Below are 48,173 nucleotides of genomic sequence, written 5' to 3'. Positions count from 1 at the left end.
TCTAACTGATGTTCTAACTCGGAGATTTGAGATTGAAGTTGATTTTGATTCTGGTTTGCTGTCTCGGTTTGACTTTGGAATTCCGACAGTTGAGAAGTGAGCTGAGCTTCCAATTCCGAGCGACTCTGGCGCACACTTTCTAACTGTTGTTCTAACTCGGAGATTTGAGATTGAAGTTGAGTTTGATTCTGGTTTGCTGTCTCGGTTTGAGTTTGGAATTCCGAGATTTGAGAAGTTAGCTGAGCTTCCAATTCCGAGCGACTTTGACGCACACTCTCTAACTGATGTTCTAACTCGGAGATTTGAGATTGAAGTTGATTTTGATTCTGGTTTGCTGTCTCGGTTTGACTTTGAATTTCCGACAGTTGAGAATAAAGTTGCGAGCGTGCTGTGTTAGCAGTTTCTAGCTGAGATTCCAATTCCGACCGACTTTGACGCCCACTTTCTAGCTGAGCTTCTAAGCCGGATACTTGAGATTGAAGTTGAGTTTGATTTTGATTAGCTGTTTCGATTTGACTTTGCAATTCCGAAATTTGAGAAGTGAGCTGAGATTCCAATTCCGAGCGACTTTGACGCACACTTTCTAACTGTTGTTCTAACTCGGAGATTTGAGATTGAAGTTGATTTTGATTCTGGTTTGCTGTCTCGGTTTGAGTTTGCAATTCCGAGATTTGAAAATAAAGTTGCGAACGTTCTGTGTTAGCAGTTTCTAGCTGAGCTTCCAATTCAGAGCGATTTTGACGCACACTTTCTAACTGATGTTCTAACTCGGAGATTTGAGATTGAAGTTGATTTTGATTCTGATTGGCTGTCTCGATTTGAGCTGGGAATTCCGAGAGTTGAGAATAAATGTGCGAACGTTCTGTGTTAGCAATTTCTAGCTGAGATTCTAATTCAGAGCGAGTTTGACGCACAGTTTCTAACTGATTTTCTAAGTCGGATACTTGAGATTGAAGTTGAGCTTGATTCTGGTTTGCTGTCTCGATTTGACTTTGCAATTCCGACAGTTGAGAATAAAGGTGCGATCGTTCTCTGTTAGCAGTTTCTAGCTGAATTTCTAATTCAGAGCGAGTTTGACGCACAGTTTCTAACTGATGTTCTAACTCGGATACTTGAGATGGAAGTTGAGCTTGATTCTGATGGGCTGTCTCGATTTGACTTTGCAATTGCGAGAGTTGAGAATAAAGGTGCGATCGTTCTGTGTTAGCAGTTTCTAGCTGAATTTCTAATTCAGAGCGAGTTTGATACACACTATTTAGGTGATTTTCTAACTCGGATACTTGAGATTGAAGTCGAGCTTGATTCTGATGGGCTGTCTCGATTTGAGTTTGGAATTGCGAGATTTGAGAAGTGAGCTGAGCTTCCAATTCAGACCGACTTTGACGCACACTCTCTAACTGTTGTTCTAACTCGGAGATTTGAGATTGAAGTTGATTTTGATTCTGGTTTGCTGTCTCGGTTTGAGTTTGGAATTCCGTCATTTGAGAAGTGAGCTGAGCTTCCAATTCAGAGCGACTTTGACGCACACTCTCTAACTGATGTTCTAACTCGGAGATTTGAGATTGAAGTTGATTTTGATTCTGTTTTGCTGTCTCGGTTTGAGTTTGCAATTGGGAGATTTGAGAAGTGAGCTGAGCTTCCAATTCAGAGCGACTTTGACCCACACTTTCTAACTGTTGTTCTAACTCGGATATTTGAGATTGAAGTTGATTTTGATTCTGGTTTGCTGTCTCGGCTTGACTTTGAATTTCCGAGAGTAAAGAATAAAGGTGCGAGCCTTCTGTGTTAGCAGTTTCTAATTGAGCTTGCAGTTCTGATAACTGAGACTGGAGTTGCGAGTTATCTCCCTCTTTGCGATGTATCTGAGACTCCAGTTCTGACAACTCAGCCAGCAGTCTCTCTCGCTCTAAAACAACCATTTCGGATTGAAGTTGTAGTTCATGAACTTGAGAGTTTAACTGCATTTTATCCAGATTAGCAGCTTCTAACTGTGTTTGCAGTTCTAATAATTCAAATGGAGGTTGCTGTGCTTGTTCGCGAGCGGTTTGCAATTGAGAGTTGAGTATTTCGCGTTCTTGCTCTGCACTCTCCAATTGAGCTTGTAGCTCTGACAATTCCGAAGTAAATTGCGATCGCTCTGCTTCGACTAATTGCAGTTGAGTTTGCAAACCCGACAGTTGAGACTGAAGTTGCTGCCGCTCTTCAATGGAGCGATCGAACTTAATTTGAATTTCTGACAACTGGTACTGTACCTGCAATCTGCTTTGAGTAGCAGTTTCCAACTGAGTCTCAAATTCAGACAGCAGAGCCTGAAATTGAGAACGTTCTGCATCAACCCTCTCTAATTCTGCTTGCCTTTCCAGCAATTGAGCGTTAAGCTGCGATCGCTCCTGCTCCCCAACTTCTAACTGATATTTAAGTTCTGCCACTTCTGCTAACTGCGACTCAGCTTGCTTAGCATTTTCTAGCTGAAACTGCAAATCAGCAATCAGAGAATCAATTTGCGATCGATCTTCGGCAATTCCTGCCAAAAATCCTTCCATTTCCGACACTTGATTTTTTAAAATATCTTGCTCGCGAGTCACACCCTCAAACCGACTTTGCAACTGGGACAATTCAGAATTTAACTTATTTTCATTCTGAACCTTTTGCCGCAATTCCGAATTTCGGGCATCCAACTGAGCCGCCAAATTCGATATAGCCTCCTGCGAACCCTGCATCCGCACCAAATTGCGTGAATTTCGCTTATGCAAAATTAGCCAGCAGACTAATGCCCCGCCTCCAAATCCTATCAATAAAAGTAATGCTTGCATTTTTTTTTCTAATTAATATAAAGTGAGTTTTTTTGCCCCTGACCAAAAAATGGACATCCACAAATCGCTATCTTAGATCGTTTCCGGTTGCATCGGAATAATAAAATCGACTCAACAGTTAACAATCAACCATGCAGTTTTGCGACCCGCCCGTCAACAGTCAACAGTCAACAGTCAACAGTCAACAATTCCGGAGGAGTGCAACCGGAATTGATATTACTCAAAACTATCACAACTTGCCAGCCTGTGTTCACTTGGCCCAACAATTTATATTTCTTTACAAATCCCTTTTGTTTACAGGTAACGTGCAGCACACCCTGCAAGTCCGATTAATGGAGCAAATCCACAATATGAGGAATAATTTCGATATGCTGAGTCAGCAAATAATCTAACCTATCCGCGAGTAAACTAAAAATTAAATCGTTATAACTCATTCCGTATTCCGCCAAACCTAAAGCTACCAAACTCGTCACATTTTCCCCAGGGTGTTTCAGATCCGGTTTGGGATTTGCTTCCAAAACATAAAGTGAGCCATTCGCATCACTCCTGACATCAATCCGCACCAAACTGTTCAAACTAAACTCCCAATAAATTTTTCGAGCTAACTCAATTAACTCTTGTTTTAGTTCAGGTTCCTCACCACCCATTAACCGTCCTCGGTCGGCCGTTATCGCCTTTTTATCCATAGAAGTAAAGATGCGTTCGTCAGGCTCCAGCACCCGCTCCACAGTCGAAAAAGCAAAGGGTTTTGTACTTTTATCAAATCTGCCTCTAGCATAAGTAACATAGCCGCAGACCGCTACACAAAATTCTCGTCCCGGCAAATACTTTTCAATTAAAGCAGTATTGTGAGTGTCTCGGTGAACTTCCGCAACCGCCTGAGACAAACTCTCAATCTTATCTACAAAATGAACGTGCAGCGAAGCGCGGCCGGATACTGGTTTAACAACAAACGGCCCTTGATAGTCACCAAAAGCAATGGCAAAACGCTGATGCAAATTAGGCTCCAAAATTCCTTGAGAAGGATGCCAAGTCATAAACGGAGCGGTTTTTATTCCAACTGATTGCAGTTCCCGTTTAAAAGCGTGTTTATTATCTAACGTTGAACTGTTTAAAGGATTGTGACCGACATAAGGCATTCCCAACATTTCCAACAATGCGGGAGTGTGACAAACAGGATTGTAGCCCTGGACTCCACCAGTATTCAGCCACACTAAATGAATATTTTTTTGTTGGAGTTGTTCCGGCAAGTTCATGTCGTCAGGTAGGACAAAGACGTGCTTAAAGCCAATTTCTGCTAATGCTTTAGCAATCTCGCGGGCGACGACTTCGTAACTCTTCCAAGCGCGGGGATTGTGAGTTTTGTAAATCACTGCTCCGGGGCGATCGCAGTCGCCGCCGAACACCACAGCAATCCGCAATTTAGCAAAGAGTACCTCCAAATATTGAGGCAGCAAATTAAAGTCATAATGCCAGCGATTCCGGTTAATTGATGGGGGAATCATTTAAGTATTTTTCCTTTTTGTTTCATTTTTTAGCGACAGAACCGCTAGATTTACCCAAATATATTCCAGCCAAAACCACAGAGAAAGCAAACCAATTAAACAAGCTCAAACTTTCCGAAAACAGCACCCAAGCCATAATCGCCGTAATTACGGGTTCTAGCAGCAGGAAAAAAGCTACAAATTCCGAGGACAAACGACCTAGACTGTGGATAAGCAGTCCCTGACCGAAAGCTTGGCAAATCACCGCCAAAGCAATTACAGTCAGCCATCCCTCCCAAGAAGAAGGGAAAACTCGATCGCCCGCAAGCAAAACCAGTGGCAAAACCAATATACTCCCAATGAAACATCGCCATATCAATATAGTTGTTGCCGGAAACTTGGTTCGCAAATGTTCTGAAATGAGCAGATTTCCTGCATAAAACATCGCCGATAAAAGAGCAGCCATGTCGCCGACAAGAGTGTCTCCCGCCGTTTGCAAATCTTCCATGCCGATCGCAATTGCGCCACACAAAGCCACCGCCAGTCCCACCAAAAACCTGTTGTCAAAGCGCCGCCCCAACAGCAGCCATCCCCCCAAAGTAGTAAATAAAGGAGTTAAGTTTCGCAGTACAGTAGAATTAGCGACATTAGTCTGACTCAGTGACCAGGCCCAGAAAACCACAGAAGCAGAAGAAACCACGCCTACCGCTGTTAACAGCATCACATCCTGCAGAGTGTAGTTCGATCGCTCTTCAACTTGTGCCCCAGACATTCGGCGACGCGCAGCACCCGCACCATTCCACACTCCAAATACTACAGTTGCTATCCACAAACGGTTAAAAACAGTAGCATTCGGGCTGATTTCCCGTTCGCTCAACCTAATAAAAATCGCAGCCAGCGACACCGCTAGCAGCGCCGCCGACAAGGATGCGATCGCCCAAATTTTGCCTTGACTGTCAGCTAATTCACCGTTTTTTAAACTGTCTGGCTTTCCTGAAACAAGAGTTTTGTCTTCAGTTGTTAAGACAGAGTTTAACTCATTATCCTCCCAACTATTGCGCTGAAATTCAATATTTTGCTCGGGCAATCCCAGGTTTTTTGACATTATTAAAAGTTCCAATGAAGGCAGAAACCAGTTGTGTAGAGTGCGTGACAAAACAATACTTTGCAGGCGAAGGGAATAACTCAAAAGTCACGCACTCTACTTACTAGGGCTGCACCAACTATTTTTTATAGTTAACAGCAGCTTAGGCTGAAGGTTTAACAGAAAGCCTTGTCAAAGCCTCCTTTAGCGCCGGCGGCAATTGCCGGATAATCTTGTTCTTGTCGCGATCGACACCAACCAAAGTTACCTGTGCTGTCACATATAACTCCTGAGTATCAGCCGATCGAATTTGGTAATCCCAAAGCAGCCGCACACCCTCGGTAGCAGCGATCCGCGTTCTGACTGCCACAGATTGACCCATTTGTACAGCCCGGTGGTAGCGCAGCGAAAGTTCCACCACAGGCAATTCCAAACCCTGCGCCACCCAGTCTGCATACTGAATGCCAAGAGAGCGCAAACTTTCCACCCTAGCTTCCTCCATCCAAGCCAGATAAGTACCGTGCCAAACCGCACCGCTGTAGTCAGTATGGTGAGGGTACACTCGCACCAAATATTCAAACCAGCCCTCAGAGTCCATCCCGCGCCGATTTTGAATAGCACCAGCCGGTGCGAGTTCTGGTTGAGTTCGATCGTTTTCTAACACGTTACAAATTGTTCCAAAACGCTACATTTCTACAAATCATAAAGCAAACTTCAGGCTTATGCTTGACATTAAGCCACTAGAGTACCAACGCCCTAGTTAGAGCGTCGCACAAGAAAACTCAACTATTTTTACCGCCCAAACCATGATAGAAAAAATTTTAGTAGCCGTCGCCGGTCGCGGCTTGTGCGAAGAGATGTTTAATATGTTGATGGACATCCCTTCCTTGCAAAAAGCCTCTGTCACCGTCTTGCACGTCGTGCCGCCGCAAGTAACCTCCGAGGGCATGGCAGCCAAGTTGGAAGAAGGAGGCAAGATCTTAGCACAAGCAGTCCAGTCTTTGAAAATAGATCCCAGCAAAGTCAATCCCCGGCTCAAACAGGGAGATCCGAAAACAACAGTTTGCCAAGTCGCAGAAGAAGAACAATCCGACTTAGTAATTATGGGTTCCCGGGGACTCGGACGGCTGCAATCGATTTTGGAAAACTCAGTCAGCCAGTACGTTTTCCAGCTAACATCCCGACCGATGCTGTTAGTAAAAGACGACATCTACGTCAAAAAAATCAAGCGTGTCATGGTGGCGGTAGACAAATCAGAAGCTGCCCAACAGTCATTGCAGCTTGCGCTATCTTTGGTCAAAGAAGTCAGTGGCGGAGAGATAATTTTAGTACACGTCAGTAAAGATTTGACGGGAAAAGCCAGCGAAGATTTAACAGCAAGTGCTGAAAAAGACCCCGTATTAGCTCCGGGAGTAGCACTAGCGAAACAAATGGGAGTTAGCTACCGCTGCGTTAGTGCTACAGGCAAGCCAGGGGAAGCAATTTGTCGGATTGCAGACGACATGAATGCCGACTTGTTGGTGCTCGGTTCCCCGGATCGGCGGCCCAACGTTGCCAAAAACTTTGTGGATATCGATCGACTCCTGGGAAATTCGCTATCAGACTACGTGCGAGTTTATGCGAACTGTCCCGTCTTGCTAGCCCGCACAGTCGGCTAGAATCTCATCGTTAAGAGCGAGCAGCTAACACTCAACAGTTAACAAAAAAAGCGCCTCAGCAAAAAGCTGTTGGCGCTTTTTTTTGCAAGCAGCAAAGCCAGACAGAAATAGCAGCAGTTGCTAATCTTTTCGGCTTTGACGGCTAGCCGTTTGAATGTACAGAATGATTAGAAAAACGCTGGGAACCAATACAAACAGAATGGTTGCCACAAACCCTAAATCGTTAACTTCCATGAAGACGCTCGCCTCTATCGGAAAATAGGAAAATACACACAACTAGGATATCACTCAAAGGCGAAAGGCAAACTCGAAGATAGAAGGAGGACTGGCAGACAAGCGTCGAAACCCGGTTTCTGTCTGGATGCCTGGCAGCCCAACCTTTTATTCCTAGAAACCGCGTTTCTTTTCCTAGGTCGGCAAAAGGAATGATTATACAGTTAAATAGGAAAAAAAAACAAAATTCTTGGATTCTGAATTTTTCTTTCCTTCTGCATAAAAGCATCTCTAGCCTTCTGCCTTCTGAGAGTCACGGTTTAGTCTTCACGCTGACCTGGCCATTGACCATAGCTTGACAAGCCAACCGATAGTTTTCGGGCTTTTTCTTGAGCTTGCGGTTTTCAAAGTCAGTGCGCGGCGACAGATTTTCACTTCCCTCGACAATTTCCACAATGCAGGTGCCACATTGACCTATGCCCCCGCAATTCATGAGCTTTCCCGAAAATGTGTACAAATCAATGCGGTTTTCTAGAGCTTTGAGCCTCAAATTGGCTCCGTCTGCTGCGATGACTTCCTGATTTTCCTTCACAAACTTGATGTTGGCCATTGCCGATTCCTTAACGCAGTTGACATGGAACTCTATTACAAAATATTAACTAATGTGTCGGACGTTTAATACCCGATGTCTAATTGCCTTTGTGATTAAAGGTCGTGAAACGTAGCTATCCCATAGGGAATCGCCCCAACCCCATCTCAAGGAGCATCGGAGAGGTTATTAGTCGGAAGATTGCTCACAAACCGCTGGAGAGACGAAAGTCCCAGGTTGTAGGTGATAATTGCCGACAATCGGTTTCTCTCAGCCCTAGTCAAATCAGTTTCCGCCTGAATCACATCCGTCTGAGTACCCACGCCCGCTTGAAACCGCAGTCTCGCCAAACGCAAAGCTTCCCTCGACTGCAAAACCCCCGCCTCAGAAGTTTCGATATTCTCAAAACTCGACTCTAAGCCAAAATAAGCTTGTTCCACTTCCCGGCGCACCTGATTGCGGAGTTGGTCAAATTGACTTTCGGCGATCGTAATATCAGCATTTCGCTGTTGCAACCGGGCGTTCGCCGCGCCCCCGTCGAAGATACTCCAAGTCAGACTCGCCCGCACCGAATACCCGTCGGCCCAGCCGCGAGTAGCAAACCGGCCCGGGTCGTCAGGGTCTTGCCCCAGCACGTTGTAGGCGGCCGAGACACTCACTTGAGGCAAACGCCCCGCCTGAATCGCTCGCCTCTGCTGCTTGCTGATATCCCTCTGCACCAACTGCTGTTCCAACTCGGGGCGATTCCTAAAAGCCTGCACGATACTCTCTTCCAAAGACAGCCTCCAAACGCCCGCTTCCTCTACCGGGTCAGCCGCTGTCAAGTTCGCCGACTGGCTGACATTCAAAATCTCAGCCAGACGCCGCTGGGCAACTCGCTGGTCGCGGCGGGCCCCTGACAGTTGTTGCTGTTCGTTAGCCAAATTTGCCTGAGCCTGCAACACAGCAAACCGAGTTCCCACCCCTGCCCGTTCCAAGGCTTCGGCATCCCGCAAACTTTGCTCGGCATTTCTGACCGAAGCTTGGCGGATGGCAACTTGTCCGTCCGCGTTTTGCAAGTTGTAGTAAGCCTCAGCAGTGTCGAAGCGCAGTTCCTCGGCTTGGCGTTCCACATCCAGTTCCCGAAGGCGCACCTGTTCCTCTGCCGCGCGGATGGTAGCGCGCCGGCCTCCGAACAAATCGAGGTTGTAGCTCAACTGCAAAGTGCTGTTGAGACTGTTGCTGCCGAAATTTGTGCCGGCTTGCTCGGCGGGCTGCCCGGTTCGGTTAGCCACAGCGTTGAGACGGCGCTGCGTAGCCCGGATTCCGAGTTCTCCGCCAGCAGTCATAGATCGGCTGGCCTCCATTTGAAAATTTAGGTCTGGATAAAGAGCAGCTTGCTGTTCGCGCAAAGCTGCTCTGCTTTGTTCCACTTGCTGTCCGGCGATTTGCAAAACTTGGCTGTTGCGGCGGGCGAGGTCGATCGCCTGCTGCAAGGTAATTGACTCTGTTTGCTCGATCCTGACATCCTCGGGGTTTGTCGGAAACAGCAGCGGATTCGGGTTGGGTTCCAGGGAAGCCGGAGGATTGGTGTTTAAGAGGCCCCTCGGAGGGAGAGGGGGGAAACTTTCGTTCGGAGTGCCCCGGAGAATGGGTACGGGGGAACTCGGCACAGGAAGATTGTTTGGAGGGTTCGGGGAAGGCTGCTGAGCGTCTTTCGGTTCCAACCCTCTTAGAGGTGTTGAACCGCGCTGAGACAGAGTTGATGGGGAAGCCGGAGCAGCCTGTTGAGGCTTTGATGCTTGCTCGGGCCCGGTTGGGGTAGTTGATGCGATCTTGGCTCCCCCTGGCTGCTGAGACTTGGAGGTTTGAGGGTTAAGGGCGATCGACTGTTCGGCCTCTGATGCTGATTCTGCCGCTGTGTTCGAGGTCGATCGAACATTCTGCCCTAATTCGAGCTGATTGCTAAGGGCGGAACTGTCCTGAGGTTGAGCAGGAGTCTGTGCTGAAGCACTCTGTGCGGCGTTGCCCAAAGTAATTGCAGCGCCCACTCCGACTACGATGATTTGACGAAAAACACGCATAATTTTTTAATTACTCTGCAATCCTAGAGACAATTTTAGAGCAAGATTGAGGTCTCAAGTTTCTAGTCTGTAGCCTGAACTCGACGGTTACAAGTCACAATTACCCTACTCATCTTAACTTTTGAATGTTCGATTCAAAATTTAGAATTTAACTTCAGCATTTGCCAGACCGATCGCCGCCGATATTAGTTCCTCTACTCCGCTCACCGGCAAAATCCGGGTTTTCAGCGAGCTGGCGAGCTGTTCGAGGGTCATGTCGTCTAGAAAACGCGGTTCCCCCTGTTTTAGCATCACCGACGGCAGCAGGATACCATCTCCCAAGTCTCGCCCCTGCAAAGCTTCGAGCAAATCTTGCCCGGTGAGCAAACCCGTAACAGTGATAGTTTGTCCCCAGTAGTGGCTGCACAGTGCTGCCATGTTGACGGACAAGCCGGGAATTTGGTTTAGTTGTTGTACGATCGGCTCAAAAGCTTTTTCTACAGCATTCCCCACCACCCAAACTAACTTGCGCTCTGGCTCGACTTGCATCGGTTGCAGCTTCTCAAAAGCCGTTTCAAACTGCTGGATAAACTGGCGGATAGAACCGACACCGTTACCAATTTGCGGATAATCTTCGTAATCTTCAGCCGACGGCAAATCTAAACCAGCTATTAAAAACCACTCGTCCGCCAGCCAAATGCACCGCGATTTTGAATTCGGCTTTTTCGCCCTTTGGCCACCTTTTCCTTTACTCAAAAGCACTTGAATTTTCTGCACTTGCTCGATTACTTCTCGCGCTTTTTCCGCAGTTACTGCGATCAGTTCATCTTCGGCTGGGCGAAAGCGAGTTAAACCTACTGGCACTACAGCCACCGATGCTACAGCCGGGATATTTCCCGTATGAAACTTTGCCAAATCTAACAAAGTGCGTTCTAAATGTTCGCCGTCATTAATCCCAGGACAAACAACTACTTGAGCGTGAATTTGCAAGCGGCGTTCTTGAAACCATTTGATTTGTTCTAAAATCTTGCCAGCGCGGAGATTTTTTAACAGCCTAATTCGTACTTCCGGTTCGGTAGCGTGCACGGAAACATAGAGAGGAGAAAGCCGCATTTGTTCGATTCTGTCCCACTCTTTTTGAGTCAGATTGGTGAGAGTGAGATAGCTACCATAAAGAAAACTAAGTCGGTAGTCATCATCTTTGAGATAGAGAGTTTCTCGCTTTCCCGGTGGTTGTTGGTCGATAAAGCAAAAAGGGCAGCGGTTGTTGCACTGAATTAGTCCGTCAAAAAGAGCCGTTTCAAATTCCACTCCCAAGTCTTCGTCATAATCTTTTTCTATTTCTAAATTGTGGGTTTTGCCTTTAGTGTCTAATACTTCTAATTCTAGAAATTCATCGGCGCACAGGAATTGATAGTCGATCAAGTCGCGGGGTTTTTGACCGTTGATGGCGACGATTGAGTCTCCTGCTTCAAATCCGATTTCGGCGCCGATGCTGTCGGGGATAACTTTGGTGATTAAGGCTGGTCGGATTGATAAGTCGCTCATATTTATTAGTGATTGCCCATTAGTTATTTGTTATTATTGGGACTCTGTTACACTTGTTTTGAGTTGATAAAACTTAGGCTATTTTATCGCCAACGATGACAGCGATTGGAACCGCATAATGAATTTCCTCGCCTCTAAAATGCGCGCCAATTCCGAGACTATCAACACCAATATCCTCTCTAAAAATTTCTCTGATTTTCTGGTCATCGCCGGGGTTGGGAAAAGAAGCAGCTAACTGTTGTTCTAGCCCAAGTTCTACCTTGTAAAAAGCCAATTTAACATTTTGAAGATTGGCATCTGCGACTAATTTTGGAAACTCTTCCAGAGTCAAGGCGCGAGTATGAGAGGGATCGCGCAACTTCTCAATCCGGTCATAAGCATTCACTTTATCCGGTGGCAAAGCAACATCAGCAATCAGGATTCGACCACCTGGACGACATACGCGAACCATCTCTGATAGAACAACATCTGGCTGCAAAAAATGATGGAAAGCGTAACGACTCAGAACAAGAGAAAAAGTAGCATCGGGAAATGGTAGTGTTTCAATATCTCCTTGTTGCCAGGACAGATTAATCAAGTTTTTCTGTTGCGCCAGAATCTGGGCTTGTTCGAGCATCGCTGGTGTGATATCAATGCCCGTAACGTGACTGGCAACTTCCGCAAAAGCACAACTAACAATACCTGAACCGCAAGCAACATCTAGAACTGTGTCTTTGTCAGATACACTCGCCATTTCTCTCAGCAGGTACAGAGACTCTTGATTGGTGTGAGCGTACAATTTAGAGAAGGGAATTGCCTGACGAGTGAACTGGTCGATGATGGATTCCTGATGTGCGGTCATAGTTTAGGATGTGGCTAGCGGAGAATGTTTACAGTTTAACTTGTCTAGGCTGAATTTGGCGATCGGGCGATCGCTTATGCCAGTCTAGGCGAGTGAATTGTCTTTAACAGAATTGACTTGTCGGGTTGCTAAACATACAGCATTATATTTTTTCCACAAACAGTCCTGCAATCCGCACCTCAAAAGTTATTCCAGGTAGCTGAGGCTGCCATCCAAATTGCATGGCTTGCCGTATCCATTGTGCTGCATCAGAGGGTGTTACTGGTCTCATTTGGTTAGTACCCCAACATGGAGGATGAGGTCGATCCGTGAGAATAACTAACACGCCCGCCCGGTTTTTCAGCGTGTTGGATAGCAACATGAATATTTCCGCAACCGTAGTCTGCTTGCATATTAGTAGCTTGTCTTCGGATTAGCCAGATGAAAGGCTGCCCATCAACAATTATTTTTCTGGTTCCTTTTTTCGGTATTGACATAGTTTGCTAAGGTCGATCGGCTTTAGCATCAGGGTTAGTTCTGGGTTGTGAATTTATTTGAGCTGTGACAGAATAAGGCAAAAATCTTTAATTTATGAAATTCAAAATCTTGACAGGGCTCCTAACCGGGTTAGTTGCTTGTACCACAAGTGTACTTTTTTGTCAATCCAGTAGGGCGGGAAATGATAGCTTTTTTAACAACGGCACTCTCAAATATATTAACACTGGGATTCTGAATGCAGAACCCGTGATGTGCGCTGCTGTTAATCAAGAGGATACTGGTACAAATAGGACTTTACTATTGACTCTGAAGCAGGGGAGTGATACTGAGGATACATTGAAAAAACTGCCAAAAGTTGACTTAACAGTTGTAGAGTTTACCAACAGTCAAAAGTACAGCGTTGCTCACATTGGCAACTCAGATTTGGCGGCAGGGACAAAAGCTGAGGATTTGTTTATTCGGGGTGAGCAAAAATATGAAAAAGGAGATTATCAAGGCGCTATAGCCACTTACACTCAAGCAATTGCGCTTAATCCTAACTATGCCCAAGCCTACCACAACCGGGGAAATGCCCGCTCTAAATTAGGAGACAACCAGGGTGCTGTAGCCGATTACAACCAAGCTTTACGAATTAATCCTAACTATGCCAAAGCCTACTACAACCGGGGAATTTCCCGCTCTGAATTAGGAGACAACCAGGGTGCTGTAGCCGATTACAACCAAGCTTTACGAATTAATCCTAACTATGTCTTGGCCTACAACAACCGGGGGCTTGCCCGCTTTAAGTTAGGAGACAAGCAGGGTGCTGTAGCCGATTACAATAAAGCTTTGCGAATTGATCCTAACCATGTTAATGCCTACTACAACCGGGGACTTGCCCGCCGTGGCTTAGGAGACAAGCAGGGTGCGATTCAAGACTTTCAGAAAGCAGCAGATTTATATCAGAAGCAAGGAGATCAAGATAGCTATCAAAAAGCCCTTAACCATCTAAAAAAACTTAAATAAACTGCAACAAACGTCTTTTTTTATTGATAGGTAAAATTCATGAAGTTGTCTCAAAAAATTTCCATCGCGTTGATTGGTGCAGTTGCAATAAGTGCGAGCGCACAACCAACCGCAGTTTTCGCTATATCTGTTCAGGTTCCGAGTGCGTCTGTGGTGGCTGCGACGAAAGCTGAGGATTTCTTGATTCAGGGAGAGGAAAAATATGATAAAGGAGATTATCAAGGCGCTATAGCCGCTTACACTCAAGCAATTGTGCTTAATCCTAATTATGCCGAAGCCTACAACGGCCGAGGAAATGCCCGCTATCGTTTAGGAGACTATAAGGGTGCTGTAGCGGATTTCAACGAAGCTTTGCGAATTAATCCTAATTCTGCCGAAGCCTACACCAACCGGGGGAATGCCCGCGATGACTCAGGAGACAGCCAGGGTGCACTCGCCGATTACAACGCAGCTTTGCGAATTAATCCGTCAGATGCTATTGTCTACTACAACCGGGGAGTTACCCGCTCTCGTTTGGGAGACAACAAGGGTGCTGTAGCCGATTACACCGAAGCTTTGCGAATCAATCCTAACTATGCCTCTGCATACAACAACCGGGGACTTGACCGCTCTGATTTAGGAGACAACCAGGGTGCTATAGCGGATTTCAGCGAAGCATTGCGAATTAATCCCAACCTTCCCGGTGCCTACTTAAACCGGGGGATTACCCGCTATCGTTTAGGAGACAACAAGGGTGCTGTAGCCGATTACAGCGAAGCTGTGCGAATCAATCCTAACTTTGCTCTTGCTTACTACCACCGGGGGAATATCCGTTATTTTTCAGGAGACAACAAGGGTGCTGTAGCCGATTACAACGAAGCTGTGCGAATCAATCCTAACTTTGTCGAAGCCTACACCCACCGGGGGAATGCTCGCGATGATTTAGGAGACAGCCAGGGTGCACTCGCCGATTACGATCGAGCTTTGCAAATTAATCCTAACTTTGCCAGTGCCTACTTAAACCGGGGCGTTACCCGCTTTCGTTTAGGAGACAACAAGGCTGCTGTAGCCGATTACAATGCAGCTTTGCGAATCGATCCTAACTTAGCCGGCGCCTACTTGAGCCGGGGAATTGCCCGCGCTGAAGGGGGAGACAAGCCCGGGGCGATCCAAGACTTTCAGAAAGCAGCAGACTTATTTCAGCAGCAAGGTGATAAAGATAACTATCAAAAAGCCATTAACAATTTGAGAAAACTTCAATAAACTGCCAAAAATCCCGAAAGGTCGATCGCACTACTAAGCGCTAAAAAATAGAATAATTAGAACCCAAACCTCTTTTTTAAGAGTCTGAGTTGTAATTCAACATTATTATAATCAGATAACTTAATTGTTTTTCTGATTGTTATTAGTTACTATAGGGCGGGTAAATGACTTAGGTACATCAAAGAATAGTCCTAATATAAAATTAAATAAAAGACGGAGAGAAACCGTTAGCCTTCATCCTCCTTAAAAGCACGCAGCTTTTATCTCAAATTTTCCTATCTACATGGATTTTTAACTATCAAAAAATTCGTTACTTGTGAGTTTTTTTATTTATATTACAAAAAAATAGATTGTAATTTGGCGTTCCAGTTATTAATTAGACCGAGTTCAGAGCGACATAAGTCGCTCCTACTGCTATCGAATTTCTATTTTATATATTTCGCAATGCCCCCCCTGCGATCGCCGTTAAAATGGCCACGCCAAATGCCAGCCGATACCACACAAACACCCAGGTGTTTTGAGTTTGCAGGAACTTGAGCAGCCACGCGATCGACAAATAAGAAAACACAAATGCCGAAATTGTCCCCACTATCAAAGCTGCAACTCCAGCATCGCTGATTCCTTCTCCCAAAGCACCCTTCAATTCTACTAATCCAGCCAGAGTAATTGCCGGAATTCCCAATAAAAAAGAAAATCGCGCGGCGGCGGATCTTTCCAATCCCATGAACAATCCTGCTGTGAGAGTGGAACCCGATCGCGAACACCCCGGAATCAAGGCTATTGCTTGAGCTAATCCCATAAAAATGCCGTCTGAAACAGTTAACTTTTCATAAGTGCGATTGCGCTTGCCAATTTTTTCTGCTGTTGCTAACAGTAGCGACATGACGATCGAAGCAATGGCGATGCTGGTCAAACTTCTCAGCGGCGAGCGATCGAAATCTGGAACCAATGCCTTGATTAGCAGCCCAAAAAAGAGTATAGGTATTGTTCCCAAAACAATTCCCAGGGCTATTTGAAACTCTTGCGATTTGTAGTCGCGTTGCATCACGGCATCTACAGCACCCAAAGTTATAGTTGTCAAGTCTTTCCAGAAATACCAAAGCACTGCCACAATGCTGCCCAACTGAATTACAGCAGTATAAGCAACCCCCGGATCGCCCCATCCTAGGGCGATCGGCACTACCTTTAAATGAGCGGTGCTGCTGATGGGCAAAAACTCGGTTAATCCTTGTACAATTCCTAAAACAATCGCTTGCAACAGATTGATTTGAGCGGGCCCGGAAACATCAGCAGCGGGCGTTTGGGCCAGGATTGTGTCAAGCAAAGCTATCATTAGTTATTAGTTCCCAGTTGTCAGTTTCTAGTTATCAGTTGAATTTAACATCTTGCACCCTTCTCAGAAGCTAGAAGCCCAGCCCGCAACAAATAAATTTCATTGTGGCGCAGATACTTCCAGCCCGCCCCTGAAAAACCGATGGCAAATAGTGTTTTTGGATCAGTAGAATCACCGTGTCGATCGCTACAACAAGCAAATTATCATAGTCTATCCGAAACTACGTTAACCTACTCAGGAACATTTGCATACAGTTGCTGATAAACTTAGGAAAGTTTTTGCATCTGATTTCGCTTTCCTTACAGCCACTGCCAACAACCTATGATATTTCCTGAGAACAAAAATTCAATTGTTACTCCTGCTTCTGGCCTGGGCTTGCTGAAGCGAATCTTGTCAGCCAGTCTTTTAACCGTCGCGATCGCACTTAGCTTGATACTGCTAAGCGGTACGGCGCCAGCTTTGGCAACTCTCACAGACGATCGCTTCGACGGTACAATATTTTCCCTCTACGCCGGCAACGGTTCCCTAGTTCCTCCTAAAGCCAAGCTTGCAGATTCTTTCAAACGCCATAAACCCGTATTGTTAGTGTTTTACACTGACGACAGCAGCGACTCCAAGCAATATGCGATCGTCGTCTCTCAACTCCAGGAATTTTACGGCCGGGCAGCCGATTTTATGCCGATAACAGTTGACTCTTTGCCTCCCCAACCGTCACCGGAACTCACCGAACCGAGCCATTATTACGAAGGTTTCGTACCTCAAACTCTCATCCTCGACCAATCGGGAAAAGTAGTTTTTAACGAGAAAGGACAAATACCCTTTGAACAGGTAGATGATGCTTTTCGGAAAGTATTTGATTTGCTGCCCCGTGAAAAATCAATCCCGCTCAAACGCCGCGTGGTGAACGAACTTAATGTCGAATTATCGAAGTAAACTGTTGCAATAAGTAAGCTAATTTCAACAAACGAAATACTCGCGAGACCCGACTTATTGAAAAAGTCAGGTCTCGATTAGCTCTCCAACCAATTCACTCTCAAAAATGAAGTCAGGAATCAAAATATTATTAATCGCGGTTGTGACGGTATTTTTAGTTTTAGAAACTGCCGAAGTTGGGCGATCGATAATTAGCGCTTTTCCTGACAGCAGTTCCCGCAAACCTTTAGCTTTAAATCAATATACAGGCGTAGCCTATCTCGATTCCGTTTCCTGTACAGGTTCGCTGCTAACGGGAGGGTTGTACGTTCTCACGGCGGCCCACTGTCTGAATGAAGGCGGAGTTAAGGTTCCTGCTGAAACGGCAATTAAAGCAATTTTTAAATTGCCTAGCGGTGAAGTTAGCATCCCCGTTAGCAAATATTATATCCATCCGGGCTGGACTGGTTACGAATCGGAAGTTGGCAACGACATTGCTATTTTAAAGCTGAAAAGGGTCGCGCCGCCAAGGATCGAACAGTACGAGATAAATAGAAACAAAAATGAAGTGGGGAAAGTATTGACAAAAGTTGGATACGGGTATATCGGTTTAGGTGCAAACGGACAAGATGAAAATTCTAATTCTGAAGCGAAAAGATATAGCGGACAGAATCGCTATGATGCTTTAATTGATGTTTTGAAAGATGCTACAGAATCAGATATGTCGGAATTGGTTTTGGGGAGTCAATTAATCTTTGATTTTGACGCGGGAACTAGCGAACACGATGCTTTGGGGAGGCATTTTCCCAGGTTGCGCGATCGCGGTTTGGGGAAAAATGAGATAGCTACCGCTAGCGGAGATTCCGGCGGGCCTTCGTTTGTTGACGGGAAGATTGCGGGGATTAGTTCTTGGGGTTATAGCGATCGAGGATTTTTCAAAACAAACATCACCGATATTGATAAAATTGACGATAATGGCAGTTTTGGGGAAATTTCCGGCGATACGCGGGTATCATTTTATGCAAGTTGGATCGATCGAGTGACAAAAAATCCCTGATAGGGTTTTGGGTTAATTGCGGCTGAGTTTTGAGGATATTTAGAGGAATAGGCATCAAAATCAAAGAAGGCGGGTTTTTTGCTGTTTGTGGGGGATCGGAAGTATGCTCGCAAAAAAACCCGGTTTCTGAGTGCGATCGTTGATCTTCCCATCCCGCTTCTGTTTCAATCCCTAGATAGGGATTTAGGTATTTTCCGGCGTGGATGTACGCAAGCTTCGCCGAGTTTTGCGCTACGTTTCAATCCCTGATAGGGTTTTAGGTATTTTCCGGCTCTCTGCAAGAAGCGCATTTGAATGCGTTTTTGGTTTATGTTTCAATCCCTGATAGGGTTTTAGGTATTTTCCGGCTCGCGTCTTTGGGCTTGGGATTGTAAGACGCAATTTTCCCAAAAATATAGGTCTCCCCCAAAACCCGCACACAGCTACAATTCTCTTCATAATTATAAGCTGTCGAGCAAAATAGATCAGAACCCTTAAACTTCAAACCATGACCAAAACCTTAATTCCCGTAATACTCGCCGGCGGTAAAGGCGAACGCTTCTGGCCTCTCAGCCGCAAGCAGCGCCCCAAGCAGTTTTTGAGTCTCGACGGTAGCGGCAAAAGTTTGCTGCAAGCTACAGCGGAAAGACTATTAACATTAGGTAACGGCTGGGACGATTTGTGGGTAGTAACGTCGGAAATGTTGGCTGCGGGAGTCCGCGAACAGTTGCCGCTGTTACCCCCTGAGAATTTGCTGGCGGAACCGGAGGGCCGGGATACTGCGCCGGCGGTGGCCTGGACTGCTATAGAAACTGCCAAGCGTTACGGCGAGGATGCGGTAGTGGGTTTTTTCCCGGCGGATCACTGGATTGGGGAACCCGAGGAGTTTGTCAAGACTTTGGAGGCGGCGGCCGAGTTGGCGAGAAATCAGGATGCGATCGCCACTTTGGGAGTAAAACCGAGTTATGCTTCCACCGGCTACGGCTACATCGAACAAGGCGAGGAAATTGGCAGTTTTGCCGGTTTTCCCGCCTATCGGGTGGCGAGATTTACCGAAAAGCCCGATCGCACAACTGCTGAGGAATTTGTAGCCAGCGGCAAGTTTAGTTGGAACGGCGGAATTTTTGTCTTTCGAGTTGGAACAGTCTTGACAGAATTGCGAAATCATGTACCGGAAATGATGGCAGCTTTGGAAGCAAAAGGCGCGCAGGCTTACTCGGAATTACCTAAAATAAGCATCGATTACGCCCTGATGGAGAAGACGCAAAAAGCTTGTGTTCTGCCCGTAGGCTTTAGCTGGGACGATTTGGGTGATTGGAATGCGATCGGTCGTTTGCTGCAAGGAGACAAACCGAATGTCGAATTAGCAAAACACGTCGGAATTGACACCAAAGGCGGCATTTTCTATGCAGCCGATGAGAAGGAGGTGATTGTCACCATTGGTTTAGAAGATGTGGTAGTTGTCAGAGATGGCAATGTGACTTTAATTGTGAAAAAAGATAGGACGCAGGAGATTAAACAGGTAATTAAAGTGTTGGGAGAAGATGAAAAATTGAAAGATTTGTTATGATGTAAGTACGGCACAGATTGGGCAGGCGAATACAAAGGATTAATCACTCTTTATCCAGACTTTCGTTTTTTAATCTGTGTCGTACTTCACTATTCTACTTTTGTTGTTCGCACTTCCACTGAAGCCATGTTTGTACCAGATTCCTAATTAAAGCCTCTGCTTCTGATAGTGACATAGGTTCTTTTGGTGGATCGCTGTGATCGACACCGTGCCGTGCATCATCACCAATTGCACTTTGACTATTAGCAGTATGCGTGAATTGGCTAATCTTATTTTTAGTCCACTGTTCAATCTTTTTTTTACCAGCATCTTTCTTGACAATTTCATAAACTTTGTAAAGATTAATCCAGTTAGGTTCAAACTCCGTAATTTGTCTGAAAACATTTTTCACTATCTCGTCTTCTTCTGCCAGCTTCATCCAGGATTCAAACTCTAAAATAGGGATTATATCTTGACCGCCTTCTAGTTTGATAGAAAAAGAACTTGAATCCACCCTAATTGTGGCTGAAAGCGCAACCCGCCTATGAAGCTTACCTTCTTCGTCAACTTCGCAGATGATATCAGGCTTAAGAAGTGGAAAATCTGTAAATTGAATCCTTGCAACAGCACTTATATGTTGAAGAGGTTTAGTAGCTTCCCAATATACATCAGACTCATTCGTTAGTGATTCCCAGCGCGAAGAAGTGAGGTAATATTTACTATTCTCTGTGATTAAGCTAAATTCATCTGATGAACGCAGCAAGTTAGACAAATTGTCAAAATCAGACATTTCAACATCTAGTAAAACTAGCCATTTCATTGAAAAAACCTCCTAATCGTAATCTTTAAGGAAATACAACTTTATAAATGACTCTATTGTCCGAGACTAACTCTAAGGAGTTGGATCGAATGATGTACATCATATTGCATCACTCAGCATCTTCTGGCTTTTTTGCGATCTAAAAAGGAGAGACAATCGCCCATGGTGGCATTGCCTCTCCTCTATTCTGCCTGGGACTTTATTTTTTCCCAAGTCCCCAACTATTAACCGTTCCTCAAGAAGGATTAATCAATCAGTTCCGGCGTAGGAACTTGTGCATTAATCTGAGCCTGAGAAAACGAGGGCATGGCCCAAGTTGTCTCACCCGCTTTAAAAACTTTAGCAGGGGCAACATTCAATTCAATACCACCCGTTGCTGCACTCGTTGTAGCAATTAGCTGCGTACCATCTACAACCTTAATAGCAACCGGTTCAGCCAAAGAAAGTGGCTGAGCCGTCGGGCCGAAAGTAGCTTGAGTCCCTGCTGGCAAGTAAATACCATCGCAATCCCAATCATCATCTGTAATCTCACCGGCTGCCAGGAAATAAAGTTGCGTCGGCGATTTTTTCGGCTTATTCGCATAAACTGCCAGCGTTTGCCCGGTTTGATTGCGGCACTGAGCCCGCTTTCTAGCAGTTTCGATCACGTACTTCTGCATTTGCAATTCGGCCAACCGCTGTTGGTACTGTTCAGGCGTATAACCCGCAGTCGAAGGATCGCTCTGAGCTGACAAAAGTTGAGTCAATTCCTGTGTCACTTCCGCATAGTCAGCCCCCTTTGTGAAATCCTTGCCGGCCCAAGAAGGCTGAGCTACAGCTAAGTTTACGAAAAGCACTAAAGCCACCAGAATTAGTTTGAAAAACTTGCTCATTTTTGTTGTCCTTTGTGTAAGAAATCAGAGTTTGTTCTTAGAAAACCCCTCCACTTTGCTGAAGTTATAAATTATTTATTTTTCAACTTCAGCAAAGTGGAGGAAACTTGAACCCTAGTTTACCTCAAATTTTTCGACTTGAGGTGCAGTCTCTAACGATTGATAACTGTCTTTAAGCAATATCAGCAGCCACAAGCAACTGATAGCTACAGTAACTACCATTAAACCGCGATCCTCTAGAGTATGGCTATCGAGCAGGATCAGCGTACCCAGACCCATTAGAACGAAGGGAACAAGGGAATTACCGTAGCGGACAAGTAGGGTCGCGATCGCGCTCATGCGAGTTAGTTGATACGCCACATAACACCAGACACCCACTAGCAAGAAAAAGACGCTCAGAATCACTAGCAGGCTATCCCAAGTGCAGTTGGCAAACAACGGGACATAAATCCCCACATTATCACCTCCATTAGCAAATGTCACCGCAGCTACACTATAAGTTTGTGGGGATAAAAGACTAGCAAAGATAGTGGATTGAGGCGAATCTGTAGCTGTATTTTCATCATCAGCCTCTGTATCTCGATTTAGCAGGCGGCTGACTCCAATGGCAATTGGTACTAACCCCAACATCCCCACCCAAGGGCGCGGCACCATCATACAGCCAAAGAAGCTAGGAAGACTAAGCAGCACCAGTGCTGCGAACCCAAGATATTGTCCTGTAACAATGTGTTGCCGTCTAAAAACAGCATTGACTTGGGAGAAAAACAGCAGCAAGATGACAATATCATCTAAATTTGTGGCTGCGAAAGCTGTAATACCTGTGGAAATAGCGGTAAGGAAGGGGTTCATATCTAACTGCCTAGATTGTGATGGGAGTAGGCCTGCAATAGAGCCGGAGATTAATTGATTTATAGGTTTTTTTTAGGTTAGAACTGTTACTTAACAGATTGGCGAGACTGACGCTCTCATTCACTGGTTAGTAACGTCGCTTGTCACAGCTTGAAATAGCTTAACGCGGATACCGAATGTGTAGAGGGCTTTTGAGTTGGAAGTGAAATTGGCATCACTTCTGCATATTTTGATGAGTAAAAGTTCGATTTAAATACTTGGGGAAGTAGTATGGGAACCTCAGCCTTCTGCTTCTGATCCGAAGCAGACGGCTTAGCTGCTTCATTAACTTCGGTAATTGCTTTAACGGGGGCTGGCATCACCATCTCTTTGATGGGACTGACAGACTGCTGTTGCTGATTGAGCTTTTCCATTAAGTCAGGAATGTGGTGGCTTAATCGATCGAGCTTTTCGTGCAGTAGTACCACATCGTTAGCGGCTTTGAGATTAACTTGATGATTGTAGAGATTTTGTTCGCGTTCGGCATCCGACTGGCGGTTTTGACTCATTAACACAATCGGTGCAGTGTAAGCAGAGGCAAAGGAGAATACTAAGTTTAGCAAGATAAAGGGCTGCTGATCCCAGTGAGGAATGCCCGGTGTCAGGTTCGCGCCCACCCACCCGGCGAGGACTACTGTCTGTCCAATCAAAAAGGGCCACGATCCCACTTTCGCTGCTAGGGTATCTGCTAAATGCTGTCCGCGAGTTAAGGCTTTTTCCTCTGGTTTTTGAGGCGTAGCCTGTAAAGGCTTTTGATGGCTGGCGGTTTTCATTTTTGCGTTAACGCTGTTGGAGAGAGTGGATTTCATGGCAAACCTCACGGGTGAATGTCTAGTTGAAGCTGACTGGTTAATGTTCGCTGGCGTTTTTCTTTGATGCCTTTACTTTAGTCAAACTCCACTCATAAGAGCAAATGTTCTTTTTTATCAAATCAATCACTTCAATTTATAGATTTCTTGGAAATAGTAAAGCCAAAGTCAAGATGGGTATTTTATCCAGAGGCGGCAAAGCTAGAAGTTTAGAACCAATCCCAGCAGATGACCGTGATACTCAGTGGCAGACAGTTCTCGTTTGCCTTACTCGGTCAACTCGCCTGCAAATATGACGTGGAAGAAACTCAAACCAATTGTACATTTGCTAGAAACGACCTATGAAAAGGGGATTAAGGCTCCATCTCAGGAACTAGAACACTACCTCCGGTTCTGGCATCGCTCCGAAATCGTGCCTAAATGGGATGTCACAATTCTTCCCACTTGATTGGGATTTTATTTAATCGCCCGTCCCTTTCTGGTAAAAATACTTTAGGCTGTGTCTCAATAAACTTATTCCACTCTGCAGAATCGACATGGAGCAACATCTTTTCAATATATTTTACAACTAAGGGATGCCAAATATTTTTTCCCTTCTGTATACAATTCGGTGCTACTTCGATTTCTTCTAACTCTAAGTAGCAAAGGATTTCACCTACCTAAGCTAAAAACAAAGAAGAAAGATATTGATCGGCAAGCTGTATCTGATTATCAAATGCTGTAAGAGTGTAATCTTTGTAAATCGCTTGAGCTGTGTTCAACCCCGAAACAGCCTGGATTCAAACGCTCTGCGGTTATCATAATTTTTCCTGGTAAAGGCATTTTGTGCAGATTTGAGATTCGCACGGAAATCAGCGTAAAAACTCAGGTCTATTTTACGCTCAATTCGCTTCAAGCGTTGTTCAATTTCTTCTAACCGCTGTAGTACGACAATAAATGCTGTATATGAGATAGTTAAAGTGAGGATACTGGCAACTGAACCACACTGAGATATAGCAATCCTTGCAGGAGTCGTAAATTTTTTACCCCACCCCAACCCTCCCCGAACCCGCTCGCTCGGGAGTAAGAAATTCACAAATGATGCGAGGATGGCTATAGTAGGGTTGATACTGGAGAAAGATTAGAGTTTACTTTACGCAACATAGCAACTATTTCATGCGGCTGCTTCTGTGCATCCCGAATCACACCGCAAACTCGTAGATACTTCCGACTATTCTAAACCTTGATTACTCGACTCAGGAATAGTAAATGTTACATAAACTGCACTCATCTTTTTGACCTTTCCTAAATCTGAATATTTACTTTACTTATAAAATTAAATTTATTAACGTAAAAATTTTAAGTATAAAAATATTATGTGTGCTTTAAATGTATATTACTATCAGGAGTAATGCCAAAGCCAAAAACCGATCGCCCCCACAGCCCAAAATTCGTGAAGCGAAGCTATCCCGTAGGGAATCGCACCCTTTCGCCCAAGTTATTCCCCAAGACACTGGTCAGCCCGGTCAACAGCGCTATCCTAGTAGTTATATAGCCCTTAAACCCGATCGACCCGGAGGCCCCTTGTTTAGCCTAGTTCAAAACACTTCTCGCAAAGGAGAAATTCTAGAGGTCGTCTTCCGCAACGGTTGGGACTACATGAAAAGCCTCCTAACCGGCCGCAAAACCGACGCACCCAGTCTCCCAACTCCAGCAGTTCTCCGCAACATCCTCGTCGAATTAGGCCCAGTTTTTGTCAAATTGGGACAATTGCTGAGCACCCGTCCCGACCTTTTACCGGCCAGCTACATCGAAATCCTCTCCACGCTACAAGCGGAAGTGCCGCCCGTACCGTGGTCGCAAGTAGAACTTATCGTCCGCAAGGAACTCACACAATCTCTCGAAGATACCTTTGCCAAATTTAACACCGAAGCTGTCGCCGCAGGTTCGATCGCCCAAACCCACAAAGCTACTTTAAAAGACGGTCGCGAAGTCGCCCTCAAAGTTCAGCGCCCCGGTATTGAGATTGTCATCGAACAAGACATCGCCGTGCTCCGAGGTTTGGCAGAACTTGTCATGCTCACAGACTTCGGTCAACAATACGATATTGTCGCCTTAGCAGAAGAATTTGCGATCGCCCTGCGTGCAGAACTAGACTTCATTCAAGAAGCCAGCTACACAGACGAACTGCGCCGCAATTTATCTAAAAGTAAATGGTTTGACCCCACACAAGTTGTCCTACCACAAATTAACTGGGAGTTGACTACAAAAAAACTCTTAGTAATGGAGTGGCTGAACGGAGTCCCTATTTTGTTAGGCGACTTGCAGGGAATTCGCCATAAAGGAGATGTAAATGCCGAACGCGAAGAAATTACAACGCTGCTTTGCCGCGTTTTCTTCCAGCAGTTGTATATCGACGGATTCTTTCACGCCGACCCCCATCCCGGCAATTTATTTTATCTCAAAGACGGCCGCATAGCCCTGCTAGACTGCGGCATGGTCGGCAGATTAGACCCGCGCACTCAGCAAAATTTGACAGAAATGTTGCTGGCAATTGTCGATTTAGACGCTCAGCGCTGCGCTCAATTAACTTTGGAAATGGCAGAATTTGCTCAGCCAACAAGTTTAGTTAACCTAGAGAACGATTTGGCTCGAATGCTCCGCAAGTATTACAATATCAGCTTGTCGCAAATGAACTTGTCGGAAATTTTTTATGAGGTGCTGGAAATCACCCGCAAAAATAAAATTCGACTCCCCAGCAATCTCGGTTTGTATGCAAAAACTCTAGCTAATTTGGAAGGACTGGCGCGCTCTTTTAATCCCCGATTTAATATTGTAGAGCAGGTCAAACCGCTGATGACCGATATGTTTCGGCGTCAGTTATTAGGAGACGATCCGATCCAAGCTCTGCTGAGAACTGCCCTGGATCTCAAAAGCTTATCTTTGCAATCTCCGCGACAGGTGGAAGTGCTTTTAGACCGAGTTACTTCGGAAACTTTGAAGTGGAACTTGACCCTAAAAGAACTCGACCCGCTGCGCCGCACTCTGGGGGATTCTGCGAACCGACTTTCTTTTAGTATTGTCGTGGGTTCGCTGATTGTGGGGGCGGCAATTATTTCTTCTAACGCACAAACTCCTCAGCTATCTTTTCTGAGCACTGGTTTGTTTGGGGCCGCGAGTTTTTTGGGTTTGTGGTTAGTTATTAGCATTATGCGATCCGGCCGTTTGCGGAGTTAATTGTACAATATCGCTATGTGTTGTAGAACGGGCCGGGAAGCCTGTTCTTGAGAATGGTGGAGGATGTAGAATATAGCCAACAAGTGCAACAACCGCATAAAGGTAGGCTATGTCACAGCATGATGCTTCTCTCCCAAATTCGGCAATTAGAGACAACCGCCACCGCGGCACTGTGGGCGATTTTTTGAAAGCCAAGGTTGAGGAAAACTCAACCTTGTCAATTGTTTCTGCTTACTTTACAATTTATGCTTTTGATGCTTTGAAGGAACAACTTCTAAGTATTAAAAGCCTGAAATTTCTCTTTGGCGAACCGCGCTTCATCAAGTCCCTTGACCCCAGTAAAACTGATAAAAAGGCTTTCCAAATTGAGGATGAGGGCTTGCAGCTACAGAATCGGTTGGAGCAAAAGCGGGTTGCGAAAGAATGTGCAGAATGGATTGAAAAAAAAGTACAGATACGGTCGGTAAAGCAATCTAATTTACTGCACGGCAAAATGTATCACATTGCTCATAAGGAAACTGAAAATGCTATTATGGGCAGTTCAAATTTTACCGTGCGGGGACTGGGATTAGGTACAAAATATAACAATATTGAACTCAATCTAGAAGTAGATAGTAAACGCGATACCCGCGACCTTAAAGCCTGGTTTGATGAACTCTGGAATGATGCCGAACTCATCGAAGATGTCAAACAAGACGTGCTGCTGTACCTAAAGCAACTTTACCAGAATAATACTCCTGAGTTTATCTACTACAAAACTCTGTTTCATATCTTCGAGACCTTCCTAGATGACCTAGAAAAAAGCGATATTCTCAGCGAAGAGCTACACCTATTTGATACAGAAATCTGGAAATCTCTATTTGAATTTCAAAAAGACGGAGTTAAGGCTGCTATCAATAAAATCCGACGATATAACGGGTGTATTATTGCTGACAGCGTTGGTTTAGGTAAAACATTTGAAGCTCTAGCGGTGATTAAATCTTTTGAACTTCGCAATAAAGAAAATGTTTTGGTTCTGTGTCCCAAAAAACTCCGCGAGAATTGGACTGTATATCTAGCACAGAACAATAGCGAACTGAATCCTTTTATTAAAGACCGCTTTAACTATACAGTCCTATCTCACACCGACTTGAGCCGCGATTCCGGTAGGTCTGGGGACATTAAGTTAGAAACGTTTAATTGGGGTAACTATGACTTGGTAGTTATTGACGAATCCCACAATTTCCGCAACAACATCAAGAGTAAACGGGACGAATCTGGCAATCTAATTAGAAAGAGCCGTTACGAAAGGCTGATGGATGACATTATCAAGAACGGTGTCAAAACTAAGGTGCTACTTTTATCAGCAACTCCGGTTAACAATGATTTAAAGGATTTGCGGAATCAACTTTATTTTATCACAGAAGGTCGCGACGCTGCGTTTGGGGAATCGCTGGGAATTGCCAGTCTGCGCGATACACTAGCTGATGCTCAGGGGAAATTTACCAAGTGGGCCAAGAAAAGTAGGGATCGCAAAACTAGCGAACTGCTGGAAGAACTTAGTTCTGCTTTTTTCAAACTGCTTGACCAATTGACGATCGCACGATCTCGCAAGCACATTCAAAAATACTATAAAGATGCGATCGCCCAATTAGGCGGCTTTCCAGAACGGCTCAAACCCATCTCCGTATTTCCTGAGATTGACCTAAAGGGTGAGTTCCTGTCCTACGAACAGCTTAACAGGGAAATTTCTAAATATCAACTCTCGCTATTCAACCCTTCAAAATATGTCCTGTCGCCATACCGTTCGGTGTATGAAAATAAAGGAGTGCGAAATTTCAAACAGAGCGATCGCGAACGCTGTTTGATCGGCATGATGAAAGTCAATTTCCTTAAACGCTTAGAAAGCTCCATCTGTTCCTTTGCGCTGACAATGGAGCGCACGATTAAAAAAACTGAAGCTCTAGAGACAAAAATTAAGAATTTTAAGCAATTGCAGCAATCTCGCGACGCTAACCAGACAGTAACTTTCAGCGATTGGATGATTGAAGACGTGGACGATGAAGAGTTGCAAGATGCCATGCAAGTAGGTCATAAGCTGATATTTCAAATGGCGCACCTCGATGTCGAAACCTGGTTAAAAGACCTGAAAAACGACAAGGAACAGCTTAAAAAAATTTACAATTCTGCCCAAAGCATTTCTGTTGAACGGGATGCCAAGCTGGCTGAGTTAAAAGAACTGATCGCCGAGAAAGTCAAGCATCCTACAACTAACAAGCATGGCCAACCAAATCGCAAGGTTTTAGTCTTTACTGCCTTTGCAGATACGGCAGTCTATCTCTACGAAGGATTGCGGGAGTGGGCAAGAGTAGAATTGAAAATTAACTTAGCTTTGGTCACTGGGGGCTCGGCGGCAAATAAGACTACCTTTGGCAAAAACGAGTTCAATCACATCCTGACAAATTTTTCGCCTTTCGCCAAGAAACGCGCCCAAATTCCATCTATGCAGCAAGACGGCGAGATTGATTTATTAATTGCCACAGATTGTATTTCTGAAGGGCAAAATTTACAAGATTGTGATTATCTGATTAACTACGACATACACTGGAACCCAGTCCGAATTATCCAGCGGTTCGGCAGGTGCGATCGCATTGGCAGCCCCAACCACACGGTACAATTAATTAATTTTTGGCCGACAGAGGACTTGGATCAATACATCAATCTGAAAAATCGAGTAGAAGCACGGATGGCTTTAGCGGACATGGCTGGTACATTTGAAGATAACCTGCTGGAGGCAAAGGAAATTCAAGAACTGATTGAGAGTGATTTGAAATACCGCGACAAGCAGTTGCTGCGATTGAAAGATGAGGTGCTGGATATCGAAGATTTCACGGAGAGTGTAGCCCTAACGGAATTCACTCTCGATGATTTCCGAATGGAACTAGCCAAATACATTGAGAGCAACCGCAAACTACTCCAAGATGCCCCTTTAGGACTCTATGCAGTAGTTCCAATTAACTCGGAGTACCCGATAATTGCTCCAGGCGTAATTTTTTGCCTCAAACAAAAAGGCGATTGTCTTGATAATAAAACCGTTAACCCGCTGCAACCATACTTTTTAGTTTACGTCCGAGAAAATAAGGAAGTGCGATTAACTTTTGCTCAACCCAAACAAATACTTGAAATATATCAGTTGCTGTGCGCGGGGTGTTGTGTTCCTTATCAAGAGTTGTGCAACTTGTTCGATCGACAAACTAACAACGGATTTGATATGACTTTGTATAACGATTTGCTTCAGCGGGCGGTTGATTCAATTGCAGGTATTTACAACAAGCGGCTCATCGGAAATCTGCTGTCTAGTCGCAGTGCTGTCTTGGTTGAACAAGCGCATCAGGTTAAAGCAACAACTGATTTTGAACTGATTACCTGGCTGGTGATTAAATGAGCGTCAGCGAACAACAAGCCAAAGCATCTATCAATCAAGCTTTAAGTAGTTTTGCCAAGGGAAAACTTGCCGATAACGCCCGGAATTTGTTCTTTACTCTTGGCTACCGCAGTGAGAAAATTTATGCGCTCAAACCTAATAGTTCGGATAATTTTATTGCACAATTTGACATAGATCACAAGCTAAATTCCCAAAAAGCTCTCTTAGAGGAATGGCTGTCGGTTGATTTTCTCTTCCAGTTTACGGGGACAGAAATTGCCGATAATGACCAGTTAAAAGTCGAATTTAATACTACCAGCGGCGAGAGTGCCTTCTTTACTTCTTACTTGTTTTTCGCGATCGCAATGCGGAGGAGCGCGTACACTATAGAACAACTTGACGGCATTGTCCGCGAGATTAATAAAATTTTACCGATACCGGCGATCGTTCTTTTTCAGCATGGACAAACTCTGACTTTCTCGATAATAAACCGACGCCAACACAAACGCAATGAATCTAAAGATGTATTAGAAAAAATCAAACATATTAAAGATATCCCATTCGACAGTCCGACAAACTCTCATTTAAAAATGCTCTTCGAGATTTTCTTAGCACAGTTGCATAAAAATCACGGGTTTAGCAACTTTGACGAATTTCATGAAGCTTGGCATAAAACTATTCCTAACAGCATTAAATTTAAAGAAGACCGTATACCCCCAGATTCGCTTCGCGCTTACCTGCAAGAAATCGGTCGAATTCCCATGCTCAAAGCTGACGAAGAGATTGAATTAGCTCGAAAAATTGCTGAGTTAGAATTAGAGGGCTGCCGAAAAGCTAAAGACAAAATGGTAGAGTCTAACTTGCGGCTGGTAGTCTCAATCGCTAAAAAATATCAAAATCGAGGCCTGGATTTCTTAGACTTGATTCAGGAGGGAAATCTGGGTTTAATCAAAGCCGTAGAAAAGTTTGATTGCACGAAAGGCAACAGGTTTTCCACCTACGCGACTTTGTTGATTCGTCAAGGAATTACGCGGGCTATTGCCGATCAATCGCGGACTATCCGCCTACCAGTTCACGTTTATGAAACTATCTCGCAGATCAATAAAACTACCAAACGGCTTTCTCAACAAATTGGCCGCAAGCCTACGGAAGAAGAAATCGCTACTAAAATGGAGATGACAATTGCAAAATTGCGCTTTGTTAAATCTAAATCGGATGTGTCTATCATTTCCTTAGATACTAGAATGGGTGAAGATGAAGGTTCTAGATTGGGAGAGTTGATTGAATTTGATGGGGAAACACCAGAAGACCAAGTATCGAAAAATTTGCTCCTCGAAGATTTGGAAAGTGTTTTAAATGCTCTCAGCCCCCGACAACGTGACGTTATTCGGATGCGATTCGGATTGGATGATGGCAGGGAAAAGACTTTACAAGAAATCGGCAATATATTTGATGTTACCCGCGAGCGGATTCGGCAAATTGAGGCTAAGGCTTTACTAAGATTGCGCCATCCGAACCGCAACAGCATTTTAAAAGATTATATTCGCCCTACAGCAATTTATCAAACTCAGACAAAAAGACCGATCGCCCAACCGATACAGCCCAGACAGTTCAACTTTTCAGAAAACTTGTCTCGCAGCGATTTCGACACTTTCTTACAGGAGCCTGTTGATGATAAAATAGTTGAAGCAGCTAATATGACCGAACCCTTAATTACTTTTAAAACTTCCCGAGAAGAATCAAATATAGAACAAACAAAGTTGGCTCAGACTTACTGCTCGATGGCCGATGAAAGTCAAAAAAATCTGAATCATACAAATTTGAATGAGCATAATTTCCACATTGCCCCACTGACAAAAAATGACTTGAATGGAGTGATTAAACCGATGGTACAAAATTCAGCAGATTTACTGAAACAACTCACCGCACTAGAAGAGGTTTTTTCTCAACAGGAAGCACGGCTGTCAGAGGCGAGTCGAAAGTTGCGAGACCCTGGTATACCTATATATCAAAAGCTGATTCAAGAACTTGACGAGTCCCGGAAAAATTTTATTCAGCTTCGCGACAAGGTGCTAAAACTGGCTGAAGATTTGGCAGTATCGCCAACGCTGACAACTGAGGAAATTGGTTCTTTAGCAGAGATTAAGTCTGTACTTGAGCGTGTGGATTGGGCCGAGAAGCAAAAAAGTGCGCTCGCTCTTGTCCGCGACTCTGCTTTGAGGGTTCTGGATCGAGTTTTAGCGATCACCCATCGAGTAGAGAGCAATTTTCAGTCATTGCTGGAATGTCAGGAAAAAGCCCGCGAACTTCAACGCACCATCTCCGAATCCCAGGAGTCTGACTTGCATCCCGACACCCAATTATTGGCTGACGGCAATCATCCCTTCTCAAAACTGCTAACACTAATTGCAGAATGGGAAGAAGCAGATGACGAGCGTTTGGATTCCTTACATGATGCCGTATCTGAATCATTTGGAAGAACTCTGGCGATGGCAGCAGTGAGAGGAAAACTGATTATTGAGGCGGAAGCAAGATCAGATTTACCTGTTATTTATACTAACAAAGAGTTAGATAAAACTTCCTTAGTTGAGGAAGCGGAACCTGAAACTGTTTCTCTTGTCGAACCACCTCCCGCAGCAGAGTTGAGCGCGGTCTTGATAGAGGATGTGCTCCCGCAGCCAACCACTGAAAATATCTCAGATATTCCACCAACTGAAGCGCCAACCGCAACTCAGATAAATCATCAAAATTCGGAAAATAAGCAAGGAAAAGAAGTTGACAAGCAGGGGAATAAAAAAATAGAAGAAAAACAGTCTCTCTACAGCTTCTCGCCCAATGACACCGCTCAACAAATCGCTCAATCCATCTTGGACGACCCCGATCGAGAACGCCCAGCAGTTTTGCGCGACTTAGTTTGGCGACTGATTCTTGAAGAAAAACTCAGCCTTGCGTTTCATTTAGCTCGCTGCTTTGAAAAACAATACTCCAACTTTGAACAGCACCTGCCACCGCAGTTAATTCGAGCTGTATTGCTAGGACAAAACCTGCGCTATGACGTAGGATATGGAAAACTTGCAAATCTGCTTAAAGATGACTTCACCAGTTACACCGCCAGCTATTCATTACCAGACAAAAGTGAATGGAATCAAGCTGCAAGCTTGCTCTTGGCCGCAGCAGCAATGCGACCGTCTTTACTAGCGCCAAATACTGGTGCGAAGCACCTTCTCCAGCAACTTCACTTCGGTAAAGCGGGACTTGCAAAACTGTACGATTATTGCCAAATTATCGCCAAACACGGCGATCGGCAGCGGGCGCTGGATATCACAGCCATCAAGAAAGCTCAAGACCAGGCTGACATACAAAAATCTTTAGACGAACTGCATCAAAAAATCGAAACTTGGTGGTCTCAAGCACAGAAAAAAGATATGATTTACCCGCCGGCGAAGAAGGTTTGGCAGGATTGGTTGAAGCCGGACGAACTGATTCACTCTTTACTATTTCCTGTACTTGAAAGCGATTTGAGTAAACTTTCAGCACTCAAGCAGAAAGTCAATCGATTGTCTGACGAATCCCAGATAGACTCTGAAGTTGAGAAGACCGATCGTAAAATTCGCCGCAGTCGCAGTGACGCCATGATGGGGAAAGCCGTGATTCAGTTTCGCGATCGCGTTCGTGAACCTGTTGATTTAGTGCGAAAGTGGATTGAGATTCAGGAATCGTGCTTAGATCGAAAAGACAATTATCTTCAGAAAGAAGCCAAACAGTTAAAACAAGATATTGAGAAGCTTCAAGATACTGTTCTCAAGGAATTGGATACCTTTGAGGCGACCCAACCTCCAGTGTTTATTTTAGCTGGTATCGCCTGTTGCCGAAAAGCTGTGGAAGACATCGGCAATATCTTCGATCCAGATACCGACTTGCCAACGGCAGAACCTTACCTAAAACATATCCTGCACGCGGATCTGTTAAGAATGCCATCTATCCCTATTAACGATGCCTGGGAACTGGATATCGCTAATGCAGAAGCGGGTATAGATGGAATTTTGGAGTTAGTCAAAAATGACATTTGGGATTGGCAACAAGCATTCGATCAGCAGAGTTTTGTCTGTAGTTCAAAAGCGGTCGGGAATCACGAGGCTACGGCGCAAATCATCGAATACCTAGAACACAACCCCGAACCAACATTAGACCTCGCTCAGCTAAAGGACAAACGAAATAATCGGATTGAAGAGTGCCAAGTAATTTTGCAAGAGCAAGTCGATACTACTAGCAAACAGCTCGAAAATGCCGTAGCTTTTGGTTTGCTAAGAGAAACAGATAGAACTGCTTATGCAGCACAGATTGAAAGCATTAAAAATGCTCTGGAAACTACCAGGCTGTTTTCCGAAAAGATTGAGCAGCTTCGCGCGATCGGTGAAGCAATTAGCGCCAAGCGTCAGGAACAGATCGATCGAGTTTCGGAGCAATTAGAGAGTCTTCAGCAAACAGGTATAGCAGATGCCGATCGTACCAGAATTTGTAGTGTATTGGAGCAAGGCGATATCCTGACGGCTAATGAATATATATCTATGCTGCAAAAAGGGCGCTCGCTTCCTGAACCAGAGGAAAAGAGAGATGCTTTTAAAGACTTCTTCGAGCATGATAAGTATACTGCGATCGAAAAAGTGCTTCAGGATTACAAAAAGCAAGAGCTAATTGCAGACATTTCCAAAGGAAAAAATATCGCCAAAATCCAGATGCCGCAGGGAGCCCAAGCCAAAAAAGCTGCTGAAATGCTCGACGCTTGGTTGGCAGCCAAGGGAAGGAATCAAGCCACAGAGAAAGATGCTCATCAAATTCTCAGCAACCTCGGTTTTAACCTAAAATCTCTTACATTTAAAAAATCAGGACAATATACCTGGATTGACGTTAATGCCGAGCCGATATTTGACCAAAATCGCTGTCCTGTGTCTGCCTATGGTTCAGCCGCCAACGGTCATTACCGGATTCTTTGCCTATGGGATATACCAAACGAACAGGATATCCTGAATGCGGTTGGAGAAACTGCTCTGGGCGCTCCAGTATTCGTCTTTTATTTTCGGCGAATGACCGTAAAGAAACGCCGAGATTTGGCTGATTTGTGTCGGCAGCGTCGGAGCACTTTCATTGTTATAGATGATGTGCTGATGCTCTACCTTTGCGGAGAACAAAAAACACGCCTACCTGTCTTGTTTGACTGTACCTTACCATTTACTTACCTAGAACCTTATAAAACCGCAGCAGGAGAGGTTCCGCCTGAGATGTTTTACGGGCGAGAACGAGAACGAAAATCCATAATCGATCCAGAAGGTTCTTGTTTAATTTATGGAGGGCGCCAGTTAGGTAAAACGGTTTTGCTTAAGTATGTACACCGGACTTTTCACGCAACCGACGCGGGAAGGAACGCCCTATTTTTGGATATCAAAGAAATTGGGCGCAAGCAACTATTAGATAAGATTTGGCATCTACTAAACGAAGAATTGGATAAATTGCAAATTCCAAATACCACCCGGCGCAATTCCGTCCGCGAAAGCAGCTTGCAGCGGATTAAAAGTTGGCTGGAATTAGACAAGCAGCGGCGCTTTTTGCTGTTGTTGGATGAGGCAGATAATTTCCTGGAAGCCGATGGTAAGGAGGATTTCCCGCGCTGCGATGAGTTCAGAAAATTAATGACGGAAACTAACCGACGTTTTAAGGTAGTCTTTGCCGGATTGCACAACGTTCTGAGAACCACTAGACAAGCAAACCATCCGCTGGCTCACTTTGGCGCGCCCATCTGCATTGGGCCCCTGCTGAATAATGGTGAAATGCGGGCGGCAACAGCTTTGGTTAAACGTCCGCTGGCTAGTCTTGGCTATCGTTTTCAACCGGAAGATTTAATTCCGCGCATTCTTTGGCAGACCAACTATTATCCGAGCTTGATTCAACTCTATTGCGAGCAGTTACTCAAGCACATTACTAACCCAGATGTCCCTACTTTCGATCCTAAGATTAGTCCGCCTTACGTGATTACTTCTCGCCATGTAGAAGAAGCTTATCAAAGTCAAGACCTTCGCAATAATATTCGTGATCGCTTTAAGTTGACACTGGGACTCGATCCGCGTTACGAAGTAATTGCCTACTCGATTGCTGATGGTTCTCAGGAGAATGAAACAGGCATGGAGGATGGATTTTCTGTATCTTGGATTTGCGAGCAAGTCTTGTCTTGGTGGTCTGAAGGATTCGCGGGAAGGTCATCGGAAGATGAAATTCTTGCTTTACTAGAAGAAATGGTCGGATTAGGAGTTTTACGAGAAACCAATCCAGGTTACTTCACTCTGAGAAGTTCTAATTTAGCCTTGCTTATGGGTACGCAACCAGAAATTGAAGCAGAACTTCTGAGACCGCGTGAAGCTCCACCTGAATACGAACCTGCTACTTTTCGGTCTCCTCTTCGCATCGGAAATCGAGCTGATTTCAGGCGAAGTCCTTTAACTGTTCAACAGGAATCTCAACTTCAAATCCCCAATAACTGCGTCTCCATTCTATTTGGCTGTCAAGCCGCAGGACTTGACGATTTGAAGGTGTTTCTGAAATCAGCATTTAGTCAGGATATTTTCCCGTTCTACTATTTAGAAAACTTCTCAGATAGAGCTGATTTCAGCCAGCGTTTGACAGAAATTAGTAACCGTCGCAAGAAAGATACCACGACGCTCGTTGTTGTATCGTCCACCACGCCTTGGAGTAAGGATTGGGTTGATGAGGCAATTAAGAAAATCAAAAGATTGAAGAAGGAAGACTCGTTTATCCAGCTTGTTTTTGTCGCCGCTCCTCAGAAGGCTTGGCAGTTAGTCGATCGTAATTCCACAAGTTTTGATTCTTTTAAGGAACTGAGATATTTCAGTCTCAAACCTTGGCACGATGCCGCCCTGCGACATTGGTTGGAAGATGCTAAGTTGCCCAGGGAAAAAGAAGTTATGAATAAGATTACGGAAGTGACAGGGAATTGGTCAAACCTGCTGCAAGAATTCTATCAATTTTCTCAAGATAATCCTCATTGCTGGCAAGATTCCTTGGGGGAACTGAAGCATCAATTTAATAACTCTGACAAATTAATTAATTCAATGGGCTTTGACGGTTGCGAACCTCAAAGAAAACTGGTGATGAGAACTTTGGCCCAATGGGGAGAAGCAGCAGCGATTGAGGAATTAATTGAGGTTCTTGATGATGTATCCCCTGAAATTGTCAAGCAGACTCTCAGATGGGCGGAGCTCCTCAGTCTTGTGTCGCATTTAGGAAATCAGAAGCAAGACGGTAAGGATTACTGGCAGATTGACCCTGTAGTTGGTCGTCTGCTCGAATCTATGGCAGAGTAATACAAACTTTCTGCTGTGCGATGTACTTAAGCAGATCTCTGACTTAAGATAGGCGATCGCCCGCAGCAGCTAAGTCTAAGCTAGAAATTGTTCCATAAATCTAATTGAGGAAAAAAAGATGAGTAGCGGTCACGCCAGCCATAAAGGGTCTTCCACAAAACCCAATACCAACACTAACGGTCAAATTACATCCCCTGCGGACCAACCCGCTGACCCGCTAAATCAAGAAACATCCGGTTATCCGTTCCATAACGAAGCAATCGAAAATCCTGTTGCCACCGCGCGGCCCGGTGAAGAGGCTGAGTCTGGGGAAGAACAGCAATAGTTATATCGATTAAATTGGCATCGATATGCTATCTGCGACGCGGTTGATTAGAGGTTGGATAAAAATTAGGTTTGTACTAATTACATCTTGCACTTCCATAGTCCGCCAGGTAGTTAAATCTCTGGCGGACTATTCGGGCAGGTTCAGTAGTACCTCACAGCTTCAGAGCAAAGGACTAAAGTTCTTACGACAAAACTATTTAACCTAAAATTTAAGTTAGGAATTATTGCTAAATGAGCGGGATTAACCAAGTATTGGAACAGGAAAAATTGCCGGAATTGGGGCTAGTCTGCATTACAACATCGGATGCAGTTCGCTTTCGCACTGTCACCCGAAAGCGACTTTTACAGCTTTCGGAAGCTGAACAAGAAAAAGTATTGCGCGAGTTGTATGCAGACAACTTAAAACGGCTTGACAAAGCGATCGACTTCTGTTCCGTTAATCACATTAAGCTCTACCGCATGACTTCTGCACTGTTCCCTTTTGCAGATACAGATTTGGGGGAAGCAGTGCTACACTCCATGACTGAGGAATTGCGGAATACGGGCGATCGGGCCATTTCGCTCAACATCCGTTTGGTACTCCACCCCGATCAATTTGTCGTGCTCAGTTCCGACAAGCCTGATGTCGTTGCAAACAGCATTAAAATTCTCGCGACTCATGCTTTAATTTTAGATATGTTGGGACAGCCCCGATCGCCCCAGGCACTGATGAACATTCACGGCGGCAAGAGCGATCGCACTTCGCAGCTCAAGTCAGTCATCCGCGATTTACCCGAATCAATTCGATCGCGCTTAACCTTTGAAAATGACGAATACGCTTACAGTTCCTCGGAAATTTTAGAAGTTTGTCTCGATACCGGCGTACCAATGGTTTTTGACGCCCACCACCACGTCATTCACGAACATTTAGAAACTTACGATGATCCCAGCGTTGCCGAAATGCTCGCAGCAGCCCGCACAACTTGGTCTGTTCCTGAATGGCAATTAGTACACATATCAAATGGCAGAGAATTTTTTGCCGATCCGCGCCACAGCGATTTAATTACAGAAATGCCTAATTGCTATTATCAGGCTCCTTGGATTGAAGTAGAAGCTAAATTCAAAGAATTAGCTATTGAAAAGTTGCGCGCCGAATGGTTGTCTGCGAATGTTCCACAATTGAGCACTGTCTCGTAGGGACGGGTTTTACCAACAATAATTGCCTAAAACCCATCATCTCGAAAACCCGCCCCCACCCAACGGTAAATCCAAAGAACAGGCAAGATGCCTGTTCCACAAAGAATGAATTTTATTGTGGGGTGGGTGTCCCGCCCGCCCGGTTTAGCCCGACAGTCCGAGAGGGGTTTGTAACCCATATCTCATAGCTAAAGTCCTCTAAAATAGGACTAAAATAGATAGATATTGAGATCGTATTTCCAGTCGGTTTTAACTTACATCTTGCACCATTGTCAAGAACAGGCAAGATGCCTGTTCCACAATAAAATTCATCTCTTGTGAAACAGGCATCTTGCCTGTTCCTAAACAAGTAATTAAGAATGTTGCAATATCTCAGTTTTAACCGACTTTAGCGTTGAGGCAGGGGTTTAAACCCCTGCCAGAATGCCGGATTACCCAACTGTAGAACGGCCGGAATCGGTAAAAACCGCGTTAATACCAACTATAAATTATGTGCGGACGATACACTTTAACTACTTCAGGTCAAATCATCGCCGAATTCTTCAAACTGTCGGAAGTTCCCGACATCCAACCGCGATACAATATCGCCCCAACTCAATCAGTGGCGACAGTCACAGCTTCTCCAAAGCAAATGCAGCGACAGTTTCAATTTATGCGCTGGGGTTTGATTCCAAGTTGGGCAAAAGACATGAAAATGGGCAGCAAGATGATCAATGCGCGATCGGAAACTGTAGCCGAAAAACCTGCTTTTCGCAGCGCGATCAAGCACAGGCGATGTTTGATAGTCGCTGACGGTTTCTACGAATGGCAACAGCAGGGAAAGAACAAACAGCCTTACTATTTTCAAAAGGCAGACGGCGAACCTTTTGCTTTTGCCGGTTTGTGGGAAAATTGGGAATCTCCTGAAAAAGAAAACATTGTATCTTGCAGTATAATTACTACCGCTGCTAACGAAACAGTGGAGCCGATGCACGATCGAATGCCAGTGATTCTCCCCGACAGCGATTGGGAACAGTGGCTAGATCCTTCTGTTAAAAATGCTCAGGAAGTTTTGCCCCTGTTAAAGCCCTATGCTTCCGAAGCCATGAAAGCAAAGGCGGTAAGTGTGATCGTCAACAGTCCAAGTAGAGACAGTCCCGAGTGTATTAGCGATCGGCAATAAATCATTGGATCGGACAAAACCGAGATAGTTTGAGTTAGGATCTAAAATGATGTTTGAGCTGTAGCTTTGGTTTGCTAAGGCTCAGTTTAACTCAGTTGTTATTTGCTCAAACATTTTTTTAATCTTAACATCAGTTAGAAGACAAAAAATATGATCGGATACGTTACACTCGGTACCAACGATATTGAAAGTGCAGCAAAGTTTTATGATGCTTTGCTTGCTGAAATTGGCGCTCGACGATTCATGGAATTAGACCAATTTATCGCATGGAGTGTTTCTCCCGGTCGACCAGCACTTGCTATTGCAAAACCATTTGATGGTAACAGAGCAACTGTTGGCAATGGAGTAATGATAGCTCTTCAAGTTGACAGTCCAGAAAAAGTCAACTTAGTTTATAACAAAGCGATCGAACTTGGGGCTAAGGATGAAGGACCAGCAGGACCAAGAGGCGTGTTGCCGGGGTTTTATGCGGGATATTTTCGGGATCTTGATGGTAACAAGCTGAACGTGTTTTGTATGATGGGGCAAAACACTTAAGATTTTGATTTTTCGGGAGGCTTGCATAAAACAAGCAACTTCCGCGTGTTAGGTATTAGTTATCAATTCCTAAATAAGAGTTGATAACTAATAACTAATAACTAATGACTAATGACTAATAACTAAATTAACTCTCGTACATCCGGGCTTCAGCCGCCTCGGGATTTTCCTCGCAATACTCGTCAAAAGCCGTTTTCTCAAGCTTCAGCGATCGCTGGTGAGAAGCCTCAGCCTGCATTTCCTCTACAATATCCCACGCTACCGCGCACTCTCTAGAAGTAGCGCCTTTCTCGGCACAGATAGTTCTGGCATCCGCGATCGCCTGTTCGATTTCTTCCTCAAATAAAACACTTTTCGGCTTCTCGACAAAATCGCTTTTTGTCAAGATATCCGTTACCGAAATAATGCCCAGCAGTTTGTCTTTAATCACCGGAGCTCGGCGGATTCGGGTATTGGCGAACAACCTCGCCACGTATTCCACGCCCAAGTCTGGATTCACCGTGATGCACGGTTTGGTCATAATCTCGAAGACGCGGACTTTCTGGGGGTCTACTCCGTAGGCTGTTACTTTGTAAACAATATCCGTTTCCGTGACAATGCCGTAGGCGTCTTGCTCGTGGCGGCGTTCCACAATTAAAGCGCGCAAACACAGTTCGTTCATCATCGCCACTGCTTCAGCTACAGTTGCCGAACCGCGAATGGTGACAACTTCTGTGGTCATAATATCTTGGGCTTTCATCATCATTTTTTATTGCTTCCTGCTTATAAAGTCTAGTGCGTCCCGATTTGGGGCTGTCCATTTGATTTGCGATCATCATTAGGACTTACCCTCAGAAACCCGATTTCTACTGAGATGTTCCACCATTATCAATAACCCTTCTATGGGCGGGCTCTCCTGCCCAACCCCTACTCCCCACAAGAAAATGCAGTTGTTGTGGAACAGGCATCTTGCCTGTTCTTGACAATGGTGCAACAGATGAGTTTCTACCCAAATGTTGGGTTTAGGAACGATAAATCCGGTCAGTAACCGGGTTTCTGAGAAATCGTGCGATCGCAAACTAATCATAAAACCTTTAACGCCACTCGGGCTGACAAGTTGCCTGAAACAGCCGATCGCTCCCCCGGAACCTCCGGAGTCCGCGAGTTCCCGCTTGCATAGGGGCCAGCGTGCGATCGATCGAGCTATAGTGAAGCATTCGGGCGATCGATCTTTGAGCTGGTTGAACCCAGATTTTCCAGCCCCAGTCTCAAAGAAGCAAAAGTTAACACAAACTAAGCAACTGCTTGCGCTCGCACAGATCCCCGCCTCTGATAAACTTGATTGCTGGGAGTGCAAAAGAGCACAAGGCACGCATCAGCAGTTGGGAGGATCTAGTTCGTGGACAATGTAATCGGTTTAGAGATTATCGAAGTAGTTGAGCAGGCAGCCATCGCCTCCGCTCGCTTGATGGGCAAAGGCGAGAAAGATGAAGCCGACAGAGTGGCTGTAGAAGCCATGCGGGAGCGCATGAACAAAATTCATATGCGCGGTCGCATCGTGATCGGCGAAGGCGAACGCGATGACGCACCCATGCTTTACATCGGCGAACAAGTAGGTATTTGTACCCGCGAAGATGCCAAAGATGTCTGCAACCTAGATGAATTGATCGAAATTGACATCGCTGTTGACCCCTGCGAAGGTACTAACCTCGTGGCTTACGGTCAAAACGGTTCGATGGCAGTTTTGGCAATCTCTGAAAAAGGTGGTTTGTTTGCGGCACCGGATTTCTACATGAACAAATTGGCTGCTCCTGCGGCTGCTAAGAATCATGTAGATATTCGCAAAACGCCAACCCAAAACCTCAAAATTATCTCTGATTGTCTCGGCCGCAGTATTGAAGATTTGGTGGTGGTGGTCATGGATCGCCCCCGACACAAAGATTTAATTAATGAAATTCGGCAAGCGGGTGCAAGAGTTCGGCTGATCAGCGACGGCGACGTTTCGGCAGCGATTTCTTGCGCGTTTTCTGGTTCCAACATCCACGCACTTATGGGTATTGGCGCAGCACCGGAAGGTGTGATTTCCGCAGCAGCAATGCGCTGCTTGGGCGGTCACTTCCAAGGGCAGTTAATTTACGATCCGGCTGTTGTAAAAACTGGTTTGATCGGTGAAAGCAAAGAGAGCAATATCGCCCGCCTGAACGAGATGGGCATCACAGACCCAGACAAGATTTACAATGCTGAAGAGTTGGCATCTGGAGAAACAGTTCTGTTTGCAGCTTGCGGGATTACTCCTGGAACGCTGATGGATGGAGTTCGCTTCTTTGGCGGCGGCGCTCGCACTGAAAGTTTGGTAATTTCTTCTCAGTCGAAAACTGCTCGGTTTGTGGATACAATCCATATGTTTGACCAGCCGAAATCTTTGCAATTGAATTAGTGATTAGTTAGTGGTTAACAGTTAAATGTTAACAATTAACAGTTAACGGTTAACAGTCACCGATGATTAGCAATTAGCGATAAACTAAGAACTAATAACAGGTGACTGTTAACAACTAAGAAAGAAATAGTGACAAATCACAGATATGAATATTGCAGTCGTAGGTCTCAGCCACAAAACAGCGCCGGTAGAAGTTCGCGAAAAACTGAGCATTCCAGAACAGAAAGTTGAAGCGGCGATCGCCCAATTGCGCGGCTACCCGCACATTCAAGAGGTTGCTATTCTCAGCACTTGCAACCGCTTAGAGATTTATATTGTTACCAGCGAGTCGGAACCGGGTGTGCGAGAGGTTATTCAGTTCCTTTCAGAATGCAGTAAAGTTCCTTTGCAGTCTTTGCGCCCTCACCTGTTTATTTTGCTGCACGAAGATGCCGTGATGCACTTGATGCGAGTGGCTTCTGGTCTCGACAGTTTGGTGCTCGGAGAAGGACAAATTTTGGCTCAGGTGAAACAAACTCACAAACTCGCCCAGCAGTACAAAGGTGTAGGCAGAATTTTAGAGCGCTTGTTCAAGCAAGCTCTCACAGCAGGGAAGCGAGTTCGCACGGAAACTAGCATCGGTACCGGTGCAGTTTCTATCAGTTCGGCGGCTGCAGAATTGGCTCAAATGAAGGGTCAGCATTTAGCAAGCAGCAAAATTGCGATTATCGGTGCTGGCAAAATGTCGCGGCTTTTGGTACAGCATTTGCTCTCAAAAGGAGCTAGCCATATTTCGATCGTTAACCGCTCTGTGCGTGGCGCCCTGGAGTTGGCCGGTCAGTTTAAAGATGCTGAACTGCACCTGTATCAGCTCTCGGAAATGATGCAGGTAATTGCCAGTTCTGACTTGGTTTTTACCAGTACGGCAGCTACCGAGCCACTGTTAAATAAAGCTAAATTGGAATCGGTTTTAGACCCGAATCGCCCTTTGATGTTGGTGGATATTTCTGTACCGCGCAACATTGATTCGGATGCGAACGAACTCGCTAATGTGCGATCGTTTAATGTGGACGACTTGAAAGCAGTGGTAGCTCAAAATCACGAAAGTCGCCGCAAAATGGCAATGGAAGCTCAGGGCTTGCTGGAACAGGAAGTAGAGGCTTTCGATCTCTGGTGGCGCAGTCTGGAAACAGTTCCTACTATTAGCTGTTTGCGGGATAAGATAGAATTGATTCGGGAACAAGAGTTAGAAAAAGCTTTATCACGTCTGGGTGCGGAATTTTCGGAGAAACATCAAGATGTGATTGAATCTTTAACCAGGGGGATTGTGAATAAGATTTTGCACGATCCGATGGTACAGTTGCGCGCTCAGCAAGATATTGAGGCGCGGCGGCAAGCGATGCAAACTTTGCAAACACTGTTTAATTTGGATGTGGATGTCAATCAGCAGTACAGCTAGTTTGTCATTAGTCATTGGTCATTAGTCATTAGTCAGTTGACAGGAAAGCAGTTGGCAGTTGACAGGAAAGCAGGAGTCAGATTATGTCCGGTCAATTACCATGAATAAAAATGCCTCCAACTCTTGCGGAAAAAGCATCGTTCGGGAGGGGCAATGGCTTGAACCTGATATTAGTTATTATTCAACCAATAACTAATGACTAATAACTAATGACTAATAACTAATGACTAATAACTAATGACTAATAGGCGAATTTATCAAATAATCCTACTGATTGTAGGGCTGTGGCTGGTTTTGGAGTTGGCCTCCCGCATTGCGGCAGAAATTCTCTGGTTTCAGGAAGTTGGATATCTTCAGGTTTTTCTGTTAAAGCTGAAAACTCAAGGGTTGCTGGGGGTAATTCCCACTGCCATTTCTGTTGTTTTTTTGATGGGAAATTTAGCCTTAGCCCGCCGCCTGCAACATCCCGCAGAGGAAATGAAATCGCCGGTTGCGGGGGCGCTATTCGCTTCACTGAGGGCGAACAAAACCGGGAAGAATTACGAATTACCTGTTGCTAAATCCCAAATTACCTTTTCCGGGCTGCTGTTAGCGGTATTCGGATTGAGTTCGATCGCAACTTTGACACTAATTCACTGCGGGCTGTTAGCTGCAAGCAGTATCGCCTATTTCGGTATAGCTGACAATTTACCTCTACCGCCCCTGCAGTTGGGAATTGAGTCAATCCAGCATGGGGCGGTGCAGCTATTTTCTCGCTGGTGGCAGTTGGGCTTGCTGCTGGGGACAATGTTAGCTGTGGTAATTAAGCCTGATTTTTGGCTGCGGGCGATCGCTTTTTTTCTCAGTTTGGCGATCGGGCTTATTTTCGCCAGTCGCTGGACAAATGTTTTGCAATATTTTCACCCTATTAATTTTAACACAACCGACCCTCTTTTCAATCAAAATATTAGCTTTTATGTATTTATTTTGCCAATCTTAGATTTGCTAGGATTCGGGCTGACAGTTGTATTTTTGTACAGTTTAGTATCTTGTGCTTTAACATATTTGCTGTCAGGAAATAGCCTGAGCCAAGGGATATTTTTGGGGTTTTCTCGATCGCAGCAGCGGCACTTGTACGGGTTGGGTGCAGCTTTAATGCTAGCCGTTGCATTCCGCTACTGGTTGGGGCGCTACGCATTGCTGTATTCGCGGGGAGACGTTACTTACGGGGCGAATTATGCTGACGTGACGGTGCGGCTGCCCTGCTATGGATTTTTGAGTATTTTGGCGGGGGCGATCGCACTTTTGATGCTGTGCCAGGTTTACCAACTCAAAATTAAAAATGAACTCATAAAAAAGATTACTTTAGCGTGGATAACTTTAAGTTTATTGGGAACTTTGCTAATGCCAACACTTGTGCAGCAACTCCTAGTTAAACCCAACGAACTAGCACGAGAAAAGCCGTACCTCAAGCGCAGCATTGCCTTTACTCAAGAAGCCTTTGACCTCAAAGAAATTGAAATAAAAACTTTCGATCCCGCAGGGAAACTTACTTATGCAGACTTAGAAAAAAATAAACTTACTATTAGCAACATCCGGCTGTGGGACAAGCTGCCGCTGCTGCAAACCAACCGACAGTTACAGCAAATTAGACCTTATTATACATTTCCTGATGCCGATATCGAGCGCTACACAATCAAAAATGAAAAAGCAAAAAAGGGAGATTCTGAAAGCCAACAAGTCTTTCTGGCAGCGCGGGAATTAGATTACACAGCAGTTGCCCCCGAAGCTCAAACTTGGGTGAACGAACACCTGGTTTACACTCACGGTTACGGCTTTACTCTTTCTCCGGTAAATACAGTCGGTGTCGGCGGTTTACCCGATTATTTTGTCAAAGATATTGGAGTGGCAGCCCAGAAAGGAGAGACTGCTTTAGAAGTAACGAGCGATCGAATTCGCGCCAGTATTCCGATAGGCTACCCGCGAATTTACTACGGCGAAGTAACTGATACAGACGCGATGGCGCCCACAAAAGTCAAAGAATTCGACTATCCCAGCGGCGAAGACAATGTTTACAATACTTACAGCGGTAGGGGCGGAATTGCGATGGGTTCTATGTGGCGGCGCTGGCTGTTTGCTAATTATCTCAAAAATTGGCAAATGGCGCTGACGCGCAATTTTACCCCAGAAACTAAATTGCTGTACCGCCGAAATATTAACAAAAGAGTCCGGGCTATTGCTCCTTTTTTACGCTACGATTCCGACCCGTATTTAGTAGTAGCAAACGCCAATCTTAGCAATGAAGATATAGAAAAAGAAAAAGATGAAAATGGCAACGAGATTAAACCTTCAGCCTCGGTCACTGATAAATCTCCCAACTATCTTTACTGGATTATCGATGCCTATACAGCGAGCGATCGCTATCCGTATTCTGACCCGGGAAATCATGAGTTTAACTACATCCGCAACTCCGTTAAAGTAGTAATTGATGCCTACAACGGGTCTGTTGACTTCTACGTTGCCTATCCCTCCGATCCGATTATTAACAGTTGGATTGCTATCTTTCCCGGACTTTTCAAACCCCTTGACAAAATGCCTCCGGCTCTCCGCAAACATATCAGATATCCAGTAGATTTGTTGAGCATTCAATCCGAACGTTTGCTAACTTATCATATGGATGACCCGCAAGTGTTTTACAATCGGGAGGATTTGTGGCGAGTTCCCAATGAAATTTATGGCAGCGAACAGCAGCCCGTAGCACCGTATTATTTGATTATGAAGCTGCCAACTGAAAAAGCCGAAGAATTTATTTTGCTGCTTCCATTTACACCAGTAAGTCGCAACAATTTAATTGCTTGGATTGCAGGGCGATCGGATGGTAGCGAGTACGGAAAATTGCTGCTGTATTTATTCCCCAAACAGCGATTAGTTTACGGCCCGGAACAAATAGAAGCTTTAATTAACCAAGATCCGGTTATTTCCGAACAAATCTCTCTCTGGAATCGCCAAGGTTCCAAAGCAATTCAAGGAAACTTATTAGTAATTCCCATTGAACAATCTTTACTGTATGTGGAACCTCTTTACTTAGAAGCCGAGCGCAATAGTTTGCCCACTTTAGTCAGAGTTATTGCGGTCTACGAAAACCGGATCGTCATTGCAGAAAATCTCGACTTGGCACTCAAGGCACTTTTTCAGCAACAATCTACTAATAAACCCGCAATTATTCGACCTGTAGAAGGAACTGAACCAGCTTTAAAGAATCAATGAGCTGCAAAGAACGCTCTTGACGCACAGAGAAGAGACAGCGAAAAGATAAGATAAAGAGAGAAATTTATTGAGGTTTATGGATCGGAGGCGATTTACATCTGCGTGTTTAACTATGACATTTATCATGTAAATTACTGCGATTTCTGTTCGCTAGCACTTTTGACATCCTGCCACCAAACATCGGCATAGGGCCACATCAATGTCTCATCTCCTCCAAAATCTAGTTTCACTGTCACCTCATAACGGTCAATATGCGTGATCTCGCCAGTTTTGCCATTCAACTACAATTGTTTGGGATTGTCGGCGAGAATTTATACCCTTTGATTCCACAGCGGCAGCATCGGGGTAGAAGAACCCTGAAACGAATTTTTGCCTTAGATCGCATAGCTGCAAATCAAAAATAATTACATTGAAGCTAGGAAAAATACCGTACATAAACCCACAGCTAGCAGTGTTTTTTGTTGCAAAAAATTGGTATGAACGCTCGCGATTCCTAGGATGATAGTTACGAAAAATAAAAGACTTGCCACTAACAGCCCATCTCGCATAAACTTGCTACCAAAAAACCTCAGGGCTATCTCAAAACCAAATAATGCAGCTACCCAATTCCACCCAGCTAGCAACGATGCAGATATAGTAGTCAATTCATTGCTACAGTAAGGGC

General features: G+C 44.9%; 33 protein-coding genes and 2 pseudogenes (1 of these 35 only partly in view). 18 read left to right on the top strand and 17 right to left on the bottom strand.

Going from position 1 to position 48,173, the window contains the following annotated elements; all coding sequences use genetic code 11:
• The 4 genes and pseudogenes from QUA71_RS11705 to QUA71_RS11690 form a co-directional block, all read right to left on the bottom strand.
• Nucleotides 1-2,813 (bottom strand): annotated as a pseudogene (locus QUA71_RS11705) (hypothetical protein); the annotation flags it as partial.
• Between the two features lie 329 nt (nt 2,814-3,142).
• A complete protein-coding gene (locus tag QUA71_RS11700; protein ID WP_333285045.1) occupies nt 3,143-4,318 on the bottom strand; it encodes an ATP-grasp domain-containing protein in 1,176 nt (391 codons plus the stop codon).
• Between the two features lie 22 nt (nt 4,319-4,340).
• Nucleotides 4,341-5,402 carry a DMT family transporter gene (locus QUA71_RS11695; protein WP_333285043.1) on the bottom strand — a complete coding sequence of 354 codons (1,062 nt, stop codon included), beginning with the start codon at nt 5,400-5,402 and terminating at the stop codon, nt 4,341-4,343.
• 142 nt (nt 5,403-5,544) lie between these two features.
• On the bottom strand, nt 5,545-6,045 hold the full coding sequence (locus tag QUA71_RS11690) for a thioesterase family protein (protein WP_333285041.1): 501 nt from the start codon (nt 6,043-6,045) through the stop codon (nt 5,545-5,547).
• A 142-nt stretch (nt 6,046-6,187) separates the two neighbouring features.
• On the opposite strand from QUA71_RS11690, the gene QUA71_RS11685 reads away from it, so the two are divergent.
• On the top strand, nt 6,188-7,039 hold the full coding sequence (locus QUA71_RS11685) for a universal stress protein (RefSeq protein ID WP_333285039.1): 852 nt from the start codon (nt 6,188-6,190) through the stop codon (nt 7,037-7,039).
• A 120-nt stretch (nt 7,040-7,159) separates the two neighbouring features.
• Here QUA71_RS11685 and psbM read toward each other — a convergent pair whose 3' ends face one another.
• The 6 genes from psbM to QUA71_RS11655 form a co-directional block, all read right to left on the bottom strand.
• Nucleotides 7,160-7,273, bottom strand: coding sequence for a photosystem II reaction center protein PsbM (psbM, locus tag QUA71_RS11680; protein ID WP_006631488.1), 114 nt, complete (start codon nt 7,271-7,273; stop codon nt 7,160-7,162).
• A 292-nt stretch (nt 7,274-7,565) separates the two neighbouring features.
• Complete coding sequence (locus QUA71_RS11675; RefSeq protein ID WP_006631487.1) at nt 7,566-7,862, bottom strand: 2Fe-2S iron-sulfur cluster-binding protein; 297 nt, start codon at nt 7,860-7,862, stop codon at nt 7,566-7,568.
• A 146-nt stretch (nt 7,863-8,008) separates the two neighbouring features.
• The gene (locus QUA71_RS11670; RefSeq protein WP_333285037.1) at nt 8,009-9,904 is read right to left on the bottom strand and encodes a TolC family protein; all 1,896 of its coding nucleotides are present in this window, start codon (nt 9,902-9,904) and stop codon (nt 8,009-8,011) included.
• A 141-nt stretch (nt 9,905-10,045) separates the two neighbouring features.
• Nucleotides 10,046-11,431 (bottom strand): TIGR03279 family radical SAM protein, encoded by a 1,386-nt coding sequence (locus tag QUA71_RS11665; RefSeq protein ID WP_333285035.1) that lies wholly within the window; start codon nt 11,429-11,431, stop codon nt 10,046-10,048.
• 73 nt (nt 11,432-11,504) lie between these two features.
• Nucleotides 11,505-12,272: a methyltransferase domain-containing protein gene (locus tag QUA71_RS11660; protein WP_333285033.1), complete on the bottom strand. Its 768-nt coding sequence runs from the start codon at nt 12,270-12,272 to the stop codon at nt 11,505-11,507.
• A 142-nt stretch (nt 12,273-12,414) separates the two neighbouring features.
• Nucleotides 12,415-12,633, bottom strand: coding sequence for a hypothetical protein (locus QUA71_RS11655; protein ID WP_333285031.1), 219 nt, complete (start codon nt 12,631-12,633; stop codon nt 12,415-12,417).
• 209 nt (nt 12,634-12,842) lie between these two features.
• Between QUA71_RS11655 and QUA71_RS11650 the strand changes: the two genes are divergently transcribed.
• Together QUA71_RS11650 and QUA71_RS11645 are read left to right on the top strand one after the other, a co-directional pair.
• Entirely contained in the window at nt 12,843-13,754 is a 912-nt protein-coding gene (locus QUA71_RS11650; RefSeq protein WP_333285029.1) for a tetratricopeptide repeat protein, read from the top strand.
• 39 nt (nt 13,755-13,793) lie between these two features.
• On the top strand, nt 13,794-14,996 hold the full coding sequence (locus QUA71_RS11645) for a tetratricopeptide repeat protein (RefSeq protein ID WP_333285027.1): 1,203 nt from the start codon (nt 13,794-13,796) through the stop codon (nt 14,994-14,996).
• Between the two features lie 430 nt (nt 14,997-15,426).
• On the opposite strand, the gene QUA71_RS11640 is transcribed toward QUA71_RS11645, so the two are convergent.
• Complete coding sequence (locus QUA71_RS11640) at nt 15,427-16,329, bottom strand: undecaprenyl-diphosphate phosphatase (protein WP_333285025.1); 903 nt, start codon at nt 16,327-16,329, stop codon at nt 15,427-15,429.
• Between the two features lie 321 nt (nt 16,330-16,650).
• On the opposite strand from QUA71_RS11640, the gene QUA71_RS11635 reads away from it, so the two are divergent.
• The 3 genes from QUA71_RS11635 to QUA71_RS11625 all read left to right on the top strand — a co-directional run bounded on the left by QUA71_RS11635 (nt 16,651) and on the right by QUA71_RS11625 (nt 19,847).
• Nucleotides 16,651-17,262: a thylakoid membrane photosystem I accumulation factor gene (locus tag QUA71_RS11635; protein ID WP_190661428.1), complete on the top strand. Its 612-nt coding sequence runs from the start codon at nt 16,651-16,653 to the stop codon at nt 17,260-17,262.
• A gap of 106 nt (nt 17,263-17,368) precedes the next feature.
• On the top strand, nt 17,369-18,298 hold the full coding sequence (locus tag QUA71_RS11630; protein WP_333285022.1) for a trypsin-like serine protease: 930 nt from the start codon (nt 17,369-17,371) through the stop codon (nt 18,296-18,298).
• A gap of 487 nt (nt 18,299-18,785) precedes the next feature.
• The gene (locus tag QUA71_RS11625; protein ID WP_333285020.1) at nt 18,786-19,847 is read left to right on the top strand and encodes a mannose-1-phosphate guanylyltransferase; all 1,062 of its coding nucleotides are present in this window, start codon (nt 18,786-18,788) and stop codon (nt 19,845-19,847) included.
• 94 nt (nt 19,848-19,941) lie between these two features.
• Here the strand turns inward: QUA71_RS11625 and QUA71_RS11620 are convergent, their stop codons facing one another.
• The 4 genes from QUA71_RS11620 to QUA71_RS11605 form a co-directional block, all read right to left on the bottom strand.
• Nucleotides 19,942-20,646: a hypothetical protein gene (locus QUA71_RS11620; protein ID WP_333285018.1), complete on the bottom strand. Its 705-nt coding sequence runs from the start codon at nt 20,644-20,646 to the stop codon at nt 19,942-19,944.
• A gap of 245 nt (nt 20,647-20,891) precedes the next feature.
• Nucleotides 20,892-21,518 carry a hypothetical protein gene (locus QUA71_RS11615; protein WP_333285016.1) on the bottom strand — a complete coding sequence of 209 codons (627 nt, stop codon included), beginning with the start codon at nt 21,516-21,518 and terminating at the stop codon, nt 20,892-20,894.
• A gap of 114 nt (nt 21,519-21,632) precedes the next feature.
• On the bottom strand, nt 21,633-22,367 hold the full coding sequence (locus tag QUA71_RS11610) for a cadmium resistance transporter (RefSeq protein WP_333285014.1): 735 nt from the start codon (nt 22,365-22,367) through the stop codon (nt 21,633-21,635).
• 143 nt (nt 22,368-22,510) lie between these two features.
• The gene (locus QUA71_RS11605; protein WP_333285012.1) at nt 22,511-23,215 is read right to left on the bottom strand and encodes a DUF1003 domain-containing protein; all 705 of its coding nucleotides are present in this window, start codon (nt 23,213-23,215) and stop codon (nt 22,511-22,513) included.
• Nucleotides 23,216-23,459: 244 nt separating this feature from the next.
• Here QUA71_RS11605 and QUA71_RS11600 point away from each other — a divergent pair, with 244 nt between their 5' ends.
• From QUA71_RS11600 to QUA71_RS11560, 9 genes and pseudogenes are all read left to right on the top strand, one after another.
• Nucleotides 23,460-23,663, top strand: a complete 204-nt coding sequence (locus tag QUA71_RS11600; RefSeq protein ID WP_333285010.1) for a hypothetical protein — start codon at nt 23,460-23,462, stop codon at nt 23,661-23,663.
• Between the two features lie 1,115 nt (nt 23,664-24,778).
• Nucleotides 24,779-26,431: an AarF/ABC1/UbiB kinase family protein gene (locus QUA71_RS11595; protein WP_333285048.1), complete on the top strand. Its 1,653-nt coding sequence runs from the start codon at nt 24,779-24,781 to the stop codon at nt 26,429-26,431.
• Between the two features lie 109 nt (nt 26,432-26,540).
• On the top strand, nt 26,541-29,855 hold the full coding sequence (locus QUA71_RS11590) for a helicase-related protein (protein ID WP_333285008.1): 3,315 nt from the start codon (nt 26,541-26,543) through the stop codon (nt 29,853-29,855).
• 656 nt (nt 29,856-30,511) lie between these two features.
• A pseudogene (locus QUA71_RS11585) lies at nt 30,512-31,381 on the top strand (sigma-70 family RNA polymerase sigma factor); the annotation flags it as partial.
• A gap of 150 nt (nt 31,382-31,531) precedes the next feature.
• On the top strand, nt 31,532-37,207 hold the full coding sequence (locus QUA71_RS11580) for an AAA family ATPase (RefSeq protein WP_333285047.1): 5,676 nt from the start codon (nt 31,532-31,534) through the stop codon (nt 37,205-37,207).
• A gap of 118 nt (nt 37,208-37,325) precedes the next feature.
• A complete protein-coding gene (locus tag QUA71_RS11575) occupies nt 37,326-37,532 on the top strand; it encodes a hypothetical protein (RefSeq protein ID WP_333285006.1) in 207 nt (68 codons plus the stop codon).
• Between the two features lie 233 nt (nt 37,533-37,765).
• Nucleotides 37,766-38,710 carry a UV DNA damage repair endonuclease UvsE gene (gene uvsE, locus QUA71_RS11570; protein ID WP_333285004.1) on the top strand — a complete coding sequence of 315 codons (945 nt, stop codon included), beginning with the start codon at nt 37,766-37,768 and terminating at the stop codon, nt 38,708-38,710.
• Nucleotides 38,711-39,200: 490 nt separating this feature from the next.
• Nucleotides 39,201-39,872 (top strand): SOS response-associated peptidase, encoded by a 672-nt coding sequence (locus tag QUA71_RS11565; RefSeq protein WP_333285002.1) that lies wholly within the window; start codon nt 39,201-39,203, stop codon nt 39,870-39,872.
• A 150-nt stretch (nt 39,873-40,022) separates the two neighbouring features.
• On the top strand, nt 40,023-40,409 hold the full coding sequence (locus QUA71_RS11560) for a VOC family protein (RefSeq protein WP_333285000.1): 387 nt from the start codon (nt 40,023-40,025) through the stop codon (nt 40,407-40,409).
• Nucleotides 40,410-40,536: 127 nt separating this feature from the next.
• On the opposite strand, the gene QUA71_RS11555 is transcribed toward QUA71_RS11560, so the two are convergent.
• Nucleotides 40,537-41,154: a CP12 domain-containing protein gene (locus tag QUA71_RS11555; RefSeq protein ID WP_190661461.1), complete on the bottom strand. Its 618-nt coding sequence runs from the start codon at nt 41,152-41,154 to the stop codon at nt 40,537-40,539.
• A gap of 633 nt (nt 41,155-41,787) precedes the next feature.
• On the opposite strand from QUA71_RS11555, the gene glpX reads away from it, so the two are divergent.
• The 3 genes from glpX (at nt 41,788) to QUA71_RS11540 (ending at nt 47,509) form a co-directional block, all read left to right on the top strand.
• Nucleotides 41,788-42,825 (top strand): class II fructose-bisphosphatase, encoded by a 1,038-nt coding sequence (gene glpX, locus QUA71_RS11550; protein WP_006631470.1) that lies wholly within the window; start codon nt 41,788-41,790, stop codon nt 42,823-42,825.
• Nucleotides 42,826-42,970: 145 nt separating this feature from the next.
• Nucleotides 42,971-44,263: a glutamyl-tRNA reductase gene (locus QUA71_RS11545; RefSeq protein WP_333219229.1), complete on the top strand. Its 1,293-nt coding sequence runs from the start codon at nt 42,971-42,973 to the stop codon at nt 44,261-44,263.
• Between the two features lie 237 nt (nt 44,264-44,500).
• Nucleotides 44,501-47,509, top strand: a complete 3,009-nt coding sequence (locus tag QUA71_RS11540) for a UPF0182 family protein (protein WP_333284998.1) — start codon at nt 44,501-44,503, stop codon at nt 47,507-47,509.
• A 640-nt stretch (nt 47,510-48,149) separates the two neighbouring features.
• Here QUA71_RS11540 and QUA71_RS11535 read toward each other — a convergent pair.
• A protein-coding gene (locus QUA71_RS11535; protein ID WP_333284996.1) for a hypothetical protein crosses the window boundary here: on the bottom strand, nt 48,150-48,173 show its end. The gene runs 252 nt beyond the window's last position; 24 of the gene's 276 nt are visible here — the last part of the coding sequence; its start codon lies off the right edge, out of view; its stop codon occupies nt 48,150-48,152.

The organism is Microcoleus sp. MON1_C5, assembly GCF_036701875.1.
GTDB lineage: Bacteria > Cyanobacteriota > Cyanobacteriia > Cyanobacteriales > Microcoleaceae > Microcoleus.
This window is presented reverse-complemented; position numbering and strand designations above follow the sequence as displayed.

Excerpts from the sequence above, each read along its gene's own strand:
- QUA71_RS11685 (WP_333285039.1), top strand. The coding sequence starts at position 6,188 with ATGATAGAAAAAATTTTAGTAGCCGTCGCCGGTCGCGGCTTGTGCGAA.
- QUA71_RS11655 (WP_333285031.1), bottom strand. The coding sequence starts at position 12,633 with ATGTTGCTATCCAACACGCTGAAAAACCGGGCGGGCGTGTTAGTTATT.
- QUA71_RS11540 (WP_333284998.1), top strand. The coding sequence starts at position 44,501 with ATGACTAATAGGCGAATTTATCAAATAATCCTACTGATTGTAGGGCTG.
- QUA71_RS11670 (WP_333285037.1), bottom strand. The coding sequence starts at position 9,904 with ATGCGTGTTTTTCGTCAAATCATCGTAGTCGGAGTGGGCGCTGCAATT.
- QUA71_RS11675 (WP_006631487.1), bottom strand. The coding sequence starts at position 7,862 with ATGGCCAACATCAAGTTTGTGAAGGAAAATCAGGAAGTCATCGCAGCA.
- QUA71_RS11590 (WP_333285008.1), top strand. The coding sequence starts at position 26,541 with ATGTCACAGCATGATGCTTCTCTCCCAAATTCGGCAATTAGAGACAAC.
- QUA71_RS11630 (WP_333285022.1), top strand. The coding sequence starts at position 17,369 with ATGAAGTCAGGAATCAAAATATTATTAATCGCGGTTGTGACGGTATTT.
- QUA71_RS11615 (WP_333285016.1), bottom strand. The coding sequence starts at position 21,518 with ATGAGCAAGTTTTTCAAACTAATTCTGGTGGCTTTAGTGCTTTTCGTA.
- QUA71_RS11660 (WP_333285033.1), bottom strand. The coding sequence starts at position 12,272 with ATGACCGCACATCAGGAATCCATCATCGACCAGTTCACTCGTCAGGCA.
- QUA71_RS11545 (WP_333219229.1), top strand. The coding sequence starts at position 42,971 with ATGAATATTGCAGTCGTAGGTCTCAGCCACAAAACAGCGCCGGTAGAA.
- QUA71_RS11700 (WP_333285045.1), bottom strand. The coding sequence starts at position 4,318 with ATGATTCCCCCATCAATTAACCGGAATCGCTGGCATTATGACTTTAAT.
- QUA71_RS11665 (WP_333285035.1), bottom strand. The coding sequence starts at position 11,431 with ATGAGCGACTTATCAATCCGACCAGCCTTAATCACCAAAGTTATCCCC.
- QUA71_RS11575 (WP_333285006.1), top strand. The coding sequence starts at position 37,326 with ATGAGTAGCGGTCACGCCAGCCATAAAGGGTCTTCCACAAAACCCAAT.
- QUA71_RS11650 (WP_333285029.1), top strand. The coding sequence starts at position 12,843 with ATGAAATTCAAAATCTTGACAGGGCTCCTAACCGGGTTAGTTGCTTGT.
- QUA71_RS11635 (WP_190661428.1), top strand. The coding sequence starts at position 16,651 with ATGATATTTCCTGAGAACAAAAATTCAATTGTTACTCCTGCTTCTGGC.
- QUA71_RS11620 (WP_333285018.1), bottom strand. The coding sequence starts at position 20,646 with ATGAAATGGCTAGTTTTACTAGATGTTGAAATGTCTGATTTTGACAAT.
- QUA71_RS11580 (WP_333285047.1), top strand. The coding sequence starts at position 31,532 with ATGACCGAACCCTTAATTACTTTTAAAACTTCCCGAGAAGAATCAAAT.
- QUA71_RS11645 (WP_333285027.1), top strand. The coding sequence starts at position 13,794 with ATGAAGTTGTCTCAAAAAATTTCCATCGCGTTGATTGGTGCAGTTGCA.
- QUA71_RS11695 (WP_333285043.1), bottom strand. The coding sequence starts at position 5,402 with ATGTCAAAAAACCTGGGATTGCCCGAGCAAAATATTGAATTTCAGCGC.
- psbM (WP_006631488.1), bottom strand. The coding sequence starts at position 7,273 with ATGGAAGTTAACGATTTAGGGTTTGTGGCAACCATTCTGTTTGTATTG.
- QUA71_RS11560 (WP_333285000.1), top strand. The coding sequence starts at position 40,023 with ATGATCGGATACGTTACACTCGGTACCAACGATATTGAAAGTGCAGCA.
- QUA71_RS11555 (WP_190661461.1), bottom strand. The coding sequence starts at position 41,154 with ATGATGATGAAAGCCCAAGATATTATGACCACAGAAGTTGTCACCATT.
- QUA71_RS11565 (WP_333285002.1), top strand. The coding sequence starts at position 39,201 with ATGTGCGGACGATACACTTTAACTACTTCAGGTCAAATCATCGCCGAA.
- uvsE (WP_333285004.1), top strand. The coding sequence starts at position 37,766 with ATGAGCGGGATTAACCAAGTATTGGAACAGGAAAAATTGCCGGAATTG.
- QUA71_RS11625 (WP_333285020.1), top strand. The coding sequence starts at position 18,786 with ATGACCAAAACCTTAATTCCCGTAATACTCGCCGGCGGTAAAGGCGAA.
- QUA71_RS11640 (WP_333285025.1), bottom strand. The coding sequence starts at position 16,329 with ATGATAGCTTTGCTTGACACAATCCTGGCCCAAACGCCCGCTGCTGAT.
- QUA71_RS11610 (WP_333285014.1), bottom strand. The coding sequence starts at position 22,367 with ATGAACCCCTTCCTTACCGCTATTTCCACAGGTATTACAGCTTTCGCA.
- QUA71_RS11605 (WP_333285012.1), bottom strand. The coding sequence starts at position 23,215 with ATGAAATCCACTCTCTCCAACAGCGTTAACGCAAAAATGAAAACCGCC.